The organism is Pectobacterium carotovorum, assembly GCF_900129615.1.
GTDB classification, from domain to species: Bacteria; Pseudomonadota; Gammaproteobacteria; order Enterobacterales; family Enterobacteriaceae; genus Pectobacterium; species Pectobacterium carotovorum.
The window spans coordinates 115,343-172,848 of sequence record NZ_FQWI01000004.1; the positions used below are offsets into that span (position 1 = coordinate 115,343).

The following is a 57,506-nucleotide window of genomic DNA, read 5'->3' on the forward strand; positions in this document are numbered from 1 at the left end:
CGCGGATTAGGACAAACCATACTGGAAGCTCACGTGCGGGAATTCGGCCACCAGGGGCTTGAAGCCAACACGCCTGCCGCTGAGGCCTATTTGGAACAGCATCAGTTCGCACTGACGTTTGCCACCCACAATCGGCGGCTGATCGCGCAGCGGATGCTGGAACGCTGGCATACGGAAGGCGATGCCGCACTGGACGTGAACCACAATCTGGTGACACCGGCAACGATTGAGGGCATTTCCGGCTGGCTGCACCGCAAAGGCGCGACGCCTGCCGACTGCGGCCCGGTCATCATTCCCGGCTCGCGCGGTGATTACAGCTATATTGTGCAACCCATTCCCCACGCAGACAGCCTCTATTCGCTGGCACATGGTGCAGGTAGAAAGTGGATGCGTACGGAGTGCAAGGATCGGTTGTCTTCACGTTATAGCGTCCAGCAGCTGGCGCGAACTCGCTTCGGCAGCCGCGTGATTTGTCAGGACAGGCAGCTGATTTTTCAGGAAGCACCGGAAGCCTACAAACCCATAGATAGCGTGATCGGTGCAATGCAACAGGCGGGATTAATCACGCTGATTGCTCGCCTGAAACCGGTACTCACCTACAAAACGCGCGGGGAGGACAAATGATATTGCTCCAACTTTCCGCTGCGCAGGGGCCGGACGAATGCATGCTGGCAACCGCAAAGGCTTTGCAGGCTCTGACGCGAGATGCTGCGCAGCAAGGTATCGAATGTGAAGTCATCGAAACCGAAGCAGGAAAACGTTCCGGTACGCTGCGTTCAGCCTTGGTTCTGTTAAACGGTGAACAGGCGGAACCGCTGGCGGCCAGCTGGTGCGGTACGCTTCAGTGGACGTGCAATAGCCCCTGGCGCAAAGGTGGCGGACGCAAGAACTGGTTTATCGGCATCGCACGCTTTCATCAGGAACAGGCGTTTGCCGATAACGAGATTCGCTTTGAAGCCACCAAGTCTTCCGGTCCCGGCGGGCAGCATGTGAATAAAACCGAGTCTGCCGTCCGCGCCACGCATGTCGCCAGCGGCATCACGGTGAAGGTGCAGAGTGAACGTAGCCAGCACGCCAACAAGCGTCTGGCATGTTATCTCATCGCCTATCGTCTGGAAGCGTTACAGCAACAGCAGCATGCTGAACTACGGGCACAGCGGCGTCTATTCCACCACCAGATAGAACGCGGCAATCCGGTAAAAGTCTTCAAAGGCGAGGACTTTACGCTGGTCGTCTCGCGCTAACCTAAACTCACGGGCGGTACCCACTGCCGCCCGTTATTTCCTCTCGGAAATGGCCTTAAAGTATTGGGATAAGCTGAACGGTGTCTGTAAACCCGGCAGCTCACCGAGTCGATTAAGTTCATCACGATGTGAGGCTATCCATTGCTGCTGCAAGGGCTTCAACGTCGTTGCCCGCGCCGCAATGAGCGTATCCAAGAAATCTCGCTTGCCTTCCACCGCCAAATGGAATGCTTTTATCGCCAGTTTATTCACTTCACTTTCGGTACAACGATTCATCGCCTGTTCATTCAAATAAACAAGCGCGGTGGTTTTATCCTCGTTGTTTAACGTCCAGAACCAGTCGTTTGCAGACGGCAGCGCGACAGGGCTATCCTTCCCCCGCTCACGGCACTGCTGATAGATCGAATCTAATTCGTGTAATGAAGGTTCGGCTGCGTGTAGATAGCCAGCAATAAAGAAGAAAAAGATAAACCTACTTATTGTACGATGCATAGACACACTTCCAGAATTCGGACTCTCCTCCTACGGAAGACCACGCCATTGGCTCTACTACCTGATCCAATTTATGCCTGAGAATATTCGGTATACCAGCCATCGCTTGACCGTAAAGTTCCCAATCATAATCGCTAACATTATAAGTGACGTCTTTAGCACTACGTGGATCGCTGAAAATACTGTAAAGAGGGGTTGTTGAAACAGCGAATGCTAGTCGGTTTGCACTATCAACTAGTATGTTGATTTGTTCGATTGCCTCTACCGAACGAGCACTTAAGGTGAGTTCCTTGATCTGACAAGTGGCAATTCCCATGCCCTACTCCATCCAAATAAATGACTACAGAAATCTGATCGTTTAATCCAGAGTTCATACCCATAGACAGATTAAAATAGTCAATTATTAACAATCTGGTCAACCCAAAATAAGCCTTTATAGTGGATTTTGTAATAGTGCTACACTCCCGCTATCTACCCCTGTCAGGCTGAAACGATGAACCTCGTGCGGATACTTTTCTTACCCTTAATACTGATGCTGTCCGGCTGCCAGATCATACAAGGGAAGCCCGTCGCGGCACCGCCTCCTGCGGAGAAAGCACTCGAAATTCGCTATGCGCAAACCAGCCAGTTGGAAAAAATGGGGACGATTTCGGTTAACGTGCGCGGAAACGCTGATGATGTGGATCGCGCCCTTCAACAGAAAGCCGATGCCTCCGGCGCACATTATTATGTGATTGTGCTGAAATCCGAGGCAGCGACACTCCCGGGCATATGGTTCGCTCGCGCCGTACTGTATCGCTGAATCTAAGGGACACGCAGTAAAACAATACCGGGCAGATCCCCGGTATTGTCATGACACGGAAAATTAATACGACATACACGCCGCATTCAGAATCCCGCCGCTGAGCGAAGCGGCACAGAGAAAGGCACCAGAAGCGATATCGTTATTCTGGATATGCTGGCTGAGGCGCGGCATATACAGGCGCACCGCGAAATAAATCAGCAATTGCACCACCAGCGCGACTGCGCCCCAGGTAATGTAATCCACCAAACTCACCGAGTTAATCGCCGCACTGGAAAGCGGGATCACATAGCCAATTAACGCCCCACCAAACCCAATGGCAGCCGTAGCATTGTTTTCTTTAATCAGCGCCCACTCATCATGCGGCGTGACGCGGGTGTAAATGAAAAGAAAAGCCAACACCATGGCAAATCCGATAAAGAAATAGGACGCGAAAGCGAGTAGCGACGTAACAATAGGCATAGCGATATTCCTTTTAAATGAGCCCCGTTGGCGCATCAGCAATAATAAGAGGAAGCATGAAGAATATAGATGATTCTTGCATAGCAAAGCGTTTATACATGACTTTACGTGATAAGCAATGCAGGAATCCCCAACGGAGCGCTTTATCCCCCCGGCCATCATATCCGCACGAGTCTTCTCACATTTTTTAAGAAAACGGATAAGCATTGCGCCTGAAATGCCGATAACCGATAAGGTATTTTTTATCAGTTAGATAGTGCCTGCTTCACATTCATCACCTGCTTTTTATGCAAACACACAACAACAACTAATCCGTTATTGACCTGCGATGACGGTAAATAATTAATGAACGAAAGGAAGAGGTTTATGCTGCGCTGGATGTCATTTCAAAACCTGTCTGTAACGCGAAAGTTATTGGTAGGGTTTGGTTTATTGCTCATTATGGGAGTCATCCTCTCCATGGTCGGCTTTTACGGATTATACAATAGCGACCAATCGTTAAAACGCATCAGTCGTCTTGGTGCCATGTATGACAAAACCGTTGTCGCACGGGAAGGTAACTTCGGCTATGCACTGGAGCGTAAAGCACAGTATCTGGAACAGCACGACAGTGCGATCGGTAACATTAGCGAAGAACTCTCAACGCTGCTGAAAGCGATCGACACAGGCGATTGGCCAACGGAAGATAAAAGCACCATTCAGGATATCAGCGCATCACTCAACGCCTATATTACACAGCGCCAGCAGGTTATGAGCCCGGATGTCAGCCAACAGCGGCTCAGTGAATTAAACGCTCAGATGGCGGTGTTGCAGGAAAATATCAATAAACTTTACTTCACGGAAGAGACCCGCGCGGGCCGTAACGTCATTAGCAGCGATATACAGCTGGGCGTGATTACGCTGATTGCCATCATACTCGGTCTGACCACGGCCATTGTTATCTCGCGGCAGATCGTTCGCCCGCTACATCAGGCGTTACACGCCACCCGTGCGATTGCGGAAGGCGATCTCACCGTACAGCTTCACAACGATCGTCATGATGAATTAGGCCAGTTGATTTCAGCCATGGGGCAGATGAACAGCAACCTGCACAGCATGATTGATAAAATTCGCCTCAGCGCAAACCAGATTTCCTATGCTGCTGGGGAAATTTCTGCCGGTAACACCGATCTCTCCTCTCGCACAACGCAACAAGCTGCCGCACTGGAAGAAACCGCCGCCAGTATGGAACAGCTGACGTCAACGGTGAAACAGAATGCCGATAACGCCCATCAGGCCAACCGACTGGTTATGGATGCTTCTGACACCGCGAATCAAGGGGGAGAGCAGGTTTCTAAAGCCGTCAACACCATGCACGATATCGCGCAAAGCTCCCACCGCATCGCTGAAATTACCTCAATGATCAACAGCATCGCGTTTCAAACCAATATCCTGGCGCTCAATGCTGCGGTAGAGGCGGCGAGGGCAGGTGAGCAAGGCCGTGGTTTCGCCGTTGTCGCCAGCGAAGTGCGTAATCTGGCACAGCGCAGCGCGCAGGCGGCCAAAGAGATCGATACGCTCATTGGTGAGTCGGTTTCGCAGATTAATAACGGCGCGGCGCTCGTTAACGGTGCGGGGAAAACGATGGAAGGGATTGTCCATTCAGTGACGCAAGTCCACGCCATCATGAAAGACATTACTACCGCGTCGGACGAGCAGCATCGCGGGATTTCTCAGGTCGGTCAGGCCATTATAGAAATGGATCAGAACACGCAGCAAAACACCGTGCTGGTGGAGCAATCCTCTTCTGCCGCTCAGTCGCTGGAACAGCAGGCGATCGTACTTTCTGATGCAGTGTCTGTTTTCCGGCTTTTACAGCCTTCGCAACACGAGGTTCGCAGGCTGACATCTGCGGCATAATCCCAACGACAGCGGGGTGCCTCATGGCACCCCGCTGCTATCAATCACCGTGCTGATTACGCCCGTTGGCGAACAGCCTCAAACAGACACACGCCAGTCGCAACCGACACATTCAGTGAAGACACGCTGCCCGCCATCGGAATACTGATCAGTTCATCGCAGTGTTCACGAGTCAAACGACGCATACCTTCCCCTTCCGCGCCCATCACCAGCGCCAGCGGCCCGGTCAGTTTGCTTTGGTACAGCGTATGATCCGCTTCCCCCGCCGTGCCAACGATCCAGATATTACGCTCCTGCAACAGGCGCATCGTACGGGCCAAATTGGTCACGCTGATAACCGGTACGGTTTCTGCCGCACCGCAGGCCACCTTCTTCACCGTCGCATTCAGTTGCGCGGAACGATCGCGTGGCACAATCACTGCGTGCACGCCAGCCCCATCCGCATTACGCAGGCAAGCGCCCAGGTTGTGTGGATCGGTCACGCCGTCCAAGATCAGCAGGAAAGGCGTTTCCAGATTGTCTAACATCGCAGGCAGATCGTTTTCCTGATATTTCCGCCCTTCTTTGACTTTCGCTACGATCCCCTGATGCACCGCGTCTTCAGCCTGCTTATCCAGCCATTGGCGATTCGCCACCTGAATGACGATGCCATGCGCTTCCAGTTCCGCAATCACAGGCTGAAGGCGACGATCGTCGCGCCCTTTCAGAACAAAAACTTCCAGAAAACGCTGTGGATCGCGCTCAAGCAGTGCCTTAACCGCATGGATACCGTAAATAATTTCGCTCATTGATACTCTTCAAATTGTGTAAAGCGAGATAACATTCGTCTTGCGGGTTGTAGAGACCGAAGCCTCTACAACGTCAAGCCGTTCGTTATTCCTCAGATTTCTTCTTTGCTCGTTTAGCCTTCGTCGCGGCGGCAATTTTACGCGTTTTTTCCGCGTTCTTTTTCGCTTTATCGCGGTTCTTTTTCGGCTTGGCTTTTGACTTATCCGACTGCGCGCTGCTATCGCCTTCTTTGCGGAATGCAGCATCCGGCTCAAAGTTTGCCGGCGCTTTGCTCGCGCTGCGACGACGTCGAGCTGGCTTGGCCTCACGCGAATCCGGCTTCTTCACACGGTCGCGTGCCGTTTTACCTTCGCCGCGCACCTTGCGCGTGCTGGAAATCAGCGCGAAATCAATGTTGCGCTCATCCATATGAACAGCTTCAACACGAATTTCGACTTCATCACCCAGACGATAAACCTGCCCGCGCGATTCGCCGATCAACCGCTGTCCGATATTATCGTAGCGGTAGTAGTCATTATCCAGCGTGGAAACGTGCACCAGCCCATCGATAAACAGATCTTTCAGGCGCACGAAGAAGCCAAAACCGGTCACACTGGCGATAATCCCCGTAAAGACCTCACCCACGTGATCCTGCATAAAGTCGCATTTCAGCCAGTCCGCAACGTCACGCGTCGCTTCATCCGCACGGCGCTCCGTCATCGAGCAATGCATACCCAGCTGTAGCATTTCGTTAATGTCGCTATGCCAGCCGCCCGTTGGCGTCCAGCGCTCATGACGATCGCTCAGCAGATACTTAATGGCGCGGTGTAGCGACAGGTCTGGATAACGACGAATCGGCGATGTGAAATGGCCGTAAGACGTTAATGCCAGACCGAAGTGGCCTCGGTTCTCTGGGTCATAAATCGCCTGCTTCATTGAACGCAGCAGCATAGTTTGCAGCATTTCCCGATCGGGACGGTCAGCCAACTCATTCATCAATTCTGCGTAATCTTTCGGCTGTGGCTTCATTCCGCCTTTCAGCGTCAGCCCCAGCTCACCCAACACGCTACGCAGGGCTAAGACATGGTCTTCACTCGGCTGATCGTGTACGCGGAACAGCGCAGGTTCTTCGTTTTTCTCCACAAATTTCGCGGCAGAGATATTCGCCAGAATCATGCACTCTTCGATCAGCTTGTGCGCATCATTACGCACCACCGCTTCCACACGCTCGATACGGCGTTCAGCGTTGAAAATGAACTTCGCTTCTTCCGTTTCAAACGCGATGCCGCCACGCACTTCACGCGCGTGTTCAAGCGCCTTGTACATGCGGTGCAGCTCTTCCAATCCACCGACCAGCGGCTTGTAGTGCTCGCGCAGCTCGGCGTCGCCTTGCAGAATATGCCACACTTTAGTGTAGGTCAGGCGCGCATGCGAACTCATCACCGCTTCATAGAACTTATAGGACGACAGCTTACCCTGCGCCGAGACGGTCATTTCACAGACCATACACAGGCGATCGACCTGCGGGTTAAGCGAACAGAGTCCGTTCGACAGCACTTCCGGCAGCATCGGCACCACCTGCGACGGGAAGTAGACCGAGGTGCCACGCGCCCGCGCTTCATGGTCGAGCGGCGTATTCGGCCGGACGTAATAGCTCACGTCCGCAATCGCAACCCATAAGCGCCAGCCACCGCCACGTTTCGGTTCACAATGCACCGCGTCATCGAAATCGCGAGCATCTTCGCCGTCAATGGTGACCAGCGGCAGCTTACGCAGATCCACACGGCCTTTTTTCGCGGCTTCCGGCACCTCTTCGGAGAGATCTTTTACCTGCTCTTCCACTTTAGGTGGCCAGGTGTGCGGAATATCATGAGTACGCAGGGCGATATCCACCGCCAACCCGGTGCCCATGTTGTCACCGAGGATCTCGACGATTTTACCCACCGCTTTCGTGCGGCGCGTGGCGCGTTGCGTCAGCTCAACTACCACCACGAAGCCCATGCGAGCGCCGTTAATTTCTTCTTTCGGGATCAGAATATCGAAGCTCAGGCGGCTATCATCCGGTACGACGAACCCGACACCGGCATCGACAAAATAGCGGCCGACAATTTGTCCGGTACGCGGTTCCAGCACACGCACAATGCGCCCTTCACGACGTCCTTTACGATCCGCACCCAGCGGCTGTGCCAACGCCACATCGCCGTGAATCGTCCGTTTCATCTCTTCAGCCGACAGATAAAGATCGTCTTTGCGGCCTTCCACGCGCAGGAAGCCGAAACCATCGCGGTGGCCAATGACCGTACCGCGCAGCAGATCGAGCTTTTCCGGCAACGCATAGCACTGACGGCGGGTAAAGATAAGCTGACCATCACGCTCCATCGCACGCAGGCGGCGACGCAGCGCTTCGAGTGCTTCTTCTCCGGTTAATTGCAGGTCGGCGGCTAATTCTTCTCGGCTAATCGGGGTATCGCGCTTGGCGATGTGCGCCAAAATATATTCACGACTGGGGATGGGGGATTCGTATTTTTCTGCTTCTCGTTCCAGGAATGGATCTTGTGACATTGCGGTTCCTCCGTTGTCATCAGCAGGAGGCTGAACAAAACTCATTCAACCAACAATAATTTATAAAGCGGCGGGTTTTCTTTGACCATATCAGCCAGTGTGTATTGATCCAGCTCATGCAGGAAATTTTGTACCGCCTGTTGAAGCACCTGCTTTAAGCGACAGGCTGGCGTAATGTGGCAAAACTCATGGCTACAGTTAACCAGCGTGAGCGGCTCCAATTCGCGCACGACATCGCCAATTCGGATGGTTTCGGCCGGTTTTCCAAGACGGATACCGCCATTTTTGCCGCGCACGGCCATCACCAACCCAGCACGACTAAGTTGATTGATAATTTTGACCATATGATTACGGGACACGCCATACACTTCTGTTACTTCCGAAATGCTGGTCATTTTCCCGCCCGGCAGCGATGCCATGTAAATCAGCGCCCGCAAACCATAATCCGTAAAACTTGTTAACTGCACATAAACCTCGGATACCTCTGGGTATCATTGACTGGCGTATTGAGTACGCCCCTGAAAAACCAACGCTATTAACAGATAATAAACCAGGCGTAAACGCTACGGCTAATTATTTATACCCTTTGTGTTGCGGGGAGCTCTCGACTACGCCCTTCTTGCCTGACCCTTTTTACGCCTGCCATATCTTTTTAATTTTATCTCACCGCAACACAGATGACGTATTCTCTTCCATTGCACACACCACATCCAATGATGACTAGGTTATCACCCACGAAGGCGGCGTAAGGAAAAGGACACCATGGGGTTGAAAAATATTTCTATTCGTACCGGCTTATTAACGTTATTGCTGCTAACCACCCTGTTGCTGCTTATCGTCAGCAGCATGGGCGTAGTCGCCATTAAGAAAGACAGGGAAACGCTGACAGCACAAAATCAGATTCAGGGCATTGAGCTCGGCAACCTGATGAGCGGCTATAACCAGACGCTCAGCGCAAGAGCCTCGGCAACGCTCGCCGTCAGGAAGATCGAAATTGGCCTGCTGGACGACGGCGCCAAGGAAACCGGGGTCGTCGAGAAACATCTGCGCCAATCGCAGGAAGACATTGAACGCGTGATCAAATCAGCCAATGCCGATCCCAAACAGCAGGCGCTGGCGCAGGACGTATTGAAAACCTATCAGGCCTATTTTCAGCAGGGCATGACGCCGATGCTGAGCGCACTGCAAAAACAGTATACCGACGAATACTATGAAGTTCTGGAAAAACAGCTCGGCCCGCTGAGTGAGGCCTTTGATTTGTCGATCCAGAATTTCCGACAGTATGCTCAGCAGCTTTCCGAACAGGGTCTGGCACAGTCCGAGCGCAATGAGCGCATCATGCTGCTGCTCATTGCCATTGCCAGCCTGTTATCTATCACGCTGGTGGTATTAGCCTGGGTCGCACTGCGTCACATGCTGCTCAAACCGCTGGACTATGCCATTGAGCAGTTGGAGCAGGTTGCTAGCGGTAATCTGACACGCCGCCTGATTCAAGGCGGAAACAACGAACTGGGGCGGCTCAATGATGCCATCGGCCGTATGCAAGGGGCGCTGCTGGAGTCGGTTAGCCAGGTGCGCGATGCCAGCACGCAAATCGATCTAGGTAGCCGCGAACTGTTTGAAGAAAACGCTCAGCTTTCCCAACGCACCGAGGAATCCGTTGCTGCACTGGAACAGACCGCAGCGAGCATGGAGCAACTGAGCGCGACGGTGAAACTTAATGCCGATCGCGCAGAACTCGCACATCAGCTCGCCAATAACGTCTCGAACACCAGCAGCCGCAGCAACGAGTCCGTCTGTTACGTCATTGAAAAAATGCAGGAGATCGCCACCAGCGCCAAACGCATTAATGACATTCTCAGCGTTATTGACGGCATCGCGTTCCAGACTAACATTCTGGCGCTGAACGCTTCCGTCGAGTCAGCGCGCGCAGGCGAACAAGGTAGAGGCTTTGCTGTCGTCGCCGGAGAAGTGCGTAATCTGGCGCAGCATAGCGCACAAGCGGCGAAAGAGATCCGTGCATTGATTCTAGATTCCCAAACGCGCGTGTCCGAAGGGCTTCAATTAGCCTCTAAAGCGGGTGAAACCATGGACGAAGTGACCGACGAAATCATCCGTATTACACAGCTGATGCGAGACATTTCCACCGCCACGCAAGAACAGCATCGCGGTATTGAGCAGGTTAACGTCGCCTTCACACAGATCGATAAGGTCGCTCAGCACAACGCACAGCTCGTCAAAGCCTCATCCGCGACGACGCAGTCGCTGGAGCAGCAGTCCCAGCAGTTGATGCGGTCTATGGCGCTATTTCAGGTAGACCCTCGCCTTTCCTAATTTACAGATGTATTACACCGCCTGTGGTCAGCCCAACGCCGATCACAGGCCTTCCGCTGAATCGCCCACGCCCTATTTACGCCGCATATCCTCTCAAAAATCGAATAAATAATGACAGAAGGCAGGAACCCTCTTCCCTCTTCACACACCTATTTCATAGGTATACTTTCAGATAATTTGAGTATTATTTTTTTACCGCTATTCTCTGTTTTTACACATAAGCGTATAAATAGAGTTTCCGCGTAAAAACGGCAAAATCAATTACGGAAATACATTGAATAAAAAGACAATGAGAGACATCTCTTATTGGTAATATTCATCATGCGTTCTAGGTTATTAATTACCTGTTAATATAATATTTATTAAATTAATTAATAGCAGGCTATTTTATTAATTCACTCCATTGATTTTCGCGTAAAAAAGGGAGACGGTCGATCGCCCGATAACATCACAGATGGCTTCATGATAAAACGAATGCCTCTGACAACAGCGAATCAAGGGTAAAGACAGAAAGAATATAGGCAAATATAAACATGAATAATCAGTCAGTTGATGTTGATTTGATTACCAGGTTTGACAATGAAGCCAAACTGCACGCGCTCAATTCCGTTTATGCCATCGCCGAATTCGACCTGGCAGGGAAATTGATTGAAGCCAATCCTCTTTTTTGCAAAATGCTGGGCTACAAAAAAGAAGACATTATTCAGAAAAACCACACGCTTTTTCTGCCAGAAGCACAGCGTCAAAAACATGAGCATTTCTGGCACGATGTAATTAAAGGGAATATTAACGCAGGGGAATTCCAACGGAAAACCCAAAAAGGAGACATCATTTGGCTCCACGCCGCCTATACGCCCATTATTGATCATTCAGGTCGCCGCGTTGGCGTCATAAAACTGGCGCTTGATATTACTCAGGAAAAGCGTCTGATGTCGGAGCACCGGGCACAGTTAGACGCGATTGAAAATTCGCAAGGCGTGATCGAGTTTGATAAAGACGGCTATATTACTCACGTCAATAAACACTATCTGATGCTGACGGGCTACGAAGGGAAGGAAATTCTCGGCCTGCACCACAAGTCACTCTGCGATCCTCTTTATACCGAACAAGCCGACTATCAAACATTCTGGGAAACCTTGCATCGCGGTCACCCTATCAGCGGGCGCTTCCACCAGTTGGGCAAAGACAGCCATTCATTCTGGATACAGGCGACCTACAGTCCGGTTATGGATAGCGACGGTAATGTGAGAAAAATCATTAAATATGCTCACAACATCACGCAAAACGTCGAAACCGAAAAGAGAGCCCATCAGCAAGGCATCATTCTCGATATCCTGCTGTCAGTCCACGACAGCTTTCTGCTCGACCACAATCTGCCTTCCGCCTGCGATAAAGTCTTTGAGCGGCTGCTGAGCGTCACCAACAGCACCTTCGGCTTCATTGCCACATTGCAGGAAGATGAAAACGGCCAGTCGCTCTATCTTCCCGCAATCTCCAACCTTGCCTGGGATGAAGAAACCCTGAACTGGTACAGGCACCAGCGCAGAACCCACGGCGGCCTGAGGCTCCGTAAACTGGATAATCTGTTTGGCCACGTGGTGACCCACAATACGGTGGTGTGCACCAATAACCTGCTGAGGCAAAAGGCTGGCCGAGACCTTCCGCCTATCCATCCCGCGCTATATTCCCTGCTTGGGATTCCGATTACCCACAACGGTAAAGCGATCGGGATGATCGCACTGGCTAACCGCCGGGAAGGTTACGATCAAACGATGATCGAACTACTGGCACCGCTGGTGAAAACGCTCGGCATCATTATTCATGCGCGTTCGCTTGAGGATGAACGCACGCAGATAGAAGCGTCTCTGCGCTTTAACGCGGGACATGATTTTCTTACCGGACTGCCGAATCGCAGCAGCTTCTTCGAACAGGCCAGCGCCTTTTTCCTCCTCAAGCAGCAAAGCCAGCACACGGACAAAGGCTGTCTGGCGATCATCGATATCGATTTGTTCAAAAACATTAACGATCAATACGGCCATCTGGCTGGCGATGCCGTCCTCAAAGAGCTGGCGATGCTCATGCGCATGTCGCTGCGTCAGGAAGATCTGGTCGCCCGGCTTGGGGGTGAAGAATTCATCATTCTATTAAAAGAGGTCTCTTATCAAACGGCGGTGGTAACGATTGAGCGTATTCGACAAGCGATTGAGCAGCATACGCTGGAATACGATCGCCAGAATCTGCATTTCACGATCAGCGCTGGCATTGCCGCCTACCGTTCCGATCTTGCCTCCGTTGAGGAGTGGATTCAGTTAGCCGATGAAAACCTTTATGCCGCTAAACGGCAAGGTCGCAACTGTGTGAAATAAGCCCATCCCGACAGCGCTGCTGGTAGCTTTGCTCAAACGTTTGCATTCCCGCAGCGGTTCCCGTCTGAATCAGGCCGGGAAGCTGGTGCGTTTTCCCTTCCCGAATCAGGTTACTGACCGCCGCGGTGGCGGTCAGCACTTCATAAAGCGCGATTCGCCCCCCTTGCTCCGCAGGCAAGAGTTTTTGCGTCACCACTGCCTGCAAACAGGTGGCTAACTGGCTGCGAACATAGGCTTTCTCTTCACCAGGAAAAACGTCAATCAAACGATCGACCGCCTGCGATGCGCTACGGGTATGCAGCGTCGACAACACCAGATGGCCGGTTTCCGCCGCCGTCAGCGCCAGCCGAATCGTCTCCGTATCGCGCAGTTCTCCCAGCAGAATGACATCGGGATCCTCCCGCAATGCAGCCCGTAGCGCCTGTGCAAACGACGCGCTGTGCGCACCGATCTCCCGCTGTTGAATCAGGCAGCGTCGGTTGGTATGGATAAACTCGATCGGGTCCTCCAGCGTAATCACATGGCGATCGCAGCGATCGTTTAACGCCCCAAGCATGGCCGCCAGCGTCGTGGATTTGCCGCTCCCCGTCGCCCCGGTAATCAGGATCAGTCCGTTCGGTTTCTCCAGCAGCGTCGAGAAAACGGGTGGCGCATGTAGCGCATGCAATGAAGGTTGAACGGACGGGATAACACGCAACGCCACAGACAACCCTTCCCGCTGGCGAAACACATTCACCCGCAGGCGTTGTCCATCGGGCAGCATTAATGCCCCATCCACCTGACCAGCCTGCCGCAGTTGCTCGCGCTGAGCCGGTTCAAGCCAGGCATCGCACCATTGTGCCACCTGATCCGGTGTTAAACGTGGTAAGGTATTTTCAGGCTGTAGCCGCCCGTCCACACGTAACACCGGCGGATGACCGCTACAAAGGTGCAGATCCGAGGCATTATGTTTTACACTACGCGCCATCCACTCATCCAACTCCATAGATTAACCTCCTGAATAACCATGACGACAATCCAGCAGAATCTACAGGACATCCGGCAGCAAATCGCCACCGCTGCGGCGCATTGCGCGCGGGCACCAGAAGAAATTACGCTACTTGCAGTCAGTAAAACCAAACCTGTGAGCGCGATCGAAGAAGCCATCGCGGCAGGGCAACGGGCGTTTGGCGAGAACTATGTTCAGGAAGGCGTGGAGAAGATCCATTATTTCCAGGAAAACCACCCGGACACGCCGTTGGAGTGGCACTTTATCGGCCCGCTACAGTCAAATAAAAGTCGACTGGTGGCTGAGAATTTTGACTGGTTTCACACCGTGGATCGCCTGCGCATTGCGCAACGTCTGAGTGAACAACGTCCGGCCACCTTGCCGCCGTTAAACGTTCTGTTGCAGATTAATATCAGCGGTGAACCGAGCAAATCCGGCATTATGGTCGATGAACTCGCGGAACTCGCCGCCAGCGTCGTCGCACTGCCCAACCTGCGCCTGCGTGGCCTGATGGCAATTCCGGCACCGGAAACCGATTATGAGCAGCAGCTTGCTGCTTTCAAGCAAATGGCCGTGCTGTTCCAAACGTTGTCTGCAAATCATCCGCATATTGATACACTTTCTATGGGGATGACGGACGACATGCGCGCGGCGATTACCGCAGGCAGCACATTGGTGCGCATTGGTACGGCAATTTTTGGTGCGCGAGACTATTCAGCAAAAAGCGTATAAACAGTCAGTCAAAAACGAATCAACAGCAAGGCACGCCCTGAACGGCACGTCATCTTTGACAGAATACAAACGGAACAGGTGATCAGCGATAATGCAGATGCAGCAACGTAAAATAGCGTTTATTGGTGCCGGGAATATGGCGCAGGCCATTATCGCCGGATTGGTCAACGGCGGTTATCCCGCTCAACACATCAGCGTCTGCGCCCCTTCGGGTAAAAACCGCGATGCGCTGGCTGCACAGTATGGCGTGATCAGCAGCGCGGACAATGTACGTTGCGCTCAGGAAGCGGACGTCATTGTGCTGGCCGTCAAGCCGCAGATGATGGCAACGGTTTGCGAACCGCTACGTGAACAGGTCAACTTCAGCGGTAAGTTGGTGCTTTCGATTGCGGCAGGCATCAACATCGTCCGTTTCCAGGCACTGCTGGGCGAGCCACTGAATATCGTGCGAATTATGCCAAACACGCCGTCTCTGGTCGGCAAAGGCATGAGCGGGATGTATGCCCCCGCCTCCGTCAGTCAGGCAGATAAAAACTTCACCGCACAGCTGATGCAGAGCGTCGGTAAAATTTGCTGGGTGGAGAGCGAACAAGGTATTAACAGCGTGATCGCCGCAGCGGGCAGCGCACCGGCCTATTTCTTCCTGTTTATGGAAGCGATGCAGCAGGAAGCCATTCGTCAGGGGTTCAGCCAGGAAACGGCTCGCCTACTGGTGCAACAGGCCGCGTCCGGCGCTGCCGCACTGGTTGAAGCCAATCCCGATACGCCGCTATCGACCCTGCGGGAAAATGTGACGTCCAAGGGCGGTACCACGGCAGAAGCCCTGCGGGTATTTAACGAACAGCAGTTGACGCAAACCGTGGCTGAAGCCATGCAGGCGGCAATTGCTCGCGCACAGGAAATGGAAACGCTTTTTTAACCAAAGCGGGTTCCCCGATTCTTTATCTTATTAAGGAAAAGACGTACTTATGCTCACGCTGACTTTTCTGGTCAAAACGCTGGTCGACCTCTATGTAATGGTCCTGCTGCTACGCATCTGGATGCAGTGGTCACGCAGCGATTTCTATAACCCGCTGTCGCAGTTTGTCGTCAAAATCACCCAGCCGATTGTCGGGCCGCTACGCCGCATTCTGCCGTCGCTGGGGCCGATTGACAGCGCCTCGCTGCTGCTGGCCTTTATTCTCACGACGATCAAATACCCGTTACTGCTGTTGATTCAGGTTGGCGCGATTTCCCTTAGCCCAATGAACCTGCTGGTCGGGCTCATTTCGCTAATTAAATCCGCGGGCTATCTGGTTTTCTGGGTCATCATCATCCGTTCGATTATGAGCTGGGTCAGCCAGGGCCGTAGCCCCATCGAGTATCTGTTGCATCAGTTGACCGAACCGCTGATGGCGCCGCTCCGCCGCATTATTCCGGTTATGGGCGGCATCGATTTCTCCGCGATGGCGGTGATTCTGATTCTGTATATGCTCAACTATCTGGGCATGGACCTGTTCCCGGGGCTGTGGTTCCTGCTGTGAGTGCTATTACCCGCCACGGCGATGCGCTGGTGATTCGGCTGTATATTCAGCCGAAAGCCAGCCGGGATCAGATCGTGGGTTTGCATGGCGACGAACTGAAAGTCGCCATCACCGCTCCGCCAGTTGATGGGCAGGCCAATGCCCATCTGACTAAATTCCTCGCCAAACAGTTTCGAGTCGCCAAGAGTCTGGTCGTGATTGAAAAAGGCGAACTCGGACGGCATAAACAGATTAGAATTACCCATCCGCAACACATCCCGGCTGACGTCGCGGGCTTCATTGAATAAACACGATTGAATAAATACGCAGGACAAGACGATGCAAAAAGTGGTTTTGGCTACCGGAAACCCCGGTAAAGTGCGCGAGCTCGCCAGCTTGCTGGCCGATTTCGGTCTGGATATTGTCGCTCAGACTGAGCTAGGTGTGGATTCCGCCGAAGAAACCGGCCTGACCTTTATCGAAAACGCCATCCTGAAAGCACGTCATGCGGCACAAATCACGGGATTGCCAGCGATTGCCGATGATTCCGGTCTGGCTGTCGATGCACTGGGCGGCGCACCGGGCATTTACTCGGCACGCTACGCGGGTGTGGATGCCAGCGACCAGCAAAATCTGGATAAGCTGCTGCTGACACTAAAAGACGTGCCGGACGAACAGCGCCGTGCCAGCTTCCACTGCGTGCTGGTGTATCTGCGCCACGCGGAAGACCCGACGCCGATTGTCTGCCACGGTAGCTGGCAAGGTGTGCTGACGCATGAAGCCGCAGGTAGCGGTGGCTTCGGCTATGACCCGATCTTCTTCGTGCCAGAGTTGGGTAAAACAGCGGCGGAACTGACGCGTGAAGAGAAGAACGCGCAGTCTCACCGCGGCCAGGCGCTGCGCCTGTTGCTGGATGCGCTACGCAATGCTTAAGCTTCCCCCGCTCAGCCTGTACATTCATATTCCGTGGTGCGTACAGAAATGTCCGTATTGCGACTTCAATTCTCACGCGCTGAAAGGCGACGTGCCGCATCAGGAATATGTCGATCATCTGCTGGCGGATCTGGATGCTGATTTGCCGCTGGCGAGCGGTCGTGAACTGCACTCGATCTTTATCGGCGGCGGCACGCCAAGCCTGCTGAGCGCGGAAGCGATGCAGGCGCTGCTCGACGGCGTGCGGGCGAGAATTCCGCTAACACCGGATGCCGAAATTACGATGGAAGCCAATCCCGGTACGGTTGAAGCCGACCGTTTCAGCGGCTATCAGCGCGCGGGCATTAACCGTATCTCCATCGGCGTTCAGAGTTTCGATCCACAGAAGCTGACGCGCTTAGGGCGTATTCACGGCCCAGACGAAGCCAGACGCGCCGCGCACCTGGCGACCGGTCTGGAATTACGCAGCTTTAATCTGGACCTGATGCACGGCTTGCCGGATCAATCACTGGACGAAGCGTTGGACGACCTGCGTCAGGCCATTGCGCTCAATCCGCCGCATTTATCGTGGTATCAGTTGACTATCGAGCCCAATACACTGTTTAGTTCGCGCCCGCCTACGCTGCCGGACGACGACGCGCTGTGGGACATCTACGAGCAGGGCCACGCGTTACTGAGTGCAGCGGGCTACCAGCAATATGAAACCTCCGCCTATGCCAAACCGGGCTACCAGTGTCAGCACAACCTGAACTACTGGCGTTTCGGTGACTATTTGGGGATTGGCTGTGGGGCACACGGCAAGCTGACCTTCAGCGACGGCCGCATTCTGCGCACAGTCAAAGTCCGCCATCCGCGTGGCTATATGCAGGGTACGTATCTGGATAAACAGCACGACGTCGCCAACGACGATCGGCCTTTTGAGTTTTTCATGAACCGCTTTCGCCTGCTGGAAGCCGCTCCGCGCGCGGATTTCACGGCGTACACCGGTCTGGACGAGCACTGCATCCGCCCGCAGTTGGATCTGGCACTGGCGCAAGGCTATCTGACGGAAACCGCCACGCACTGGCAAATCACCGAACACGGCAAACTGTTTCTGAACTCCCTGCTGGAGCTGTTTCTGGCGGAAGAGTAACGATAACTCAGTGGGCACGTTTTCTCTGAAAAACCTGCCCACCGCTTCCCACCCTATTTCTCCTTTTGGGTGATGACTTAAAAGCGTTATTTATTCACAGCCTGAATGTCTCCACGATGAGGCGCAGACTCTGAGCCTGTTCAGAAAGTGACTGAGAGGCGGTTGACGACTCCTCCACTAATGCAGAGTTGTTCTGTGTCACCCCATCCATCTGGCTCACGGCCACACTCACCTGGGAGATCCCCTGCATCTGCTCAGCCGACGACAGGGCTATGCCATCCATTGATGTGGCGAGATCTTCAACCAAATTAATGACTTTCATACTGTTTTGGCCGGTTTCATTGGCCACCATCACGCCGCATTCAACCTGACTCACCGTCTGCTCTATCAGTGACTTGATATCTTTTGCCGCCGTGGAACTACGTTGCGCCAGGGTCCTGACTTCTGATGCCACCACAGCAAACCCACGTCCGCTTTCACCGGCACGCGCGGCTTCTACCGCAGCGTTGAGCGCAAGGATGTTGGTCTGAAATGCAATACTCTCGATGACCGAGGTAATGTCTCTCACCTTAGAGGCACTTTGCGAAATACCGCCCATGGTATCCGACATGCGTCTGACGTCCTTTTCGCCATTTTTTACCAGTAAAGCCGTATCCCTTGCTGCGTTAGCCGTCTGCCTGGCCATTGCGCTGTTACTCTGAACAGCGGTCGTCAACTGCTCCATACTTGCCGCCGTCTGCTGAAGTGCAGCCGCCTGCTCTTCAGTGCGAGAAGCCAGCTCATTGTTACCCTTTGAGATTTCATCTGATGACAGCGCAACAGAAGCGGAGCCATCCTTAATATCTGAGACGATGCCACGAAGCCGCTCCTGCATTCCAGATAGCGAGGCCATCAGGCTGCGGGTATCATTTTTTCGCAGTTGAACGGCTGAGGACAGATTTCCTTGTGAAATACTATAAGCGAGACGCTGTGCGTCGGCAGGTTCTCCACCGAGTTCACTCATCAGTTTACGAATCAGATAAATACTGGTGGACAAGCCAAACACCACTGCGATGGCTAACAGCACCAGTAAGATGATGTAAGCATGTTCAGTCGTTTTACTGTTTTTTGCGACAGCATCATCAGACCGTTGAGTGAGCTCCTGGCCCATGAGGGTCAGCCCGTCAATCAGAGGAACCTGAGCCGGCCTTACGGTCTCCAGAAGAAACTTCACTGTGGCTGCATTATCTTTCCCTAAAGCTATGGGGATCGTGTTGCTGAACGAATCCAGCGCATTTTTTTCGCTGTTCTCTATCAATTCGAATGCTTTAAATTCGGTGCTATTAGTAGACCGATCAATCATCTGCCCCAGCAGCGTACTGCTGTCAGTGAACCGTTGCTTTAATTTTTCGAGCCGAGCAGATTGCTCCTCAATACCTTTTTCATCGGTAAATAACGCAAGATTTCTTACTGTTATCGCCATGTCGCGCTGAATAAGCGTCAGGTCTGTGATCAGTTTTGTTTTTTGCATATCCCCCTGAACCACGGATTCAAGGGTGCTTTTTGCCTGATACAACGAATGAATGGCAACCACTATGCACACGGAGAAGAAAATAATTAACGTGCCAAAACCGGAACCGAGTCGTGTTGAGATTTTCATGAGTCTTTACTGGAAAGAGGGAGGGTTACGACTATTTTCGGCATAAATGTGAAGATCTTTATTCAGAAAAAATCTCAAGGTATCCGTCATGATGGCATCCATTCCATAAATGCATCCTGGGTAAAATCAGGACATTAATTTAATTAATGCAATTGAAAAACTCAGCCAGTATCCCTTGGTAATCACATCTGTGCAGCAACAGAGCCAGATTCCGCTCTAAGCAACTACACATAAGCCGCAACATAATCTCAAACAATATCAGCTGGTTCAGGGATCTCGAGGATTGAATTTTCACCTGCGGTTATGACACAGTAGAAACCTATCACGCACGACTTATCACACCTGTTTATCAACCACCTGCGGGTAACGATGATGAAACGTATAACAACAATCGTAGTAGCGCTGCTGGTCACGGCAGCATTGAGCGGCTGTAACACCACGCGCGGCTTTGGCCAGGATGTGCAAAAACTGGGTAGTAAAATCTCCCACGCTGCTAGCTAACCCGTCGTCAAATAACAAAAAACCGGCAATACGCTATGCCGGTTTTTTCTTTACGCCACAATCCCAATAACTTCCGCTACATGCCCCCTCTAAAACGAATGAATTTCCAGAACAAACGACAACATTCTGGATTTAATCTTTTCATTTTTATGATGTTACGCGCGTAAAGAATCACGCAGAGACGAACATGACCACCGGATGAACGGCATGGATGCCGTGAAAGCCAGCGCCGCGTCGGGAACGCGTCGCTGGTGGTCCGGACAGCGGGCATGAACGTCGAAGGCACCGCGAAGCGGCGTGATTCCCCGCAAGAAGCCTGGGGTCACGGGGCAGCGGCGATTGAGCTGCACCGTGTCGGGCGCATACGGCAACGGTTGCAAAGATAGCCTTAATCAACGCGCACGAAACATTTATGGCACTGACAGAATGCTAAATCCAGGTTTTTAGGAATCTCTAATTTCAGAACGCCGACAGCATATCAATATGCGGAATGCCGTCTTCGTCGTACTCCTCACCGGTCACCACAAAACCAAACGCGCCGTAGAACGCTTGCAAATGAGCCTGCGCGGACAGGAACAGATGCTTTTGCGGCCAGTGGCGCGCGCAGGCAATCAGCGTGTGTTCCATCAGTTGATGCCCCAGATGTTGCCCGCGGGCATGCGGCGCGACAATCACGCGCCCAATCGTCACCACATCGTTGTTCGGATGGGGAGCAAGCAGCCGGGCGCAGGCAGCCAGCTTGCCGTCACGGTACGCCGTAATATGGCGATTGCCGTCCACCAGATCGCGGCCATCAATATCCAAATAGGGGCAGGTTTGCTCGACCACGAATACCTGATTGCGCAGCGCCAATATGTCATGCAGTGAATACACGTTAAGGTCTGCTACATCCCAGTCATGCCATATCAGACTCATTTCCACCTTTCCCCATTACACAATACGTTCATTACACGATACGTTTATTCTTTACCTGCGCCGACGGAACGATCGCGGCGCTTAGCCAGAATCAGCCATGCCCACAGCAGCGCAATTGCCAGCGCAAACAATGCACCAAAGCCAATCCCGATGGTGATGACCGACACACCCAGTTTCACCACCAGAGAATAGAGCCCCAGCATTAACAGCATAGCGCCGTTCTCACCCAAATTCTGTACGGCGATCGCATTACCCGCACCGACGCTGGCCTTCCCACGTTCCTGCAACAGCGCATTCAGCGGGACGATGAAGAACCCACCCAACGCCCCCAGCAGAATCAGCAGCGAGTAGGCGCTCATGAGGTTATGCTGAAGCGTGAAAATCACCACTACCACGCCGATGAGGAACCCCGCAGGCAGGCAGCGCCGTACATTATCGAGCGTCACCAGCTTCGCAGCCGCACCCGCACCCGCCACGATGCCCACGGCGACCATCGCGTTAAGCAGCGTCGGCGTTGCATTGTCGGTTATACCGAGCGCATGCGGCACCCACAGTACCAGCAGAAAGCGCAGGGTCACGCCCGCGCCCCAGAACATACTGGTCCCAATCAGCGACAGCCTGGCATCACCATCGCGCCACAGCACCCGACAGGCGGAAAAGAAGCTGCTCACCATCTGCACCGGATGCCACGGCTGCCCTGGTCGCGCCGCGCTGAGACGAGGAATCAGCATATTCGCTCCCAGCGCTATGCCGTAAGCCACCGCACAAACCGACAGCGCCCCGTAAATGTTCCAGTCCGCCAGCACGCCGCCAGCGACGGAACCGGTCAGGATCGCCGCAATCGTCGAGGCTTCCATCAAACCATTGGCTTTGACCAACTGATCGCCGCGCGTGATCTCACCCAGAATGCCGTATTTCGCCGGTGAATAAGCGGCAGCGCCAATCCCCACCAGCGTATACCCCAGAAACGGATTCCCGCCCACGCAAATCAGCAGCGCCCCTGCCAGCTTCAGGGTATTGGCGAACATCATCACCTGCCCTTTGGAGAAGCTGTCCGCAATTTGCCCGACAAACGGTGCCAGAATGATGTACGCGGCGACAAACCCCATCTGCAAAAACGGCTGGCTCCAGTCGGGATACACCAGCTGTTTGATCAGCGCTAAGGTGGCAAACAGCAGCGCGTTATCACCAAACGCGGAGAAGAACTGCGCGATAATCACCGCGCTCATACTGCGCGACAGCAAAGGCGTCGCGGGTTCAGTCTGTTGACTCATGCATTCGACTCCGATGCGTTAGTGACGGACTCTTCGGCCATCTGGCGCAGCGTGACAAAGTCAGGCTTGCCGCTGCCGAGTAGCGGTAAGGCTTTCACATAGCGAATATCGCGCGGCACCGCCAGTTCCGGTACACCGCTGCTGCGTGCCTGCGCAAGCAATGCGTCACGGGTTATCTGGTTGTCCGTCGTAAACAGCACCAGCGCTTCGCCTTTGCTGCTGTCGCTTTTCGCACTAGCCGCATGCTGCGCTTCCGGCGATATCTTCACCGCCAGCTGTTCCACGCTTTCCAGCGACACCATCTCCCCCGCCAGTTTGGCAAAGCGCTTCACGCGGCCGATGATGGTGCAGAAGCCTCTTTCATCCAGTTCGACAATATCACCCGTGTCATACCAGCCCTGCTGCAACTCGCCCTGTGCGTTTTCTGCCGCCGGCGCTTCAAGCACGCCGGGGTTTTCCACCCGCAGATAGCCTTTCATGATATTCGGCCCGCGCAGTTGCAGACGGCCACCGCGCGTGATGCCCGGCACCGTAATCAAACGCGATTCGATTTCCGGCAACAGCTTGCCGACGGAATGGATTTTCGTTGCCATCGGCACGTTGATCGCCACCACCGGCGCGCATTCGGTCACGCCGTATCCTTCCAAAATGCGGATACCAAATTTATCCTGCCAAACCTGACGCGTGGTTTCAGACAGCTTTTCTGCCCCCGCAACCACATAGCGCAGACGAGCAAAATCATACGGATGGGCAAAGCGCGCGTAGTTGCCTAAGAACGTTGACGTTCCAAACAGCACGGTGCAGTTCTGGTCATAAACCAGCTCTGGCACAATGCGATAGTGCAGCGGGCTGGGGTAGAGAAACACGCGAGCGCCCGTCATTAGCGGCGTTAACAGCCCCACCGTCAGGCCAAACGCATGGAACAGCGGCAGCGCGGACATAAAGCGGTCGCGCGGCGTGAAATCCGCCACCGTACGAATCTGCTCAACGTTCGCCAGCAGGCTGTCATGGGAATGCACGACGCCTTTCGGATTCCCCTCGGAACCGGAGGTAAACAGCACGATGGCTGCATCGTCAGGTTTCTGCGGCAGCATCGCGCGGGCAGGAAACAGCAAATGAAACAGGATCCACAGCTTATCGGTCAGCGTCACGGTGTCTTTCAAATCTTCCAGATAGACCCAGTTGGCCTCGCTAACCTGCTTCGGCAAATCCGTCAGCTTGCCCTTTTCAAGAAACTGGCGAGACGTGACGATGGTTTTGATCCCCGCCGCTTTCATCGCGCTTTGTAGCCCTTTCGCACCCGCGGTGTAGTTCAGCATGGCAGGAATACGGTTACGCAGCGATGCGCCCAGGATGGATGCGGCGGTGATGGTCGCATTGGGCAACAGCATGCCGACATGTTCATCGGCGCGGGTGAAGCGCTGCAAAATGCGCGACACGCCCAGCGATTTTTTCAGTAATCCCTGATAGCTGTCTTCGTTGAAGGAGATATCCGCAATGCTGGGAGAATGCCGCCCGTAACGGGTTCTCGCCGCCAGAAAGGCCTGATACAGCGTGTGCTGCGGGCGCGTATCCATCCGCGCCTTCATCATAATCTGGTGCAAATGCTCACCGGCCAGTGCGCGGCGTTCTCTGGCACTGCTGGCTTCCGGCATCGGCAATGTAGTCGGAGGCAAATAGGTGATCGTAATCTGCGGGAGGCAGCGGCGTTTAAAGACGCCTGCCAGACGACCAAACGGCGTGAACTCTGCGCCATCAATGCGTACAGGGATAATCGTTGCACCAGATTTCGCCGCGACAAACGCCGCGCCGCTGTAAATCTTCATCAGCGATCCGGTGACGCTGATGCGCCCTTCTGGGAAAACCACGACGGGCTGACCGCGTTCGATCACCTTGATCAGCCCCTTGATCGCCAGCGGCTTGGTGGGATCTAACGGCACGAAATCGATATAAGGCTTCAGCCAGCGCATAAACCAGCGATCGGAAATGGAAGAATACACGGCAAAGACGGGTTTTATCGGTAAGAATAACGCCAGCAAAACGCCATCAAGGAACGAGACGTGATTGGGGGTGATGAGCAATTTAGATTGCTGAAACTGGCTGCTGTCGCCCTCGATCCGGATGCGGTACAGACGCTGGAACACCCAACGTAACAGGGTATGAATCATGCCTTCTCCCAATAGACAGATAAACGGGCAGCTTGCCGAAGCGCAAAAACCACCAAGCGATACGTCAAAATACTACATATGCACCATACTTCAAGCGACGGGTACACGGCTAAACGTGAAGATTGCCGACGGCACAGCATTCACATCGCATTAAAATGGCTGGAGATAACGAAAGCGGGAAATTCAGGCAAAAAAAAACCTACGCATCCGCGTAGGTTGGTGTAATCAAATGGTTTCAATGTACAGAGCACATCGATATATCACCAATCAATACCTCTGGGACTTGTAACTCTAAAGATCGCCGCTTCGCTTCACCAGCGATGAATCGAAAGAGTTATTCTATAAGTGCAACCAACTGTAAGATTCTGGTGAATCATGTAAGGCAGGCGCCTTTTCGCGCGTTTTTCTAGCTTGATAGCGACTGGTGATACAGACGCACGGACTTATCTGGATAGTCCAATCCATCGCCGATGTAATGCCAGCCGTGTTTTTCGTAATAGCCGCTAAACGTGGAGAACAGATAGAGGTCTTCAAACCCCTGACGGCGGCTGAAATCCAATACGTGCTGTTGCAGCGCGATGCCCAGCCCTTTATCGCGCTGGCTTTCTTCCACGTACAACGATGCCAGCCAGGGCGTCAGATCCTGTCGGCTGATTAAATCGCAGCGCCATAATCCCACCGTCCCGACTAAACGCTCGCCCTCCAGCGCGATAAACGTCAGCGGCAGCGCCTCTGGGTTCAGGCTATTGCGCACCACGCTGGCAAAGAATTCACGGCTGTTCTGGCTGCCGAACGCCTGCCATATCCAGTCAATCACCTGCTCTTGATGCTGAGGATGATCCGCCAGATAAACAATCTTCACCTTAGTAAGGTCTGTCATCGTTACACCAGCTTCCCTTGAAAAATCGGTACAGAATCAAATAAATAGCCGTCAAACTCCGGCGCATCAGCGTCAGAGATTTCCATCAGCGTATTTTTGACGTTTTCGAGGTGTTGCCACATGGCCTGATAAGAGCCGGACACATCGCGACGCCGCAGCGCCGCCAGAATGGCCTGATGATCCGCCAGCCATTTCAGGCGATAGCCCTGCGTTCCGACGTGGGTATAAAGCTGCTGCCAGAGCGCATTATCGTCACGGCACGCCCAGATATTGCTGACCGTTTCCAGCAGCATCTGGTTTTGCGTCGCACCGGCAATTTGCAGATGGAACAGGCGATCGAAATCGCCGCGGTAATCTTTTCCGGCAATCGCGGCCTGTTCTTGTTCCAGCGTCTTACGCAGGTTTTCGATATCCGCCCGCGTTGCCATACGGGCCGCAAACGCCGCAATGTTGCTTTCCAGCAGTTGGCGAGCCTGTAGCATTTCAAACGCGCCGATATGGTTTTTGCCACCGTCTGCCGCGTCGTCTTCATCAGGAATACGCAAGACATAAACCCCGGAGCCCTGACGAATATCGACTGTGCCTTCCAGCTCAAGCATCAGTAGTGCTTCGCGCACTATCGTCCGGCTAACGCCATAGGTTTCCGCAATATTTCGTTCAGGAGGAAGGCGCGATCCGACGGGGTAATCCCCTGACTGAATCTTCTGACGCAAATCACAGCCGATTTCCTGATATTGCTTCTTCTCTTGCAGAACCACATCCTTCGCCACGCTTTCACCCTACATGCACTGTCGCTCTGAGTGCGGGCGTTAGGCCCGCTCTGATTGTGCCCGTCATACGTCAAGCTGCAACTTGAATGATGACAGGCATGTCTACAGCCGCGTACTGACACAGCGGTAGCGCGCTAGTTTACCAAACTCAGCGCCTGATCCAGTACTTTTGCGCCATTTAATGTGCCGTAGGCGACGGGGTCGATCACCGCGATAGGAATCTGGTAGCCGTCCGTCAGCTTTTTATTCTCGTTAAGCTTGAAGCGCACCTGCGGCCCCAGCAGAACCGCAATAATGTCGCCGCCAAACTCCTGCAACTCATCACGCAAGTTTTGCTCTGGGATCGCGTAGATCTTCAATTCCATCCCCCGCGTTTCCGCTTCCTTTTCCATCTTGGTGACCACCAGTGAGGTCGACATTCCTGCTGAGCAGGCCAGTACGATTCTTTTCATATTCCGTTCCTCATTTTGGTTATCTGCACCTATTTCTCTTCATCATCCAGCGTCAATTCAAGCCGACGCGTGTCGTGTAGCTGACGAAACCAGGCGGCGGATTTTTTTGGCCGCCGTTGCCGATCCTGTTCTAGATCGATTTCAATTAGTCCGTAACGGTTTTTAAACGCGTTCATCGGCGAAACGTTGTCGGTAAATGCCCATAGCATGTAGCCGCGGCAGTTTGCGCCCTCTTCCTTCGCCTTCAGCGTCCAGTAAAGGTGCTCGGCAATAAACGCGATGCGGTAATCGTCCTGAATCACGCCCGCATCGTCTTTAAAGCGCGCTTCGTTCTCGATACCGATACCATTTTCCGCCACAAACCACGGCGCATTGCCGTAGTCGCGCTCTATGCGTTTTGCCATGTCGTAAATGATTTTGGGATTGATCTCCCAGCCACGCGAGGTGTTCATCCGACGCCCCGGTAGCTCAAAGTGCTCGTAGTAATAGGCTGGGTGGAACGGTGTCTCCTTATTCCACTCGCGGCTGGGCGCTTTGACCCGATGCGGGTAATACAGGTTGATCCCCACCTCATCGACCGTATTGTCCCGAATGATCGCCAGCTCTTCTTCCGTGTAATCCCACTTCACCTGATGCTGTGCCAGCAGCGCCACCAGCTCCGCCGGATATTCCCCTTTTAACGCCGGATCGAGGAAAACCCGGTTATAGAACAGATCGTAAAGGTGTGCCGCTTTCACATCGTGCGCCGCACGGGATCGCGGATACGTGACTTCGGGATTGAGGATCACGCCGATCGAGCCGCCATCCCGGTGATAACCCTGCTGTCGAAACCGCTGCACCACTTTTGCCGTCGCCAGATTTTTATGGTGATTCCACTGCATCCAGGTATGCGTGTTTTGTTCATAAGGGTAGCGTAGCGCGTCCAGATAAACGCGCGTCTGCACCACAATCGGCTCATTGAAGGTAAACCAGCGCTTCACTTTCCCGGCATAGCGGGCGAAAACCGCGTCGGCGTACAGCACAAACCACTCCACCACCTGCTTGGATGACCAGCCCTGGTATTTCTCCAGCAGGCAGGCGGGCAGCTCGTAATGTTCAAGGCAGATCATCGGTTCGATCCCCTGCCGGTGCATTTCATCCAGCAGGTTATCGATATAGGCCGCGTACTCCTCATCGACGATGCCTTTCTCATAGTCCAGCATAAAGCGCGACCAGTTGATCGATGTACGATAGTGCGTCAGCCCCGCCAGCTTCATCAGCGCCACGTCTTCCCGATAGCGATTAAAGAAGTCCGTCGCTTTTGCTGGGCCATAGCCGTTGTGCCAGACCTGACGATCCTGCTTGTACCAGAGATCCAGATAGGAATCCTGCCCGGCTTTCTTGCCGCTCCATCCTTCCGTTTGCCATGCCGATGCCGCCGCGCCCAGAATAAAATCCGGTGGAATAGTCAGTGCAACCTTACTCATGCATTACCTCTCTTCTCGTCCGTTTCAGGCTTTTTCCGCTGCGGCCTGCTTTTCTGCTTCCAACTGCGCCAGCTCGGCACGACGGGATGCCACTTTGACAAACGGCAGATAGATCAGCATCGCGACGATGATGCATACGATCTGTGTAGCGACGGCTCCCATCGATCCCGCCGTCGACAGCCAGGCGTTAATGATCGGCGGGGTCGTCCACGGCACCATCACCACGGCTTTGCCCGCAAAACCCATACTGGTGGCGAAATAGCCAATCGTGCCCGTCACTAACGGTGTGATAATGAAGGGAATAGCCAGAATTGGGTTGAGCATAATCGGCATACCAAAAATTACCGGCTCATTAATATTGAACACGCTGGGGCCGAAAGAAATTTTAGCGATCTCTTTCATCTCTTTGCGTTTAGAGGCAATCATCACCGCCAGCAGCAGGCCAATGGTGAGGCCGGAACCGCCGATGCTCATGTACACATCCCAGAACGGCATAGTGATAATGTTCGGTATCTCATGCCCCTGTTCGAACGCGGTCATGTTGACGGCAATCGCCCCCAGCAGCAGCGGTTCACGAATCGGTTTAATCATCTGGTTGCCGTGAATCCCGATCACCCAGAACAGCTGAGCGACAAACATCAGCACCAGCAAACCGGGCAGGCTTTGCACTACGGATTCCAGCGGCTGCTGTACGACTTTATAAACGGCATCATACAGGTACATGCCCGTCACGCGGTGAAACACAAACCCAAAGGTGGCAATCGCAACCACCGTGATGATGGAAGGAAACAGCGCGGAAAAAGAGGCGGCGACGTTGGGCGGCACGCTGTCCGGCATTTTAATCTGTAGCCGATCGACATTTTGCAGCTTGGTATACATCTCGACAGACAGAATGGCGATGAACATCCCCAGAAACAGGCTTTTGGTATCGGAGAACTGTTTCGCCAGCACGTCTTTCACCACCATCATCTGCCCGTTGACGGCCATTTCGATCGTGGTTGGCGTGACGGCAATAAAGCAGATCACCGCCAGCAGGCCGGGAAACAGCCCGCGTGAACCGTTAATCTTCCCAAGCTCGATACCAATCAGGAAGACGGCACCGATAGTCAGAAAGCTGAGCGTGGCGTAGTTAATGCCGCTCATAATCGGTTTAAGTTCAGCCAGAAACGAAAACATAGAAAAACTGGCCAGACCATTTTTCGGGTCCATCACCATGTTGGAAATCAGAACGGAAAACGCCCCGACGATAATGACAGGCATCAGCGTAATAAAGGATGCCTTAATCGCCATAATGTAACGCAGACTGTTAAATTTATTGGCAAAGGAGCCCAATGAATCAATCAGTTGGTCCTTAAGTGACATAACACCACCTCTTTCATCATCATATTGTTATATCGCGTGTGACACGCGGGATGGCCGTTACGCGCAGGGTAAATGCAGGTACCGCGCTTTCGCGTTTGGCATACCAAAAATCAACCATAATGAATTATTTTTCTGTGACATGATTCTCACAAGACGATATTGGAATTCCAATATGATGAAAATGTGATTTTTGGCATACCATAAATTATCAGTCGACTTAGGCTGCTTTCCTGACTGCGATAAGGACACCTACGATGAAAGACACAGAAAACGTTCCTGCATTCGATATGGAACAAACCGTGATGGAACTGCTGATTAATGCGGGTGAAGCGCGCTCAAACGCCATGATGGCCATTCAGGCCGCGCGTCAACGGGAGTGGCAACAGGCTGACGATCTGCTCGCTGCGTCACAAGAAGCGGCGCGTGCGGCTCATCGCGTTCAGACACGGCTGATCGGTCTGGACGAAGGACAAGGAAAGGTGCCCGTCAATCTGATCATGGTGCATGCACAGGATCATCTGATGACCGCCATGCTCTGCCGGGATTTGGCGGAAGAGATTGTCTTGCTACGCCGAGAAATGGCTACATCACAAAACTGACAAAAATCTGATTGAGAAACGAACATCAGGCGTTAAATCCAACAATATGCCTGTGGTAACATGCCATATGATGTTCGTAACAGGGATGAATAGGCATTTTTAGCCCGTCATCATACTCAATTAAGGTGCAGCGATGAAAACCATGCTTGAGGTGGCAAGACGTGCAGGCGTGTCTAAAGCGACCGTATCCAGAGTGCTAAACGGCACGGGTCAGGTCAAACAGGCAACACGCGATGCAGTATTTCAGGCAATGGAGGAGCTAGGCTACCGTCCTAACTTTCTGGCGCGTTCGCTGGCTCGTCGTACTTCAAACAGCATTGGTCTCGTTATTTCCAATTTTGATGGCCCCTACTTTGGCCGCCTGCTGCGCCGTGCTACGGATATCGCGGAAAGCCACGGTAAACACCTGATCGTCACCGACGGGCACGATACGCCGGAAGACGAGCAGCGTGCAGTGCAGCTTCTGTCTGACAGACAATGCGACGCCATTATTCTCTATACCCGCTATATGTCCGAAACGGATCTCATGACGCTGCTCGACACGCTGACCATTCCGATGATCGTGATGAATCGCGATCTGCCACAGGCACGTGAACGCTGTATTTTCTTCCGCCAGCAGCAGGCCGCGTTTGACGTAGTGAATTACCTGATCGAACAGGGCCACCGTGAGATCGCTTTTATCACCGCCCCCATGAAAACGCCGACGGCACAGGCGCGGCTCGCGGGTTATCAGCAGGCATTAACCACCCACCAGATCGCGCTTGAACCACGTCGGGTGGCATATGGCACCAGCATGGTCGCCAGCGGCTATCAGGCTGCACGCCAGTTGCTGGACAGCGGCGTCAGCTTTAGCGCGCTGTTTGTCAGCAACGATCACATGGCGATTGGCGCGATGAAAGCGCTGTACGAGGCGGGAAAAAAATTACCGCAGGATGTCTCCGTCTTCGGTTTTGACGATGAGCCCTGCGCGACCTATCTGCACCCTTCGCTTTCCACCGTCTACATGCCGATTGAAGAGATGGCTGCCACCGCGATTACGCAAGTGCTGGATCTGATTGCAGGCAAAGAGGTCAACCCGCTACAGCCCTTCACCGGCGAACTTAAGCTGCGTGAATCGGTGCAGAAAGGCCCGTACTACACTAAGTAAAACTCACGGTAAAACGGTTCCCCGCGCAAACAGCCTGCACGGGGTTCGCCTCTTTAGCCATGTTCAATCAGCATCACCGCGCTCGTATCCGCTTCCAACGCGTCAAACAGGTGCGGGACATCCGCCGAATAGCTGATGTAATCCCCCGCGTTCAGTTCAACAGGCTGTGCGACAGGCCCGATTCTGGCGCGGCCGCTGCTCAGAATCACATGTTCTATCGTTCCGGGCATATGCGGTTGCGAGATCCTGGCCTCGCCCGGCTGCACCTTAAGCCGATAGATATCACGCTGTACGCCTGCCGGACACGCCGCCAACAGCGTAGCGGCATAGTTTGCTTGCTCCGAATAGGTTGTTGCGCCTTCATTAGCCCGAATCACCTGTACGTGCTGGCGAGACTGGCCAATCAACTGGCTGACCTGCACGTCAAGCGCCATCGCCAGCGCCCAGAGTGTTTCCAGGCTCGGGTTACCGATCCCGGTTTCCAACTGCGAAAGCGTTGATTTAGCCAGCCCTGCACGCTTTGCCAGCTCGGTCACTGACAGATTTAACCGCTCACGCTCGCGCCGAATAGAGACAGCCAGCCGTGCGATAGGCGTAGCGACCTGCATAACATCTTGTGCACCATTTTCCTGACTATCGCTCTTCATATCGTTCACCATAACAATCAATCGTTCGACTTGACGAACATTTGATTCGTGTTCATTATTTCGCTCTGTTGTTCATTATAAAAAATTTTGTTCGCTATAGCAGCACACTTTTCACACTGACAGACAGGAAAAAAAAGATGACACCCCAGACGCGCGGCACGATAGAAATGGCTATTGCGATGATCATTTCTGGTACGGTTGGCTGGTTCGTCCTGACGGCAGATCAGCCCCCTATGACGGTAGTTTTCTGGCGCTGCGCGTTCGGCGCATTGACGATGCTGATCGTCTGCGGGCTATTAGGCTTGTTGCGGCGGGGCATCATGAACAGGAAGCAGGTTGGCCTTGCCGTACTCGGTGGACTGGCGCTGGTGCTCAACTGGACGCTGCTGTTCGGCGCTTATGCACACGCCTCTATCGCCGTCGCCACCGTGGTTTATCACACACAGCCCTTTATGCTCGTGGGGCTAGGCGCGCTCTTTTTCAGGGAAACGCTGACCCTCAACAAAACCAGCTGGTTACTGTGCGCCTTTGCAGGCATCGTCCTGATCGTCAGCGCCCAAACGGAGGCCGACAGCGATGGCAAAGGCTATCTCTCTGGCGTACTGATGGCATTAGGTGCTGCGTTCTTTTATGCCATTGCAGCCGCGATAACGAAAAAGCTGTCAGGAATTCCGCCGCATGTGCTGGTGCTGATACAGCTGCTCGTTGGCGTTATGGTTCTTGCGCCCTTCGCGGCAATACCTGCTTCTCCTACGGCTTCACAGTGGGGAATGCTTGTGGCGATTGGCGTGATCCATACCGGCCTGATGTCGACGCTCTTGTACAGCGCGATCCAGAAGATCCCGACCGCGCTGGTTGGCGCACTGTCGTTTATCTATCCCGTTATCGCGGCGCTGGTAGACTGGGCGGCTTTTGGGCATCGGTTGGATACCATGCAGCTTGCCGGGGCGGTCGCAATTCTGCTGTCCGCCGCCGGAATGACGTTCGGCTGGCGCATCACGTTCTGGGGGAAAAGCAGAGCGCTTCTCCCCTGATACTACCGAATAAAACCGATTAAAGCGCTTCCAGCGCCAGCAGCTCCTCCAGCGTCTGACGACGGCGAATCAGGCGCGGTTCGCCGTTTTCAAACAGCACTTCCGGCAGCAGCGGACGGCTGTTGTAGTTAGAAGACATGGATGCACCGTACGCACCGGTGTCATGGAACACCAGATAGTCGCCAACCTGCGCATCCGGCAGCGCGAACGTTTCCACGCCGCCACCCGCCTGCTGGGTGAACACATCGCCGGATTCACACAGCGGCCCGGCAATCACACTGTCGCGCATCGTGGACTGGCTGATATTGCGGCCATCGCCCGGCAGCAGAGAAACATGGTGATAGCTGCCGTACATCGCCGGACGCATCAGATCGTTAAATCCGGCATCGACCAGCACAAAGTGGCGACTTCCCATCGATTTTATCGCCCGAACTTCCGCCACCAGCACGCCGGATTCCGCGACCAGAAAACGTCCCGGCTCGATTTCCAACGTCACCGGATGGCCAAGGTGCGCAGCAATTTTCTCGCGCGCCGCGTTCCACAGCCCGTAGTAGTGTTCAGTATCAATCGCTTCTTCGCCGTGGCGATACGGAATCGACAGCCCGCCGCCCGCTGAAATCGCCTCGATATCCTGGCCCAGCTCAACGACCTGCTGCACCATCGCCTCGCACACCTGTTCCAGATGGCCGTAATCAACGCCGGAACCAATGTGCATGTGGATCCCCACCAGCTTCAGCTGATAGCGTTGAATATGCGCCAACGCCAGCGGCAAATCGCCGTACCAGATACCGTGCTTGCTGTTCTCGCCGCCGGTATTGGTTTTCTGGCTGTGGCCATGACCAAAGCCTGGATTCACACGCAGCCACACCGGATGCCCCGGTGACTGCTGCCCGAGCTGTTCCAGCATATCGACTGAACCGGCGTTCACCGGAATGTTCAGTTCGGAAACGCGTTGCAGCGTCGGGCGATCCAGCAGATCGGCGGTAAACACGATCTCATGCGCATCGGTACCCGGTACAAACCCCGCAATCAGCGCACGCTCGATCTCCCCCAGCGATACCGAATCCACTTTCACACCCTGCTCACGCATCAGGCGCAAAATATGCGTGTTGGAACACGCCTTCTGCGCGAAGCGGATCGTATCGAACTGGCGCAGTTGGGCAATGCGGTTAACGATGGTCTGCGCATCATAGGCCCAAACCGGACAACCAAAGCGGGCAGGCAGTTCACGCAGGCTTTGCGCGTTCAGAGCATGGGTTACGTCATTCAGATCGTGTGGCATAAAAAGTTACCGATTTACAGGGTTAAACGGAATTGAGAAACACTATAAAAATACCCCAACAGGTAAACAAATATCGTTTTAGGCAGACTCTATTCATTTCTGATATGGTTTATCAAACTGGTGGTTTATAAAAATAAATGAAGGAGGCGACATGGCGGCAGTATCCCTACGACACATCGAGATTTTCCATGCAGTCATGGCCACTGGGAATCTGACGGAAGCGGCTGCGCTGCTGAACACGTCACAGCCGACCGTCAGCCGCGAGCTGGCCCGCTTCGAGAAACTGATTCAGATGACGCTGTTCGAGCGGCTGCGCGGCAGGCTTTACCCCACCGCGCAGGGGCTACAGCTGTTTGAAGAAGTGCAGCGCTCTTACTATGGACTGGATCGGATCATCAACGCCGCCAGCGATATTCGCCGTTTTCAGCAGGCGCAGCTTTCTATTACCTGTCTGCCCGTGTTCTCACAGTCACTGCTGCCCGACGTCTGCAAGCCGCTGCTGGCGCGTTATCCGCTGCTTAATCTGCACATCATTCCGCAAGAATCACCGCTGCTGGAAGAATGGCTGTCAGCCCAGCGCCACGATTTGGGCTTAACGGAAAACAGCCTCACGCCAGCGGGTACAGAGCGGCAAACTCTGATGTTACTCAATGAAGTGTGCGTGCTGCCTGCCGGGCATCCGCTGGCGCAAAAAGCAGTGCTCACACCGCAGGATTTTGCTAATGAGCCCTTCATCAGCCTGTCGAGCGCCGACAGCTATCGCCAGTTACTGGACAAACTGTTTCAGGAACAGGGCGTGTCGCGCCGGATGGTGCTGGAAACTCACAGCGCGGCGTCGGTGTGTGCGATGGTGCGGGCGGGTATCGGGCTGTCGATCGTCAACCCGCTCACCGCGTTGGATTATGCCGCCTCCGGCGTGGTCGTGCGGCCTTTCAGCATCGAGGTACCTTTTACTGTCAGCCTGATTCGTCCGCTGCACCGCCCCGCTTCGGCGCTGGTCGATACCGTGATTGATCAACTCAAGCAGTACGCCGCCGGCGTACCTTCACGTCTGGAGCAGGTCTTGCGGCAGTAATATTCCGGCCTTGGTTCGGCTCACTTCACCGATTAGAGCGCTAGCGCCCGCCAGCGAGGATCGTGAGCAAACCATTCCACCAGAAAATCCAGCAGGGTACGCAGCGCGGCGGGCATCTGGCGGCGCGAGGTGTAAATACCATAAATCCCCATCGCCTGCGGACGGTATTCCGGCAACAGCGCTACCAGTTGTCCGTTAGCGAGATAAGGTGCCACCGAATAGCGCGGTTGCAGGGCGATGCCCGCGCCTTCCAACGCACCGGCCAGCAGCACCAGAGACTCATTGCCGCTCAGGTTACCGCTAACGGGAATCGTAAACTTTTCATCATCGCGGGAAAAATGCCACAGGCTTTTGCCAAAATAGGTGTAGGTCAGGCAGTTATGAATCGAGAGATCGGTCAGCTGTCGCGGAATACCGTGCTCATTCAGATAAGAAGGCGATGCACACAGCACCGACTCACAGCTTGAAAGCGGTCGGGCGATCAGATTGGGATCCAGTTCGTTGGTAATACGCAGCGCCAGATCGATACGTTCCTCGACCAGATTCACCGTTCGGTTATTCATTTGCAGGTCGATAGCGACCCGAGGATGCCGCCGCAGGAAGGCCGTTATCGCCATACCAAGCGCGCCCTGCGCCAGTGACTGCGAACAGCCTATGCGCAGCAAACCGCTTAACGTGGCATCGTCGGTATCGGCCTCGACGCGCATATCTGCCGTCAGCGCCAGCATCTCTCGACAGCGCGCCAGCGTTTTTTCACCGGCATCCGTCAGACTCAGCTTGCGCGTGGTGCGGTGCAATAACCGCGCCCCCGCCCACGTTTCCATTTCCGCCAGATAGCGCGTCACCATTGCCCGAGACATATCCAGCGTGTCCGCCGCCGCGATCATGCTACCGCGGTCTATAATAGTCACAAACACTTCGGCTGCCGTTATACGATCCATAAATTAGTCCGTTTTATGCAACAAACAATTGCCAGATTTGCGGTTTTTCGTACGATTAATGCAACATAACATGAACCCACTTTCTGTCATACCTGTGGAGTATCACCATGTCTAAATCTATCGCTTTTACCGTATCTTTACTCGCTGCATCGCTGGGTCTGGCTTCTGCTGCTAACGCTGCTGAGTTAAAAATCGACGTGTTTAATCCAGGTGAAGCCAGTGTATTCCCGGTTTCCTCTGAAATTATCAGTGGCGATAAAGAAGTCGTCCTGATCGATGCGCAGTTCCAGCGTAACGATGCCCAAACGCTGGTTGATCGCATCAAAGCCACCGGAAAAAAACTGACCACCGTTTATATCAGCCACTCCGATCCTGACTACTATTTCGGTCTGGACGTGATTAAAGCCGCGTTCCCAGACGCTAAAATCGTTGCGACCCAAGCCACCATCGATGCGATTAACGCCAGCAAAGACGGCAAAGTGGCACACTGGGGCCCGGTTCTGAAAGAAAACGCGCCGAAAGAAATCGTCGTTCCTCAAGCGTTGGAAGGTGATAGCTTTACCGTTGATGGCAAAAAACTGGAAGTGAAAGGTCTGAAAGGGCCAACGCCAGATCGCACGTACGTCTGGATTCCTTCTCTGAAAGCCGTAGTCGGTGGTATTCCGGTGTCTGCCAACATCCACGTCTGGCTTGCCGATACCCAAACACCAGAGTCTCGCGTTCACTGGCGTGAAACGCTGAAATCCATTGAAGCGCTGAAGCCAACCACCGTCGTGCCGGGTCACTTTATCGCGCCAACGGATTACACCTTGAAAAACGTGACCTTTACGCTGCAATATCTGGATACGGTGGAAAAAGAGCTGGCAAAAGCGAAAGATTCTGCCGAACTGATCGCAGCAATGAAAAAACACTACCCGACGCTGAAAGAAGAATCGGGTCTTGAACTGAGCGCCAAAGTCCTGAAAGGTGAAATGAAGTGGCCACAGTAAGACTGCATTACATTTACGATCCGTTGTGTGGCTGGTGCTACGGCGCCGCCCCACTCGCGCTGGCCGCGCAGGAGATTGACGGGCTGGATCTGATCCTCCACGGCGGCGGTATGATGACCGGCAGCAATAGCCGCACCATCACCCCCGAGTGGCATGACTACGTGATCCCCCACGATCGTCGCATTGCGCAAATGACCGGGCAGACCTTCGGGGAAGCCTATTACGAAGGGCTGTTGCGGGACACCAGCGTCGTGCTGGATTCCGCGCCGCCAACGGCTGCCGTACTCGCTGCGGAAGCGATGGCTGACAAAGGCATGGTGATGCTGCACGAGATCGAGCGGGCGCACTACGTTTCCGGGCTAAAAATCGCCGACGCAGCCGTGCTGCGTCAGTGTGCGGAAGCAATCGGTCTGGATGGTGACGCCTTCAGCACCGAGTTCGCCTTTATTCAGGCAGAAACGCTGTCAAAACACATCAGCGCTAGCCGGGAATTACTGGCGAAAGTACGTGGACAAGGCTTCCCCACTTTTGCACTGGAAGACGCCAACGGGAATTTCCAGCAAATCCCAGCCTCAAACTATCTGGGTCAGGTAGACGCATGGCGCAAGGTGCTGACACAGATGGTCAGCCACGCCACCGCATAAGCATCCGCATCAACCTTCATTAAGGGAGTAAGCCAACACGGCCTGCTCCCTTCTTCGTTCCCGATGCCGTCTGTATCTCATCCCCTTAAACCGCTACAGTATCGCCTTCGTGGTAAAATCAGCGTGCTACCGCGTTTATTCATCCATCGCGTTGAAAGGGAAACAACATGAACGAACATTGGGCAGCTTTTGAAACATGGTTGGAAACACACTGGCCTGAAGGACGCAACGGGCTCAATCCCCCCGCCACTGAACAAGAGCTCGATGCACTCGAACACGCGCTTGGCACCTCGTTGCCCGAGGACTACAAAGCCTGCCTGCGTATTCACAACGGGCAAGATACCTACTCTGGCGGCATTTTCGAGAACGCAGAATTCTTATCCACACACGCGGTACTTGAGCAATGGGCAATCTGGCAGTCGTTGCTGAGCGAAGGGCAATTTGATGGCATTCAGTCCAGCCCGGAAGACGGCATAAAGGCCGACTGGTGGAACACGAAGTGGATCCCCTTCACCCACAACGGCGGCGGCGATCACTACTGTCTCGATCTCGATCCGGCTACCGGAGGCCAGCACGGCCAGATCATTACCATGTGGCATGACATGGACGAAAGAGAAAACCTATCTCCCTCATTCGCAAACTGGTTCCAGAGCTATGTCTCTGACGTTATCGCCGGGAAATACGTTTATTCTGATGAGTACGGCGGGCTGACACCGATTGATGAGCTATAAATGCGCAAAACAGCCAATAGCGGGAGCGATTTATCATGAAATTAAGCCACAGCTTTAGCAGTGCATTAAGAACCTTCGCCTATTTCATGGCTAGCGGCACCCAAAATACGCTTGAAGGCATTGATTACCTTGCGCTATACGGTGAAGAACCCAGCGCGTTTGAACAGGTCTTCGCTATCTACGCGAATGTGCTAGAGCTGGATGAAGACGGCAACGTATTGAACGCCAAATATGCCGAAAAACGCGCCACAGATTATTTACGACAATACTGCGACCCCAGTTTCACCGTCGAACCGCCTTATGAAGACTGGGAAGTGGAGCTGCATTAATTTGCCCACAGGATTTCTTGATCAAAAAAGCCCCGACGAAATGGTCGAGGCTTTGCGAAAACCCATATTAATGATGGGTTATAATGTTTTTAATCAGTCAGGCTGACGGGTAAAAACAACGTCTTCAAAAGAGAAACGCTGTTGACCACCACTAATCGTGGTATACGAACGACTACCGCTTAACGTAATTTGTTGAGGGGTATCCGTTGATGTTCCAACCCAATAGTCACGAATGACATAGTTATAACCACCAATATCATTACGATAGGTGCATGCGACACCTAAATTAATCGTGGCCCGTCCAGCAGTATAGAGCCATGACCCAGAGAAAGACGCGCCTTGATAAATGTATTCACCGACAGGTGTATCTTTTGCGGTGAATGTCCCGGTAAATGTTGCCCCTGCAAAATCGGGATCGGTAATGACCAACACATGTTTACCATCTTCGCTAGAATACGTTCCGGCCTCTAACATAATTAACCTCTCGATATTAATTTATTTAGGAAATGGAATTAACGCACTGTCACATTCATAATAAAAAGATCCTGAGGCATTACCTATATCCAACAGCATTCTAAATATAATATGAGATATGCAGTACTTAGATAGTGTATAAAACACACCGAAGATATTTTATTAATCTGATTTATAACTTCAGCGTAGAACTCCAGTAACTAACCAACTCCTATACTGACGAAAGAGATATCTTTCATGCTGGAGATAAGCTGTTTACTCTAAAGAAGTGTGATAAATTATGTTATATTAATACTATCCATTTTGAGATAATTTACATGAACATAATTTACCCAAGTGATTATTTTGATAGTTCCAGAGTAGATGAGACTTTTGAGGCAGAGTATAATTCAGCAAGGGAAAGCGGATTATCATGCATATTATTATCAACACAGCATGCATCAGATGGAAAATACAAGTTTTCCAAGCATTTTTAATCAAACACATCCGTCATTTGGCGCGGCTGGATGCTCAAATCTGATGAATATAAAAAATTGAACGATGCAGTGAATAAGAATAGCGGTAACATGCTCGTTTCTTTAGAGGATTATCTCTCAAGCCACCATATTACGGGATGGTATAACTCATGCAAGAAATACACACCAGAGACCATTTTTTTAAATGAAGATGATAACATCGACCAGATTACTAACCAGATAAAATGGCCCGATTATTTCGTTAAAGACTATGTTAAATCGCTAACCACATCCAGAGGATCTATCGCCAGAAACGCTGAAGAGATCCGAGAAATAATAGCCGCCATTAAGCAATTTCGTGGTGATATTGAAGGTGGGGTTAGCCTGAGAAAGGTTGAAGACATTATAAAAACCAGCGAAAGACGCTATTTTTCCTTTAGAAATAACGTGTATTCCTCTGACGGCATTGTTCCTGATCTTGTTGTTGAAATAGCACAGCTTATCAGCTCACCCTTTTTCTCGATTGATATGGCTGAAAATGCTTCTGGTGAACTGCGCTTGATAGAAATTGGTGATGGCCAAGTCTCTGATACCAAAGAATGGAACATCGACAAGTTTGTTCAACTATTTCTTAATGCTTAGCTAACGTCGTGATTCATATTTATTGCTCTCCGATTATCACATACGCGGGGAGCATATTCCCTAACCCTGAGTAAGATAGCTATCAGCCACGACCCGCTCCCTGTGCTATAGTCGGCACCAGCAAAGATAACCTCAGACAACACTGCCAGACACACGAAACGATAACTGACAAACCATGACCGACGTAAAATCAGGTACACACAACACGGTATCCACCGACTCCCGCGCTTCTCGCCTTAACCGCTTTTCCATCGCGCCGATGCTCGACTGGACCGATCGCCATTGCCGTTATTTTCTTCGCCAACTGACTAGTCAAACGCTGCTGTATACCGAAATGGTGACGACAGGTGCGATTCTTCACGGTAAAGGCGACTATCTGGCCTACAGCGAAGAAGAACATCCGCTGGCGCTGCAGCTCGGCGGTAGCGATCCTCAAGCACTGGCGCAGTGTGCCAAACTGGCAGAACAGCGCGGCTATGATGAAGTTAACCTGAACGTCGGTTGCCCGTCTGACCGTGTACAGAATGGTCGTTTCGGCGCCTGCCTGATGGGCGAAGCGGCGCTGGTAGCAGACTGCATCAAAGCGATGAAGGACAGCACCTCCATTCCGATTACGGTGAAAACCCGCATCGGCATTGACGATCAAGACAGCTATGAATTCCTGTGCGACTTTATTCAAACCGTCGCCGAACGCGGTGAGTGCGATACCTTTATCGTCCACGCGCGCAAAGCCTGGTTATCGGGCTTGAGTCCGAAAGAAAATCGGGAAATTCCACCGCTGGACTATCCGCGCGTTTACCAGCTCAAGCGCGATTTCCCGGCGCTCACTATCGCCATCAACGGCGGCGTCAAAACGCTGGAAGAAGCCAAAACGCATTTACAGCATCTGGACGGCGTGATGATGGGCCGTGAGGCTTACCAGAATCCCGGTATTCTGGCGCAGGTCGACCGTGAGCTATTTGGCACCGATACCGCCACGCCGGATCTAGCTGGCGTGGTGCGAGCCATGTATCCCTATATCGAACGCGAACTCTCTGGCGGCGCATCATTAGGCCACATCACGCGCCACATGCTCGGCATGTTTCAGGGCATCCCTGGCGCGCGTCAGTGGCGACGTTATCTGAGTGAAAACGCCCACAAACCCGGTGCCGACGCGGCAGTGGTGGAGCGTGCGCTAGCGCTGGTTAATCTGGTTTAAAAAATACTAACAGTTAGTATTTTTCATCAACATTCTTTCATTTCTCTTCCTGACGCCGCTGGTAAATCAATCACTTACCAGCGGCACATCTTGGCACGATTCTTGTTATAGCTTATGTAGCACGCAGAACTTTTCTCTGCGGTTTAACCGCTACAGGAGCACACCATGTTGGAAATTTTCTTCGTTATTGGCTTTTTTATCATGCTGATGTTGACGGGCGTGTCACTGCTGGGTGTGATTGCGGCACTGTTTGTGGCGTCCCTATTTATGTTGATTGGTGGGCTGTTTAGCATCGCGATAAAGGTGCTGCCGTGGCTGATTTTAGCCGTCGCGGCGGTATGGCTGTGGCGCAAATTTAGCGGTCGACCTGTCTACAACTCGCACCGCTATACTTATCGAAAATACACGTATCACTTATCGAAAATACACGTATCGCCAACGCAACGGAAATGAGTGGTAATGCCAGAAAAGGGAAAAATCTGGGTTACACGAAAATGAGTTGCGCGCGCAAATGACGGGCAAGGCCGTATTTAACACCGACTTATTTTAGTACGTGTTTTAGTACGGTCTGTTTTAGTACAAAAGTGTGCGCCAGCAGATATTTTTTCCCGGATGTGGCTGCTAGGATGACGCCACAGTTTGACACCACAGAGTTGTTTAAAGGGTGAGCAAACTAAACGGGGTAAATAAAACCTGGTGGCAAGCAAGCCACACGATTTCATCATCGTCAGGGAAATAATAGCCGCACAGCGGCACTTTCGTGACGATCACCACGCTGTACCCTACATACAGTCTGATGAAATTAGCGTAACGGCCAAGGCTTTTCTGGCAATCATACCGACTCTTAACGAGTCGGTATGATTGTCTGGCTTAAGCGCCGTCCTCCCTGACCTCCGCACGTTCACTCACACCCCACATCCAACTTTGCTATTGCAACGGCTCGCGCTTGTGTAGCTTCACGCGAAAACCGGATGGCGACATCGTAAAAGCAAAATTCTCGGTAACGTCCGATGCAGGCTGCTGCGCCTCGACGCGGAACCCGCTACACAACGCATGAAATCCCAATTTAATTTCCATTAATGCCAGCGACCGTCCGGGGCACAGTCGCGGCCCGCCACCGAAAGGCTGGAGATCGGAAAAAGAGGCCTTTCCTCGTTCGAGCCACCGCTCAGGCACGAAATCATAAGGCTGCTGAAACAGCGCGTCGTCAAACCCGCTCGCATTCAGCATCAGCAACAGAGGCGTGCCTTTTTTGATCAGGAAATCATCAATAACGGTGTTTTTCGTTGGCTCAAGGTACAGCAGCGGCGCAACGGGCTTGAGCCGCATAGATTCATACATCACGGCGGTGAGCCAAGGCATACGCGGCAGCGGCCACGGGAGGATAGCTCCGGCTCCATCAGCCACCTCTTTGCACTCCTGAAAAACGCACTCTTCTACCGAAGGCGACGAACAAAGCAGAAAACTCATCCAGGTGAGCGTATTTGCCGTCGTGTCCTCCCCTGCAAGCAGAAGCGTAATGGCATTCGCCATAATATCGTCGTCTTTCAGCGCCCCGTCTTTTTTCTGCTCGGCGAGCATCACTTGCAGCATGTTTTCAGGCGCATCCATCAACTGCGGATTTAGCTGGATGCGCTTACGCTGACGATAAATAAACCCATCAAGGTACTCGCGAATCAGGCTCAAGCTCGCATCAAACTGCTTATCTCGCGCCGTCCTGATGAATCGCCAGAAGGGAAACAAGGCGCTGCTGCGGGCATTAATCATGGGGAATAAGTGGCGTAAGCTTTGCGATAGCGGGTTTTCGCCCTGTTCGAGCGTATTCACGTCTTCACCAAAAGCCAGTAATGACGTGATATCAACCGTATAGCGCTTAAACTCCTCTACCAGAGCGACGGTTTCCCCGGTTTCGGCTAGAAGCGTGAAACGCTCAGATAGCCGCGAGGTCACCTTCCTGAGGCTGGAATAGAAATACTTCAAATGGGCGGGCTGAAACATCGGCTCCGTCAATTTGCGCTGATGTTCCCATCGTTCTCCTTCCGATGAAAAAACACCGTTCACCCCGGCTTCCTGAAACACGGACTCAATGCTGCTGATTCGCCGAAATTCGTCGGGGCGAGATTTCATAATGGTGCGAATACATTCAGCGTCGGAAATCACTATCGCTGACGTGAGCCCCAATCTTAAGCGGTAAAAGCGACCATACTGCGCTTTCCACCGCAGCATCTGTAGATGAACATCACTTCGTTTTAAGTAATCAACATGCCCGAGAATGCTTCGGGTTGGGGGCATTGGCAGCAGTTTGATGGATCTCATACTCACATCCTTCTTTAGTGTGTTCAAAATCAGGCGAGAATTCGCCTGTGAAAACAACAATCGAGATAGCGAAGAGGTAAAGAGAGAACCATTTTTGAAAAAATACCGTGGAATCTATGCTCCTGCTTATTGGGATTGATTACGGCGCAGACAACCAGCAAGGCACAGGATCTGAATGACCGTCTTACTCTATTTTTCGTCAAATCCTACAGAGGGGTGTTTAAAAAACAAACAGTGCGTTTTGGTTTTTTTGTTAAGAAGTAATACCGTAGGCAGCCCTTTATCCTGTCTGGAAAAAGCGTGGCGGGAGAAGCGAGGTTATCGCCTGAATGCGATAACCTCATTGAGCAATTAGCCCGGAATCAGCAGGCAGGAGCCCTGCGTACTGCGGCTTTCCAGCGCCCGATGAGCCGCTTGCGCATCCGCCAGCGCGAATTTCTGGTTCTGCGGCACATCTACCGTAATCGCCCCGCTGGCGATCAGTGAAAAGAGTTCATTGCTGGCCTGTTCGAGTTCGGCGCGGTTCGTCACGTAACCAAACAGCGACGGACGCGTGACGTACAGCGAGCCTTTCTGGTTCAAAATCCCCAGATTGACGCCGGTCACCGGCCCCGACGCATTACCGAAGCTGACCATCAATCCGCGACGACGCAGGCTATCGAGCGAGGCTTCCCAGGTGTCTTTCCCAACCGAGTCATACACGACGTCCACCTTCTGCCCATCGGTCAGTTCCGCGACGCGCTGCGCAATATTCTCGGTACGGTAATTAATGGTCGCCCAGGCACCCGCCTGTTTTGCCCGCTCCGCTTTCTCATCAGAACCCACCGTTCCGATCAGCTTCGCCCCTAGCGCCTTCGCCCACTGGCAGGCAATCAACCCAACGCCACCCGCCGCCGCATGGAACAGGAAGACTTCATTTGGCTTGATTTCATACGTCTGGCGCAGCAGATAGTAAACCGTCAGCCCTTTCAGGAAAGAGGCCGCTGCCTGCTCAAAGCTGATGGCATCCGGCAGCAGCGCAACCTTCTCCGCTACCACGTTATGCACTTCGCTATACGCCCCTAACCCGGACTGCGCATAAACGACGCGATCGCCGACTTTCAGCACGCTAACCCCTGCCCCGACTTTCGTCACGACGCCCGCCGCTTCGGTTCCCAGCCCGGAAGGTAAGTCAGGCACCGGATACAGGCCGCTGCGAATATAGGTATCGATAAAATTAATGCCGATGGCGCGGTTCTCAACCTGAACCTCTCCCGCAGCGGGGTCGGCAGGCGTGAAATCCACATATTGCAGAACCTCTGGGCCACCATAAGCCCGGAACTGAACGCGTTTTGCCATGTTATCTCCTTAATCGTGACAGGTTCGTTGTCTCTCTATAATACGTATACCCTAAATAATTCGAGTTTCAGGCAGGCGGCAAGCGAAGGAGTCCGATGAGCTTACTTGAGTAAGTGATTCGGGTGACGAAGCGAAGCCAACGCACATGCAACTTGAAGTATGACGGGTATATTGTGTTATTTCGGACGTGTGGCATATACAATGCCCCCTAATCCAATGGCAAATCAACCGGTAAAGAACCCGTTTCATGGCAGAGAAAAGACCCACCAATAAATCGAATGAACCCCGTGACCGCCAGATGGAAGGTCTGAAACTTCCGCCACATTCGCTGGAAGCGGAGCAATCGGTATTGGGTGGCCTGATGCTCGACAATGAGCGCTGGGATAATGTCGCCGAGCGTGTTGTCGCGAACGACTTCTATAACCGCGCCCATCGCCTGATCTTCACCGAGATGCAGCGCCTGCTCGAAATGAGCAAACCGATCGACCTGATTACGCTGTCCGAATCGCTCGAACTGCAAGGTTCGCTGGAATCCGCCGGTGGCTTTGCCTATCTGGCCGAGCTGGCAAAGAACACCCCCAGCGCCGCTAACATCGGTGCCTACGCTGACATCGTGCGCGAGCGCGCCGTGGTACGTGAAATGATCTCCGTCGCCAATGAGATCGCCGATGCGGGCTACGATCCACAGGGGCGCAGCAGTGAGGATCTACTCGATCTGGCGGAATCCCGCGTCTTCCAGATCGCCGAAAACCGCGCCAGCAAAGATGAAGGTCCGAAAAGCATCGACCGTATTCTGGAAGATACCGTTTCCCGTATCGAGCAGCTGTATCAACGCCCGCACGACGGCGTAACTGGCGTGTCTACCGGCTATCAGGATCTGGACAAAAAGACTGCGGGCTTGCAAAAATCTGACCTGATCATCGTCGCCGCACGTCCATCGATGGGTAAAACCACCTTCGCGATGAACCTGTGTGAAAACGCGGCGATGATGCAGGATAAACCAGTCTTGATCTTCAGTCTGGAGATGCCCGGCGAACAGATCATGATGCGTATGCTTGCGTCGCTGTCCCGCGTGGATCAGACCCGCATTCGTACCGGTCAGTTGGACGATGAAGACTGGGCGCGTATTTCCAGCACCATGGGGATCCTGCTTGAAAAGCGCAACATGTACATCGATGATTCCTCCGGCCTGACGCCAACCGAAGTGCGATCCCGTGCCCGCCGCGTATTCCGTGAACACGATGGCCTGAGCCTGATCATGATCGACTACCTGCAATTGATGCGCGTGCCGTCGCTGTCCGACAACCGTACGCTGGAAATTGCAGAAATTTCCCGCTCGCTCAAAGCGTTGGCAAAAGAATTGCAGGTTCCGGTCGTCGCTCTGTCGCAGCTTAACCGTAGTCTGGAACAGCGTGCCGATAAGCGCCCGGTTAACTCGGATCTGCGTGAATCCGGCTCCATCGAGCAGGACGCCGACCTGATTATGTTTATCTATCGTGATGAGGTTTATCACGAAAACAGCGACCTGAAAGGCATCGCTGAAATCATTCTGGGGAAACAGCGTAACGGCCCGATTGGCTCCGTTCGTTTAACCTTTAACGGGCAGTGGTCGCGCTTTGATAACTATGCCGGCCCACAATATGACGATGAATAACGCAGCGCTCAGCAATGACAACACTGCACTAAGGAACAAGAATGAAAACGGCAACTGCCGTCATTAACCGGCGTGCTTTGCGCCACAACCTGCAACGTATCCGCCAGCTCGCGCCTGGCAGTCAGGTCGTTGCCGTCGTGAAAGCCAATGCCTACGGCCACGGCATGATCGAAGCTGCTCATACTTTTTGCGACGCTGACTGCTACGGCGTCGCGCGGCTCTCCGAAGCGCTGGCGCTACGCGCAGCGGGCATCACCAAGCCCATCGTCCTGCTGGAAGGCTTTTTCTCCGCAGACGACCTCCCGCTTCTGGTAGAGCATCAGTTAGAAACCGCCGTTCACAGCCCTGAACAGCTTGCCGCGCTGGAGCAGGCCACGCTGCCACAGCCGATCCCCGTGTGGATGAAACTGGATAGCGGCATGCACCGCCTTGGCGTTCTACCGGAACACGCCGACGCATTCTGGCAGCGCCTGACTGAATGCCGCAACGTGGTTCAGCCAGTCAATATCATGAGCCACTTTTGCCGCGCCGATGAACCCGAAGCGGGAACCACCGAACGCCAGCTAGCCTGCTTCGATGCCTTTACGCAGGGTAAACCCGGCGCACAGTCCATTGCGGCCTCCGGCGGTATTCTGCTGTGGCCGCAGTCGCACCGCGATCGCGTCCGCCCTGGCATCATTCTCTATGGCGCGTCGCCGCTGGATAACGAAGACGCCGCACATTTCGGCTTCCAGCCCGCGATGACCTTTACGTCTCACCTGATCGCGGTACGCGAACACAACTCAGGCGAAGCGGTCGGTTACGGCGGCACCTGGACCAGCCCGCGCAATACCCGTCTGGGCGTGGTCGCCGTCGGCTACGGCGATGGCTACCCGCGCTGCGCGCCAGCCGGTACGCCTGTGCTCGTCAACGGTCGCGAAGTACCGCTTTCCGGCCGCGTATCGATGGATATGATCACGGTTGATTTAGGGCCGGATGCGCAGGACAAGGTCGGCGATGAAGTCATCCTTTGGGGGCCAACGCTACCGGTTGAACGCATTGCCGCACATACGGGTGCCAGCGCCTACGAACTGATCACGCGCTTAACCCAGCGCACCGCGTTGGAATACGTCGACGGTGAGTAAAAACGGACTGGCTAGCTTTTATCGGCAGGCTCATGGCTTGCCGACCTTAAAACGGGTTATCTACTATGCGGCAAGCTGGCTTGCCGTATCCGCGATCCTGACGCTGTTTGCCCTCATTAATTTCTATACTCTGAAACCGACGGACGTCGGCGGCACGCTGTTTGGCGGCATGTTTAGCGCGATGTTCGATCTCATCTACTGGTCTTGCGCAGCATCGGGTTTCTGCTTTCTGGCGCTCTTTCGGCTTTCAGGATGGCGTGTTGCCTGGATACTCGCGGGGCTGGTGCAAATCGGTATCAGCGCCCTGTGGCGCATTCAATATTGGCAGGATTATGAAAACGACAATGTGATACTCTCCCCGATGCCCGGTGAGCTGTATGTTTCCATGCTGGTAGGCGCAGGCATGGCCGCCATCGGCATCGTGAAATATCGACATGCCCGGCACAACCCAGTCGCTCAACGCCCAACCTATGCGAAAGCCGTCGCGGCATTGCTGCTAGTTGCGCTTTATTTTGCGCTCCCGCTGCATCTCTACCTGCGTGAACCTCTCCCCTACTGCGCCTTTAGCCCTGACGGCCAGCAGTTAAGTATCTGTCTGGGAGAGAATGACGAGCGGATTATTGTGGAGTGATGGATTTACTGCCGTGTAGGCAGCTTAGAAATGGCGTCACGTCAGCACATGCCGAAACCTCACGTTCACTGCCGTGTAGGCAGCTTAGAAAATGATGTTGAACGCATAGCCCGGCCGGATCTCAGTTCACTGCCGCATAGGCAGCTTAGAAATGAGAGATCAGCACTCCGTCGTCATCGTTGCAGTTCACTGCCGTACAGGCAGTTAAGAAAATTAAACGCGCCGAAAATCAGTAATAAAAAACTCATAGGCAACGCGGCCTAAAAAGCTGGTAGTCTGTTTGGCCGACTGCCCGATACTGTTTAGGAAACGCGATGTACCACATTGATGATTTCGATCTGAAAATCCTGACGCTGCTACAGACGAACGGCCGCCTGACCAATCAGGAACTGAGCGATCTGGTTGGGCTTTCCGCCTCGCAGTGTTCCCGCCGTCGCATCGCGCTAGAACAGGCACAGCTGATTCTCGGCTACCATGCCCGCCTGTCGCCGAACGCGGTCGGGCTGGAATGCCTAGGGTTAATTGAGGTGCGACTTATCAACCACACCAGCGAATACGTTGAACGCTTTCATCAAATGCTGGGGGAAGTGGATGCCATCATCGACGCCTATAAAACCACGGGCGATGCCGATTATCTGTTAAAAGTCGCCGTGGCAGATCTGCCCGGGCTCAGCACGCTGATTAGCCAGATTCTGTCGCAGAACAAAAGCGTCGCGCACCTGAAAACTTCCGTGGTATTGAACCGCCTCAAAGAGAACGGTTTGATGATGCCAGAACTGCCTGCATTGCCCTGAATTGGGGCAATCGCCTCTATTTGGTGCAGAAAATGAATACCTCACGCAAAAAAACCATATAAATGCACAACACAGCCAAATAAATAATAAAAAACGCATGAATCACGCATTATTTTCATTCATATAATTCAACACGTTACTTTATCGCAGGCGAGATTACGCAGACGCCAGACGCTAAGCAGCACTATCTGGTGCGATTCTTGCTTTGGTAAGCACATGTTTTTACGACAGTCTGTTGAATGCTCACCATGGATAACGTTATTCCCACACAAAAAATATCACACACGCTGCTGGAAGATATTCTGGCGATACTGATCGGCACGCTGATGGTGTCGTTTGGCGTCATTCTGCTGCGTCAGGCCGGTGCCCTCACCGGCGGCACCGCGGGCATCGCTTTCCTTACCCACTATCTGACCAACGTCTCCTTCGGCGTTGCCTTTTTCCTGCTGAATCTGCCTTTCTATTATCTGGCCGTGCGCCGCATGGGGTGGGAGTTCACGGTGAAAACGTTCTGCGCCGTCGGGCTGGTTTCTCTGTTTTCCGACCTGCATCCACTGTTCGTTCATTTCGATCAGCTCAACCCGTTTTACGCCACGCTGTTTGGCAATATCATCACTGGCATCGGCTTCGTGGTGTTGTTCCGCCATAAAGCCAGCCTCGGCGGCATGAATATTCTGGCGCTGTATCTTCAGGACAAATACGGCCTGCGGGCGGGAAAACTCCAGATGGGCGTTGATGTTGTGATTGTGCTGACTTCCCTGTTCGTGGTAAGCATACCGATGTTGATTGCTTCGATTCTGGGGGCAACCATTTTGAACCTGATTATCGCGATGAATCATCGCCCTGGCCGTTACGCGGCCTGATTATCCCCACCATAGTCGGGGTTGCGGTACCCATAAAAATGACACACTCAGGAGAGCTACACTGTGTTTCAAAACGTTGATACCTATGCCGGAGATCCTATCCTGTCTCTGATGGAAAAATTCAAACAGGATCCAAGAGCGGATAAGATCAATTTGAGTATCGGGCTCTACTACAACGAGCAGAATATTATCCCGCAGTTGCGCTCCGTCAGCGCGGCCGAAAGCAGCCTGAAACAGCCAGCGCAGAGCGCGAGTTCCTATCTGCCGATGGAAGGGTTACAACCTTACCGTACCGCGATCCAACACCTGCTGTTTGGTGAAAACCACGCGGCGCTGGAAGCGGGTCGCATCGCCACCATCCAGACGCTGGGCGGTTCCGGTGCGCTGAAAGTCGGTGCAGATTTCCTGAAACGCTACTTCCCAAATTCAGAAGTGTGGGTCAGCGATCCAACATGGGAAAACCATATTGCGATCTTTGAGGGCGCGGGCTTTAAGGTTCACACCTACCCGTATTTCGATGGCGAAAGCCTGGGCGTGAAATTTGACGCCATGCTCGCCACGCTGCAAACGTTGCCTGCGCGCAGCATCGTGCTGCTGCATCCATGCTGCCACAACCCGACCGGTTCCGACCTCACCACCGAACAGTGGGATCGCGTCATTGAGGTCATCATCCAGCGTGAGCTGATTCCGTTTATGGACATCGCCTATCAGGGCTTTGGCCTCGGGATTGAGCAGGATGCCTATGCGATTCGCGCCGTTGCCAGCGCGGGCGTTCCAGCACTCATCGCCAACTCGTTCTCCAAGATTTTCTCACTGTATAGCGAGCGCGTTGGTGGCCTTTCCGTGGTGTGCGACGATGCCGACAGCGCACAGCGCGTGCTGGGTCAGTTAAAAGCGACCGTCCGCCGCAACTACTCTTCCCCACCGAATTTCGGCGCACAGGTAGTTTCTAAAGTCCTGAATGACGCGCAGTTGAACGCTGACTGGAAAGCGGAAGTCGAAGAGATGCGCACCCGTATTCTGAGCATGCGTCAGGAGCTGGTTTCAGCACTGAAAAACGCGCTGCCGCACCGTAACTTCGACTACCTGCTCACCCAGCGCGGCATGTTCAGCTACACCGGTTTCAGCCCGGAACAGGTTGATCGTCTGCGTGAAGAATTCGGCGTCTACCTGATCGCCAGCGGCCGTATGTGTATGGCGGGGCTGAACCACAGCAACGTCCAGCGCGTCGCCGCCGCTTTCGCCGCGATTCAGTAAATTGTAAATGACAACGCCACTGGCTTAACCGACTCACCGTTGTGAACTCGCTTAACTCAGTGGCTTGTGTTTTCGGTTAACTATCGCTGTCGTGCTATCTGTTCTCTACACTCAGACTGACGGCAACACATCGACAAATCCGCCATGCTTTATCCCAACGAATAAAATATGACCCAGCTACGCTACCTGAACGGTTATCCCCCAGCAATTATTGCCCAAGTTCAAACGCTCCTTGATCAAGGCAAACTCGGCCCGTGGCTGGAAAAAAAATACCCTGACCGCCATCCGATCCAGAGTGACAAGTCGCTCTATCAGTTTGTCGCCGAACTGAAACAGCGCTATCTGAAAAACGCTCCAGCAATATCAAAGGTGCTTTACGACAATAAACAGAACCCGATCAAAGGGACGCTGGGAACCAATACCTTTGTGGCACGCGTGCAGGGCGGAAAATTAAAGTCCAATAATGAAATCCGAATAGCGACGCTATTCCGTGACGGACCGGAAGATTTCCTGCGGATGATCGTGATACACGAACTCGCTCACCTCAAAGAAAAAGACCACAACAAGGCTTTCTACCAACTCTGCTGCCATATGGATCCTGATTATCACCAGCTGGAATTTGATATGCGAATCTGGCTGAACTGGCGAGAAATAAATACGGATTAGGATCTACGTTCCCTGCAAAAGGGAAAGCGGGTTCGTCAGAAAACAGAGTAAATGTGATTTTATTTTAATACGTTGATTTTTATTATTTCATATCGCGTAAAAATAACGCTGAGGTGAACGAAACCGCCGGGTGAGCGGCAGGACGCCGCGAAAGTCAGCGCCGCGTCGGGAACGCGTCGCTGGCGGCCCGACTGCGGAGTCGATCACCGAAGGCACCGCTAAGCGGCGTTATTTCCCGCGAGAAGCCAGGGGCCACGGGGTGATGGCGATTGAACACCCCGTGTCGGGCGCATGCGACTCACGTTGCAAATAATCGTATTCGTCAACGCGCACGAAACCCTCGATCTGCGGGCATAAATCACTATCTCGCTGATCTATATGTAGATGTGACATTTTATTTTTATCGCGTCAATTCCGCAGGGCAGTTAGAACTTTATTATGAAGTTACCTTAACCGATGCGAGCATTGTAGACGTCACCTCTGTCTATCCGCACGTCATCGATAACAACGACATCATGCCGTATGAAAAAGTCCAGCTAAAATATAAAACCATCGCATGGAACCATAAAATCGCAGGAACCTCAGGTTACAGCATTTGGGAGGAAATGAGTCTCTAAGATTTATGACCTTTGATAACAAGCGCATCTTATCAGGTGTGCTTGTTATTCACTATTCATCACAAAGAGCGATATTTTTCACATATTTATTAGGAGCCATCCAGGAGCTTTTAGGGCAGGTTTCATAGCCATAACTTCTAAAGTTAAAAGATATGTACATAGATGCAACAAAACTAATAACAACACCAATGAAAAACAAATAACCGCACACATTTGCAAATATGCCATGCATTCCTATAGGTTTGTTTTTTATTGCCATATAAAACCCTAAATACGAGAAATAGAATAGCAAAGGAGAACCAAATACCATTAACCCAACCTTCCATGAAAACACGATCACATCGTTTAACTGTAAAATATCCAAATATGAATCAAAAGAAAACCAACCAGTAAAGCATGTCAATAGAAAGGTAAAAGATGAGAATGCGAAAAAAAACGGTCTATTTATTTTAAACACGAACAATCCTCAACAATCATAAAACCCATCAGATTATTCTTACCATTAATCACAGAGAGAAACATCTTTCACATATTTATTGGGAGCCATCCATGAGTTCTTGGAGCAGATTTTATAGCCCTGCTCATTAAGGCTATAAGAGATATACATAGATGAAAACAAGCTCACCGCAGCACCAGAAACAGCAAATATGACCAATAGATTTGAAATTTTATTATTCATTTTTATTGGTCTGTTTTTTATAGCAGAAAAAAAACCAAAATAAGAAAACTGAAACACTATTGGAACTAGAAAAATTATGACACCGAGTTTCCATGAAAATGAAACTACATTGTTTAGATTAAAAAAGTCAATATATCCGTTTAAAGAGAACCATCCTCCCCAGCATGAAAGAAAGAAAATAAAAATCGAGTATATGAAAAAGAATGGTCTGTTTATCTTAGTCACGACTGGCTATCCCCTATGCATGAAAAAGCATTCCCTCATACAATTTTTATCCTTTAAAAAGAGCGGTGTCTTTCACATATTTATTGGGATCCATCCAGGATATTTTAGGGCAAACATTGTAACTCTCATTGCTAAGACTGTATGATATATACGCTGATGAAAAAAAGCTAAATATAGCACCAAAGATAAGGATTTTGACCAACCACTCGCCTAATTTATTATTGATCTTCACATGCTCATTTTTTATAGCAGAACAAAAACAAACATATGAAAAATAGAATGATAAAGGTACTCCAAAGATAGCAAGGCCAACTCTCCATGAAAAAACAATTACATCATCTAATTTAAACAATGATAAATATGCGCTTAAAGAAAACCAAGTTCCCCAGACGGAAAGGCATAAAAGAAAAACAGAAAACGCACCAATCAATGGTCTGTTTACTTTAACCACGACTGGCTCTCCTCCCATACATGAAAAAGCATACTCTTATACTATTTTTACTCTTTACAAAGAGCGGTGTCTTTAACATATTTATTGGGATCCATCCAAGATATTTTAGGGCATATTTCATAACCATAATCTCTAAAATTATAAGACATGTAGAAAGATGAGAATGAGCTAACTACAGCACCAACGATCATTATTATAAATAACCCTCCTCCAAATTTATTATTAATTTTCGCCACTTTATTATTTATTGCGGAATAAAAAAATAAATATGAAAAATAGAATAGTAAAGGAGAACCAAATACCATCAACCCAACTTTCCATGAAAACACTATCACATCATTTAACTGTAAAATATCCAAATATGAATTAAAAGAAAACCAACCAGTAAAGCATGTCAATAGAAAAATAAAAACTGCAAATGCGCCAGCTAATGGTCTATTTACCTTAACCACGACTAACTCCCACGAATATGCAAAACACACTTTCTTATAATTCTTTACTCCTTACAAAGAACAATATCCTTTACATATTTATTGGGATCCATCCAGGATATTTTAGGGCAGGTTGTATATCCCTTTTCATTCAGATCATAAGATATATACACAGATGAAATGAAACTAATTATGACACCAGAAATAAAAACAAAAATTAATAAATTTGATAATTTACCATTCATTTTAATAGGTTTATTTTTTATTGCAGATAAAAAACCAAAATAAGAAAAATAAAATATTATGGGCGAACCGAATACCATTAAACCAAGCATCCATGAAAAAATTATTATATCACTTGACTGAAAAAAATCCACATATCCACTTAAAGAAAACCAACTAATAAAACATGACAGCAAAAAAAGAAAAACTGAATATGTGAAAAAGAATGGCCTATTTATCTTAACCACGACTATATCGCCCCCACGCATGGAAAAACTGATCAGGATGATATGGAGTATATTGTTTTTTATGTGACTTTAAATTTTTTATTATCGTTTCACTTATTTTATATTTATTATCTAACCAGAATAATGAAAAACCCACGGCAAATCCAACTATAAATATACCACAAGCAATAAGAACAACACTGCCTCCAGTGACCATAGCTGTAGTAGCTAATGTTTTCGCTCCCCAGGCGGCTCCAATAGATACCGCTAGTTTTGCTGCATCCATCGTTAAATTAACAAAAAAATCGGTTAGTGCGTATTCGTCTTTCAACATCAACTCAATGGCTCGATAAGCAGCTGAAAATACAATACAGAACCTTGATCCAGTCGCAATACCGCTTTCAATGCCTTTTGTACCTATCCCTATGTCGAGTATTTTTTGGTTACTGACTAAATATCGGGTGGCATCTAAATACTTTCTTACTCCCGGATAACCAGACAGTTTTATGTATTTGCTACCATTTTTCCCGACATATTCCGTTGCCGTTACGCCGAATCCTTTCATCTCCATCACGATTCTGCTCACAGACACGGCTTCTGCGATGTTCCCAGCAAACGATGAAGTAGGATCGGTACAGCCAAATATGGCCGTTTTCCAGGAGTCATTAGGATTTGGTGTGCATAACGCCTTTAAAAAATACGTCGCTTCCTGCACAGTCAATATGGCATGAATGTTATCGTTATTTATTTCATTTAGTTGAGCATGTAATTTCTGATAGTTAATATCTGCATGCTGCTTTTTAAAATCAAGATGGTCCTCTAACCGATAGTCATCATCTACAAGCGTTTTTAAAACGGGATCGTATTTCACAGTCACTCACTCCCTTGAATTTGACTTAAATCAACGCACTATTTCCCTGTAAGGGCACTTTAACGGAAAAATGATGATTTTTAAATGTTAATAATGCCCAACCCGTAATTTTTCATTCCCTCGAAAAGAAACTCATTACTTAAAAACGTTACGAAAGAAGGCCATCAATATGCGTTATTTAACGGGGTAAACGCATTGAGCACTTGGCGCAGCGCTACTTCGATAATAGCCAGACAATAGCGCTTGAGGCCGTGGATAAACTGCCTATGCGGCAGTGAACCTGCTGGACGAAACATTCTCGATATCAGAGCCTTTCTAAGCTGCCGCACAGGCAGCTTAGAAAGCAATATTGTTGACGTAACGCATAATCAGCGTGTTCACTGCCGCACAGGCAGCTTAGAAAGCCATCGAACGCGTTATCACAAGCCTCGCCGCGTTCACTGCCGCATAGGCAGCTTAGAAATGATAACCCTGAGTGAATTACTCGAGTCAAACGTGCACTGCCGTATAGGTCGCTTAGAAAACACCAGTTTTTAGGTTGAGTTAATCCCTCGAGTTCACTGCCGCACAGGCAGCTTAGAAATGGTAAAAGCGATGAATGCATTCAACATCACCGTTCACTGCCGGATAGGCAGCTTAGAAAGTATGAAGCGACGTTCAAAGACATGCCTCATTGTCCACTGCCGCATAGGCAGTGAACATCCAGATGCTGCTATCGATTAACGGTTATCATTTCTAAGCTGCCTGTGCGACAGTGAACCACTGCATGATTGGTTTTTGCATAACGTTCGTTTTCTAAGCTGCCGCATAGGCAGCTTAGAAACATGCTGCCGATCGCAACGCGTGGCCACTCATGTTCACTGCCGCATAGGCAGCTTAGAAACCCGTCGCGCAAGTTACGCAGAAATTGAAGTGGTTCACTGCCGCATAGGCAGCTTAGAAAACAAGAAAAAGGCGCTGGGCCGCGCCTATTGGGTTCACTGCCGCATAGGCAGCTTAGAAAGGTTACGCTATCCGGCGTAGCTTCACTGCTCCGTTCACTACTGTATAGGCAGCTTAGAAATGTCACGACGAAATAGACCGCAGAACGCGACAGCTCACTGCCGTATAGGCAGCTTAGAAATATTCCTGTTTGTTTATAGTGATTACACTCTTGTTAACTACCGTGCAGGCAGCTAGATACTTATCAGAATGCGTCGCTGGCGCGACGCATTTCGTGGCGTTATTCCCCGTTGAGCGTGACAACCAGCGAGCGGCTGCCGCCGTGGTTGCGGTGTTCGCACAGGTAGATGCCCTGCCAGGTGCCGATG

At 52.0% G+C, this 57,506-nt stretch carries 60 protein-coding genes and 1 pseudogene (2 of these 61 running past the window's edge); 32 read left to right on the plus strand and 29 right to left on the minus strand.

From position 1 onward, the window contains the following. Positions 1–624: the 3' portion of an RNA ligase RtcB family protein gene (locus BUB06_RS10150; protein ID WP_039470200.1), read on the plus strand. 498 nt of this gene lie to the left of the window's left edge; the window shows 624 of its 1,122 coding nt (coding positions 499–1,122); the start codon falls outside the window, past its left edge; the stop codon is at positions 622–624. Then, positions 621–1,244: a peptide chain release factor H gene (gene prfH, locus BUB06_RS10155; protein WP_039470199.1), complete on the plus strand. Its 624-nt coding sequence runs from the start codon at positions 621–623 to the stop codon at positions 1,242–1,244. The genes BUB06_RS10150 and prfH overlap by 4 nt, the downstream gene beginning before the upstream one ends. Before the next feature lie 33 nt (positions 1,245–1,277). On the opposite strand, the gene BUB06_RS10160 is transcribed toward prfH, so the two are convergent. Both BUB06_RS10160 and BUB06_RS10165 read right to left on the minus strand, forming a co-directional pair. Beyond that, complete coding sequence (locus BUB06_RS10160) at positions 1,278–1,736, minus strand: hypothetical protein (RefSeq protein WP_039470198.1); 459 nt, start codon at positions 1,734–1,736, stop codon at positions 1,278–1,280. Next, positions 1,717–2,052, minus strand: coding sequence for a hypothetical protein (locus BUB06_RS10165; protein ID WP_039470197.1), 336 nt, complete (start codon positions 2,050–2,052; stop codon positions 1,717–1,719). Before BUB06_RS10165 ends, BUB06_RS10160 begins: the two co-directional genes overlap by 20 nt. Before the next feature lie 177 nt (positions 2,053–2,229). Between BUB06_RS10165 and bsmA the strand changes: the two genes are divergently transcribed. Further along, complete coding sequence (gene bsmA, locus BUB06_RS10170) at positions 2,230–2,538, plus strand: biofilm peroxide resistance protein BsmA (RefSeq protein WP_051982070.1); 309 nt, start codon at positions 2,230–2,232, stop codon at positions 2,536–2,538. A gap of 63 nt (positions 2,539–2,601) precedes the next feature. Here bsmA and BUB06_RS10175 read toward each other — a convergent pair whose 3' ends face one another. After that, positions 2,602–3,000 (minus strand): DUF350 domain-containing protein, encoded by a 399-nt coding sequence (locus BUB06_RS10175; protein WP_010294977.1) that lies wholly within the window; start codon positions 2,998–3,000, stop codon positions 2,602–2,604. Between the two features lie 366 nt (positions 3,001–3,366). Between BUB06_RS10175 and BUB06_RS10180 the strand changes: the two genes are divergently transcribed. Beyond that, positions 3,367–4,899, plus strand: a complete 1,533-nt coding sequence (locus tag BUB06_RS10180) for a methyl-accepting chemotaxis protein (RefSeq protein ID WP_010294980.1) — start codon at positions 3,367–3,369, stop codon at positions 4,897–4,899. Positions 4,900–4,955: 56 nt separating this feature from the next. Here BUB06_RS10180 and rlmB read toward each other — a convergent pair whose 3' ends face one another. The 3 genes from rlmB to nsrR form a co-directional block, all read right to left on the minus strand. Then, positions 4,956–5,687 carry a 23S rRNA (guanosine(2251)-2'-O)-methyltransferase RlmB gene (rlmB, locus tag BUB06_RS10185; protein WP_010294986.1) on the minus strand — a complete coding sequence of 244 codons (732 nt, stop codon included), beginning with the start codon at positions 5,685–5,687 and terminating at the stop codon, positions 4,956–4,958. A gap of 85 nt (positions 5,688–5,772) precedes the next feature. Further along, entirely contained in the window at positions 5,773–8,229 is a 2,457-nt protein-coding gene (gene rnr / locus BUB06_RS10190) for a ribonuclease R (RefSeq protein ID WP_039470196.1), read from the minus strand. A gap of 41 nt (positions 8,230–8,270) precedes the next feature. Beyond that, positions 8,271–8,696: a nitric oxide-sensing transcriptional repressor NsrR gene (gene nsrR, locus BUB06_RS10195; protein ID WP_010279087.1), complete on the minus strand. Its 426-nt coding sequence runs from the start codon at positions 8,694–8,696 to the stop codon at positions 8,271–8,273. Between the two features lie 295 nt (positions 8,697–8,991). Here nsrR and BUB06_RS10200 point away from each other — a divergent pair, with 295 nt between their 5' ends. Beyond that, positions 8,992–10,563 (plus strand): methyl-accepting chemotaxis protein, encoded by a 1,572-nt coding sequence (locus BUB06_RS10200; RefSeq protein ID WP_039470195.1) that lies wholly within the window; start codon positions 8,992–8,994, stop codon positions 10,561–10,563. A gap of 533 nt (positions 10,564–11,096) precedes the next feature. Next, positions 11,097–12,929, plus strand: coding sequence for a sensor domain-containing diguanylate cyclase (locus tag BUB06_RS10205; protein ID WP_010294991.1), 1,833 nt, complete (start codon positions 11,097–11,099; stop codon positions 12,927–12,929). Here the strand turns inward: BUB06_RS10205 and BUB06_RS10210 are convergent. Then, entirely contained in the window at positions 12,898–13,914 is a 1,017-nt protein-coding gene (locus BUB06_RS10210) for a type IV pilus twitching motility protein PilT (protein WP_039470193.1), read from the minus strand. The two genes, BUB06_RS10205 and BUB06_RS10210, sit on opposite strands and share 32 nt — an antisense overlap. A 21-nt stretch (positions 13,915–13,935) precedes the next feature. Here BUB06_RS10210 and BUB06_RS10215 point away from each other — a divergent pair, with 21 nt between their 5' ends. From BUB06_RS10215 to hemW, 6 genes are all read left to right on the plus strand, one after another. Beyond that, on the plus strand, positions 13,936–14,649 hold the full coding sequence (locus BUB06_RS10215; protein WP_039470192.1) for a YggS family pyridoxal phosphate-dependent enzyme: 714 nt from the start codon (positions 13,936–13,938) through the stop codon (positions 14,647–14,649). Positions 14,650–14,746: 97 nt separating this feature from the next. Next, the gene (proC, locus tag BUB06_RS10220) at positions 14,747–15,568 is read left to right on the plus strand and encodes a pyrroline-5-carboxylate reductase (protein WP_039470981.1); all 822 of its coding nucleotides are present in this window, start codon (positions 14,747–14,749) and stop codon (positions 15,566–15,568) included. 49 nt (positions 15,569–15,617) lie between these two features. Then, the gene (locus BUB06_RS10225) at positions 15,618–16,172 is read left to right on the plus strand and encodes a YggT family protein (RefSeq protein ID WP_010295003.1); all 555 of its coding nucleotides are present in this window, start codon (positions 15,618–15,620) and stop codon (positions 16,170–16,172) included. Continuing rightward, positions 16,169–16,459, plus strand: coding sequence for a DUF167 family protein YggU (gene yggU / locus BUB06_RS10230; RefSeq protein WP_010295005.1), 291 nt, complete (start codon positions 16,169–16,171; stop codon positions 16,457–16,459). Before BUB06_RS10225 ends, yggU begins: the two co-directional genes overlap by 4 nt. A gap of 31 nt (positions 16,460–16,490) precedes the next feature. Continuing rightward, positions 16,491–17,084, plus strand: coding sequence for an XTP/dITP diphosphatase (locus BUB06_RS10235; RefSeq protein ID WP_039470191.1), 594 nt, complete (start codon positions 16,491–16,493; stop codon positions 17,082–17,084). After that, complete coding sequence (gene hemW / locus BUB06_RS10240) at positions 17,077–18,216, plus strand: radical SAM family heme chaperone HemW (protein WP_039470189.1); 1,140 nt, start codon at positions 17,077–17,079, stop codon at positions 18,214–18,216. The genes BUB06_RS10235 and hemW overlap by 8 nt, the downstream gene beginning before the upstream one ends. Before the next feature lie 94 nt (positions 18,217–18,310). Here the strand turns inward: hemW and BUB06_RS10245 are convergent, their stop codons facing one another. Continuing rightward, a complete protein-coding gene (locus BUB06_RS10245; protein WP_039470188.1) occupies positions 18,311–19,855 on the minus strand; it encodes a methyl-accepting chemotaxis protein in 1,545 nt (514 codons plus the stop codon). A gap of 372 nt (positions 19,856–20,227) precedes the next feature. On the opposite strand from BUB06_RS10245, the gene BUB06_RS10250 reads away from it, so the two are divergent. Next, the gene (locus BUB06_RS10250; RefSeq protein WP_010279129.1) at positions 20,228–20,356 is read left to right on the plus strand and encodes an entericidin A/B family lipoprotein; all 129 of its coding nucleotides are present in this window, start codon (positions 20,228–20,230) and stop codon (positions 20,354–20,356) included. A gap of 459 nt (positions 20,357–20,815) precedes the next feature. Here the strand turns inward: BUB06_RS10250 and BUB06_RS10255 are convergent, their stop codons facing one another. From BUB06_RS10255 to BUB06_RS10290, 8 genes are all read right to left on the minus strand, one after another. Further along, positions 20,816–21,271 carry a GNAT family N-acetyltransferase gene (locus BUB06_RS10255; RefSeq protein ID WP_010295020.1) on the minus strand — a complete coding sequence of 152 codons (456 nt, stop codon included), beginning with the start codon at positions 21,269–21,271 and terminating at the stop codon, positions 20,816–20,818. Positions 21,272–21,315: 44 nt separating this feature from the next. Continuing rightward, positions 21,316–22,545, minus strand: a complete 1,230-nt coding sequence (lplT, locus tag BUB06_RS10260; RefSeq protein WP_039470186.1) for a lysophospholipid transporter LplT — start codon at positions 22,543–22,545, stop codon at positions 21,316–21,318. Then, entirely contained in the window at positions 22,542–24,713 is a 2,172-nt protein-coding gene (gene aas, locus BUB06_RS10265; RefSeq protein WP_039470185.1) for a bifunctional acyl-ACP--phospholipid O-acyltransferase/long-chain-fatty-acid--ACP ligase, read from the minus strand. The genes lplT and aas overlap by 4 nt, the downstream gene beginning before the upstream one ends. Before the next feature lie 406 nt (positions 24,714–25,119). Beyond that, a complete protein-coding gene (locus tag BUB06_RS10270) occupies positions 25,120–25,593 on the minus strand; it encodes a GNAT family N-acetyltransferase (RefSeq protein WP_039470184.1) in 474 nt (157 codons plus the stop codon). 2 nt (positions 25,594–25,595) lie between these two features. After that, positions 25,596–26,363, minus strand: coding sequence for an FCD domain-containing protein (locus BUB06_RS10275; protein WP_039470182.1), 768 nt, complete (start codon positions 26,361–26,363; stop codon positions 25,596–25,598). Between the two features lie 134 nt (positions 26,364–26,497). After that, the gene (locus tag BUB06_RS10280; RefSeq protein ID WP_010295033.1) at positions 26,498–26,815 is read right to left on the minus strand and encodes a PTS sugar transporter subunit IIB; all 318 of its coding nucleotides are present in this window, start codon (positions 26,813–26,815) and stop codon (positions 26,498–26,500) included. Between the two features lie 29 nt (positions 26,816–26,844). After that, positions 26,845–28,281, minus strand: coding sequence for a glycoside hydrolase family 1 protein (locus tag BUB06_RS10285; RefSeq protein WP_039470179.1), 1,437 nt, complete (start codon positions 28,279–28,281; stop codon positions 26,845–26,847). Between the two features lie 24 nt (positions 28,282–28,305). Then, entirely contained in the window at positions 28,306–29,643 is a 1,338-nt protein-coding gene (locus BUB06_RS10290) for a PTS sugar transporter subunit IIC (RefSeq protein WP_039470177.1), read from the minus strand. Between the two features lie 254 nt (positions 29,644–29,897). Here BUB06_RS10290 and BUB06_RS10295 point away from each other — a divergent pair, with 254 nt between their 5' ends. Continuing rightward, entirely contained in the window at positions 29,898–30,242 is a 345-nt protein-coding gene (locus tag BUB06_RS10295; RefSeq protein ID WP_039470176.1) for a PTS lactose/cellobiose transporter subunit IIA, read from the plus strand. Between the two features lie 133 nt (positions 30,243–30,375). After that, positions 30,376–31,389: a LacI family DNA-binding transcriptional regulator gene (locus tag BUB06_RS10300; RefSeq protein WP_039470175.1), complete on the plus strand. Its 1,014-nt coding sequence runs from the start codon at positions 30,376–30,378 to the stop codon at positions 31,387–31,389. A gap of 53 nt (positions 31,390–31,442) precedes the next feature. Here the strand turns inward: BUB06_RS10300 and BUB06_RS10305 are convergent, their stop codons facing one another. Further along, the gene (locus BUB06_RS10305) at positions 31,443–31,997 is read right to left on the minus strand and encodes a helix-turn-helix domain-containing protein (RefSeq protein WP_039470979.1); all 555 of its coding nucleotides are present in this window, start codon (positions 31,995–31,997) and stop codon (positions 31,443–31,445) included. A gap of 176 nt (positions 31,998–32,173) precedes the next feature. Between BUB06_RS10305 and BUB06_RS10310 the strand changes: the two genes are divergently transcribed. Beyond that, positions 32,174–33,070, plus strand: a complete 897-nt coding sequence (locus BUB06_RS10310) for a DMT family transporter (protein ID WP_039470174.1) — start codon at positions 32,174–32,176, stop codon at positions 33,068–33,070. 19 nt (positions 33,071–33,089) lie between these two features. On the opposite strand, the gene lysA is transcribed toward BUB06_RS10310, so the two are convergent. Further along, complete coding sequence (lysA, locus tag BUB06_RS10315) at positions 33,090–34,352, minus strand: diaminopimelate decarboxylase (protein WP_039470172.1); 1,263 nt, start codon at positions 34,350–34,352, stop codon at positions 33,090–33,092. A 151-nt stretch (positions 34,353–34,503) separates the two neighbouring features. Here lysA and BUB06_RS10320 point away from each other — a divergent pair, with 151 nt between their 5' ends. Continuing rightward, positions 34,504–35,427: a LysR family transcriptional regulator gene (locus tag BUB06_RS10320; RefSeq protein WP_039470170.1), complete on the plus strand. Its 924-nt coding sequence runs from the start codon at positions 34,504–34,506 to the stop codon at positions 35,425–35,427. 32 nt (positions 35,428–35,459) lie between these two features. On the opposite strand, the gene BUB06_RS10325 is transcribed toward BUB06_RS10320, so the two are convergent. Beyond that, entirely contained in the window at positions 35,460–36,368 is a 909-nt protein-coding gene (locus tag BUB06_RS10325; protein WP_039470168.1) for a LysR family transcriptional regulator, read from the minus strand. 107 nt (positions 36,369–36,475) lie between these two features. Here BUB06_RS10325 and BUB06_RS10330 point away from each other — a divergent pair, with 107 nt between their 5' ends. The 4 genes from BUB06_RS10330 (at position 36,476) to BUB06_RS10345 (ending at position 39,061) form a co-directional block, all read left to right on the plus strand. Beyond that, positions 36,476–37,357: an MBL fold metallo-hydrolase gene (locus tag BUB06_RS10330; RefSeq protein WP_039470167.1), complete on the plus strand. Its 882-nt coding sequence runs from the start codon at positions 36,476–36,478 to the stop codon at positions 37,355–37,357. Then, a complete protein-coding gene (locus tag BUB06_RS10335) occupies positions 37,345–38,001 on the plus strand; it encodes a DsbA family protein (RefSeq protein WP_039470165.1) in 657 nt (218 codons plus the stop codon). The genes BUB06_RS10330 and BUB06_RS10335 overlap by 13 nt, the downstream gene beginning before the upstream one ends. A 167-nt stretch (positions 38,002–38,168) precedes the next feature. Then, the gene (locus BUB06_RS10340; protein WP_039470163.1) at positions 38,169–38,732 is read left to right on the plus strand and encodes an SMI1/KNR4 family protein; all 564 of its coding nucleotides are present in this window, start codon (positions 38,169–38,171) and stop codon (positions 38,730–38,732) included. Between the two features lie 35 nt (positions 38,733–38,767). Beyond that, positions 38,768–39,061 carry a DUF7677 family protein gene (locus BUB06_RS10345; protein WP_039470162.1) on the plus strand — a complete coding sequence of 98 codons (294 nt, stop codon included), beginning with the start codon at positions 38,768–38,770 and terminating at the stop codon, positions 39,059–39,061. Positions 39,062–39,154: 93 nt separating this feature from the next. Here the strand turns inward: BUB06_RS10345 and BUB06_RS10350 are convergent, their stop codons facing one another. Next, entirely contained in the window at positions 39,155–39,535 is a 381-nt protein-coding gene (locus tag BUB06_RS10350; protein ID WP_039470160.1) for a hypothetical protein, read from the minus strand. A gap of 506 nt (positions 39,536–40,041) precedes the next feature. Here BUB06_RS10350 and BUB06_RS10355 point away from each other — a divergent pair. The 3 genes from BUB06_RS10355 (at position 40,042) to pspG (ending at position 42,283) form a co-directional block, all read left to right on the plus strand. Further along, positions 40,042–40,632, plus strand: a complete 591-nt coding sequence (locus BUB06_RS10355; protein WP_223806281.1) for an ATP-grasp domain-containing protein — start codon at positions 40,042–40,044, stop codon at positions 40,630–40,632. Positions 40,633–40,807: 175 nt separating this feature from the next. Next, positions 40,808–41,830 (plus strand): tRNA dihydrouridine(20/20a) synthase DusA, encoded by a 1,023-nt coding sequence (dusA, locus tag BUB06_RS10360; protein WP_039470158.1) that lies wholly within the window; start codon positions 40,808–40,810, stop codon positions 41,828–41,830. A 165-nt stretch (positions 41,831–41,995) separates the two neighbouring features. After that, positions 41,996–42,283, plus strand: coding sequence for an envelope stress response protein PspG (gene pspG, locus BUB06_RS10365; protein ID WP_236689885.1), 288 nt, complete (start codon positions 41,996–41,998; stop codon positions 42,281–42,283). A 474-nt stretch (positions 42,284–42,757) separates the two neighbouring features. Here the strand turns inward: pspG and BUB06_RS10370 are convergent, their stop codons facing one another. Continuing rightward, complete coding sequence (locus BUB06_RS10370; RefSeq protein WP_039470157.1) at positions 42,758–44,146, minus strand: cytochrome P450; 1,389 nt, start codon at positions 44,144–44,146, stop codon at positions 42,758–42,760. Positions 44,147–44,497: 351 nt separating this feature from the next. Further along, the gene (locus tag BUB06_RS10375; RefSeq protein ID WP_010295071.1) at positions 44,498–45,484 is read right to left on the minus strand and encodes a quinone oxidoreductase; all 987 of its coding nucleotides are present in this window, start codon (positions 45,482–45,484) and stop codon (positions 44,498–44,500) included. 247 nt (positions 45,485–45,731) lie between these two features. Between BUB06_RS10375 and dnaB the strand changes: the two genes are divergently transcribed. The 8 genes and pseudogenes from dnaB to tssD form a co-directional block, all read left to right on the plus strand. Next, positions 45,732–47,138 (plus strand): replicative DNA helicase, encoded by a 1,407-nt coding sequence (dnaB, locus tag BUB06_RS10380; RefSeq protein ID WP_010279223.1) that lies wholly within the window; start codon positions 45,732–45,734, stop codon positions 47,136–47,138. A gap of 41 nt (positions 47,139–47,179) precedes the next feature. Continuing rightward, the gene (alr, locus tag BUB06_RS10385) at positions 47,180–48,262 is read left to right on the plus strand and encodes an alanine racemase (RefSeq protein WP_039470156.1); all 1,083 of its coding nucleotides are present in this window, start codon (positions 47,180–47,182) and stop codon (positions 48,260–48,262) included. Next, the gene (locus BUB06_RS10390; RefSeq protein ID WP_039470154.1) at positions 48,255–48,893 is read left to right on the plus strand and encodes a hypothetical protein; all 639 of its coding nucleotides are present in this window, start codon (positions 48,255–48,257) and stop codon (positions 48,891–48,893) included. The genes alr and BUB06_RS10390 overlap by 8 nt, the downstream gene beginning before the upstream one ends. A gap of 314 nt (positions 48,894–49,207) precedes the next feature. Next, positions 49,208–49,687, plus strand: coding sequence for an Lrp/AsnC family transcriptional regulator (locus BUB06_RS10395; protein ID WP_010295086.1), 480 nt, complete (start codon positions 49,208–49,210; stop codon positions 49,685–49,687). Positions 49,688–49,935: 248 nt separating this feature from the next. Further along, a complete protein-coding gene (locus BUB06_RS10400) occupies positions 49,936–50,550 on the plus strand; it encodes a YitT family protein (protein ID WP_010295088.1) in 615 nt (204 codons plus the stop codon). A gap of 63 nt (positions 50,551–50,613) precedes the next feature. After that, positions 50,614–51,807 carry an amino acid aminotransferase gene (locus BUB06_RS10405; protein WP_039470152.1) on the plus strand — a complete coding sequence of 398 codons (1,194 nt, stop codon included), beginning with the start codon at positions 50,614–50,616 and terminating at the stop codon, positions 51,805–51,807. A 168-nt stretch (positions 51,808–51,975) separates the two neighbouring features. After that, positions 51,976–52,473: a M48 family metallopeptidase gene (locus tag BUB06_RS10410; RefSeq protein ID WP_039470150.1), complete on the plus strand. Its 498-nt coding sequence runs from the start codon at positions 51,976–51,978 to the stop codon at positions 52,471–52,473. A 380-nt stretch (positions 52,474–52,853) separates the two neighbouring features. Continuing rightward, positions 52,854–53,090, plus strand: a pseudogene (tssD, locus tag BUB06_RS10415) (type VI secretion system tube protein TssD); the annotation flags it as partial. A 52-nt stretch (positions 53,091–53,142) separates the two neighbouring features. Here tssD and BUB06_RS10420 read toward each other — a convergent pair. The 7 genes from BUB06_RS10420 to BUB06_RS10450 form a co-directional block, all read right to left on the minus strand. After that, positions 53,143–53,547, minus strand: a complete 405-nt coding sequence (locus BUB06_RS10420) for a DUF1240 domain-containing protein (RefSeq protein WP_072012959.1) — start codon at positions 53,545–53,547, stop codon at positions 53,143–53,145. A gap of 45 nt (positions 53,548–53,592) precedes the next feature. After that, positions 53,593–53,994: a DUF1240 domain-containing protein gene (locus BUB06_RS10425; protein WP_072012958.1), complete on the minus strand. Its 402-nt coding sequence runs from the start codon at positions 53,992–53,994 to the stop codon at positions 53,593–53,595. A 46-nt stretch (positions 53,995–54,040) separates the two neighbouring features. Then, positions 54,041–54,445 carry a DUF1240 domain-containing protein gene (locus tag BUB06_RS10430; protein ID WP_072012957.1) on the minus strand — a complete coding sequence of 135 codons (405 nt, stop codon included), beginning with the start codon at positions 54,443–54,445 and terminating at the stop codon, positions 54,041–54,043. A 47-nt stretch (positions 54,446–54,492) separates the two neighbouring features. After that, a complete protein-coding gene (locus BUB06_RS10435) occupies positions 54,493–54,897 on the minus strand; it encodes a DUF1240 domain-containing protein (protein WP_072012976.1) in 405 nt (134 codons plus the stop codon). 44 nt (positions 54,898–54,941) lie between these two features. Continuing rightward, positions 54,942–55,346 (minus strand): DUF1240 domain-containing protein, encoded by a 405-nt coding sequence (locus BUB06_RS10440; protein ID WP_072012975.1) that lies wholly within the window; start codon positions 55,344–55,346, stop codon positions 54,942–54,944. Continuing rightward, complete coding sequence (locus BUB06_RS10445; protein ID WP_072886139.1) at positions 55,339–56,196, minus strand: hypothetical protein; 858 nt, start codon at positions 56,194–56,196, stop codon at positions 55,339–55,341. Before BUB06_RS10445 ends, BUB06_RS10440 begins: the two co-directional genes overlap by 8 nt. Positions 56,197–57,418: 1,222 nt before the next feature. Then, a protein-coding gene (locus BUB06_RS10450) for a secondary thiamine-phosphate synthase enzyme YjbQ (protein WP_039470147.1) crosses the window boundary here: on the minus strand, positions 57,419–57,506 show its end. Its footprint extends 332 nt past the window's final position; 88 of the gene's 420 nt are visible here — the last part of the coding sequence; its start codon lies beyond the right edge, outside the window; its stop codon occupies positions 57,419–57,421.

Bases quoted from the DNA above. Each gene is read 5' to 3' on its own strand.
- prfH (WP_039470199.1), top strand. From the start codon at position 621: ATGATATTGCTCCAACTTTCCGCTGCGCAGGGGCCGGACGAATGCATG.
- BUB06_RS10160 (WP_039470198.1), bottom strand. From the start codon at position 1,736: ATGCATCGTACAATAAGTAGGTTTATCTTTTTCTTCTTTATTGCTGGC.
- BUB06_RS10165 (WP_039470197.1), bottom strand. From the start codon at position 2,052: ATGGGAATTGCCACTTGTCAGATCAAGGAACTCACCTTAAGTGCTCGT.
- bsmA (WP_051982070.1), top strand. From the start codon at position 2,230: ATGAACCTCGTGCGGATACTTTTCTTACCCTTAATACTGATGCTGTCC.
- BUB06_RS10175 (WP_010294977.1), bottom strand. From the start codon at position 3,000: ATGCCTATTGTTACGTCGCTACTCGCTTTCGCGTCCTATTTCTTTATC.
- BUB06_RS10180 (WP_010294980.1), top strand. From the start codon at position 3,367: ATGCTGCGCTGGATGTCATTTCAAAACCTGTCTGTAACGCGAAAGTTA.
- rlmB (WP_010294986.1), bottom strand. From the start codon at position 5,687: ATGAGCGAAATTATTTACGGTATCCATGCGGTTAAGGCACTGCTTGAG.
- rnr (WP_039470196.1), bottom strand. From the start codon at position 8,229: ATGTCACAAGATCCATTCCTGGAACGAGAAGCAGAAAAATACGAATCC.
- BUB06_RS10200 (WP_039470195.1), top strand. From the start codon at position 8,992: ATGGGGTTGAAAAATATTTCTATTCGTACCGGCTTATTAACGTTATTG.
- BUB06_RS10205 (WP_010294991.1), top strand. From the start codon at position 11,097: ATGAATAATCAGTCAGTTGATGTTGATTTGATTACCAGGTTTGACAAT.
- BUB06_RS10210 (WP_039470193.1), bottom strand. From the start codon at position 13,914: ATGGAGTTGGATGAGTGGATGGCGCGTAGTGTAAAACATAATGCCTCG.
- BUB06_RS10215 (WP_039470192.1), top strand. From the start codon at position 13,936: ATGACGACAATCCAGCAGAATCTACAGGACATCCGGCAGCAAATCGCC.
- proC (WP_039470981.1), top strand. From the start codon at position 14,747: ATGCAGCAACGTAAAATAGCGTTTATTGGTGCCGGGAATATGGCGCAG.
- BUB06_RS10225 (WP_010295003.1), top strand. From the start codon at position 15,618: ATGCTCACGCTGACTTTTCTGGTCAAAACGCTGGTCGACCTCTATGTA.
- BUB06_RS10235 (WP_039470191.1), top strand. From the start codon at position 16,491: ATGCAAAAAGTGGTTTTGGCTACCGGAAACCCCGGTAAAGTGCGCGAG.
- hemW (WP_039470189.1), top strand. From the start codon at position 17,077: ATGCTTAAGCTTCCCCCGCTCAGCCTGTACATTCATATTCCGTGGTGC.
- BUB06_RS10245 (WP_039470188.1), bottom strand. From the start codon at position 19,855: ATGAAAATCTCAACACGACTCGGTTCCGGTTTTGGCACGTTAATTATT.
- BUB06_RS10250 (WP_010279129.1), top strand. From the start codon at position 20,228: ATGAAACGTATAACAACAATCGTAGTAGCGCTGCTGGTCACGGCAGCA.
- BUB06_RS10255 (WP_010295020.1), bottom strand. From the start codon at position 21,271: ATGAGTCTGATATGGCATGACTGGGATGTAGCAGACCTTAACGTGTAT.
- lplT (WP_039470186.1), bottom strand. From the start codon at position 22,545: ATGAGTCAACAGACTGAACCCGCGACGCCTTTGCTGTCGCGCAGTATG.
- aas (WP_039470185.1), bottom strand. From the start codon at position 24,713: ATGATTCATACCCTGTTACGTTGGGTGTTCCAGCGTCTGTACCGCATC.
- BUB06_RS10270 (WP_039470184.1), bottom strand. From the start codon at position 25,593: ATGACAGACCTTACTAAGGTGAAGATTGTTTATCTGGCGGATCATCCT.
- BUB06_RS10280 (WP_010295033.1), bottom strand. From the start codon at position 26,815: ATGAAAAGAATCGTACTGGCCTGCTCAGCAGGAATGTCGACCTCACTG.
- BUB06_RS10285 (WP_039470179.1), bottom strand. From the start codon at position 28,281: ATGAGTAAGGTTGCACTGACTATTCCACCGGATTTTATTCTGGGCGCG.
- BUB06_RS10290 (WP_039470177.1), bottom strand. From the start codon at position 29,643: ATGTCACTTAAGGACCAACTGATTGATTCATTGGGCTCCTTTGCCAAT.
- BUB06_RS10295 (WP_039470176.1), top strand. From the start codon at position 29,898: ATGAAAGACACAGAAAACGTTCCTGCATTCGATATGGAACAAACCGTG.
- BUB06_RS10300 (WP_039470175.1), top strand. From the start codon at position 30,376: ATGAAAACCATGCTTGAGGTGGCAAGACGTGCAGGCGTGTCTAAAGCG.
- BUB06_RS10305 (WP_039470979.1), bottom strand. From the start codon at position 31,997: ATGCAGGTCGCTACGCCTATCGCACGGCTGGCTGTCTCTATTCGGCGC.
- BUB06_RS10310 (WP_039470174.1), top strand. From the start codon at position 32,174: ATGACACCCCAGACGCGCGGCACGATAGAAATGGCTATTGCGATGATC.
- lysA (WP_039470172.1), bottom strand. From the start codon at position 34,352: ATGCCACACGATCTGAATGACGTAACCCATGCTCTGAACGCGCAAAGC.
- BUB06_RS10320 (WP_039470170.1), top strand. From the start codon at position 34,504: ATGGCGGCAGTATCCCTACGACACATCGAGATTTTCCATGCAGTCATG.
- BUB06_RS10325 (WP_039470168.1), bottom strand. From the start codon at position 36,368: ATGGATCGTATAACGGCAGCCGAAGTGTTTGTGACTATTATAGACCGC.
- BUB06_RS10330 (WP_039470167.1), top strand. From the start codon at position 36,476: ATGTCTAAATCTATCGCTTTTACCGTATCTTTACTCGCTGCATCGCTG.
- BUB06_RS10340 (WP_039470163.1), top strand. From the start codon at position 38,169: ATGAACGAACATTGGGCAGCTTTTGAAACATGGTTGGAAACACACTGG.
- BUB06_RS10345 (WP_039470162.1), top strand. From the start codon at position 38,768: ATGAAATTAAGCCACAGCTTTAGCAGTGCATTAAGAACCTTCGCCTAT.
- BUB06_RS10350 (WP_039470160.1), bottom strand. From the start codon at position 39,535: ATGTTAGAGGCCGGAACGTATTCTAGCGAAGATGGTAAACATGTGTTG.
- BUB06_RS10355 (WP_223806281.1), top strand. From the start codon at position 40,042: ATGCTCAAATCTGATGAATATAAAAAATTGAACGATGCAGTGAATAAG.
- dusA (WP_039470158.1), top strand. From the start codon at position 40,808: ATGACCGACGTAAAATCAGGTACACACAACACGGTATCCACCGACTCC.
- pspG (WP_236689885.1), top strand. From the start codon at position 41,996: ATGTTGGAAATTTTCTTCGTTATTGGCTTTTTTATCATGCTGATGTTG.
- BUB06_RS10370 (WP_039470157.1), bottom strand. From the start codon at position 44,146: ATGAGATCCATCAAACTGCTGCCAATGCCCCCAACCCGAAGCATTCTC.
- BUB06_RS10375 (WP_010295071.1), bottom strand. From the start codon at position 45,484: ATGGCAAAACGCGTTCAGTTCCGGGCTTATGGTGGCCCAGAGGTTCTG.
- dnaB (WP_010279223.1), top strand. From the start codon at position 45,732: ATGGCAGAGAAAAGACCCACCAATAAATCGAATGAACCCCGTGACCGC.
- alr (WP_039470156.1), top strand. From the start codon at position 47,180: ATGAAAACGGCAACTGCCGTCATTAACCGGCGTGCTTTGCGCCACAAC.
- BUB06_RS10395 (WP_010295086.1), top strand. From the start codon at position 49,208: ATGTACCACATTGATGATTTCGATCTGAAAATCCTGACGCTGCTACAG.
- BUB06_RS10400 (WP_010295088.1), top strand. From the start codon at position 49,936: ATGGATAACGTTATTCCCACACAAAAAATATCACACACGCTGCTGGAA.
- BUB06_RS10410 (WP_039470150.1), top strand. From the start codon at position 51,976: ATGACCCAGCTACGCTACCTGAACGGTTATCCCCCAGCAATTATTGCC.